This window comes from Aquirhabdus sp. (genome assembly GCF_046462495.1).
Classification (GTDB): Bacteria; Pseudomonadota; Gammaproteobacteria; order Pseudomonadales; family Moraxellaceae; genus Aquirhabdus.
On record NZ_JBKGVE010000005.1, the window covers coordinates 1 to 57,671 of the forward strand.

57 protein-coding genes and 2 tRNA genes (1 of these 59 running past the window's edge) are annotated in these 57,671 nt (G+C 46.2%); 34 read left to right on the plus strand and 25 right to left on the minus strand.

Annotated elements, in window-relative coordinates; genetic code table 11:
• The 7 genes from rpsS to ACLHG7_RS07325 form a co-directional block, all read right to left on the minus strand.
• Positions 1 to 251 (minus strand): 30S ribosomal protein S19 (gene rpsS / locus ACLHG7_RS07295; RefSeq protein ID WP_410210400.1); only part of this gene is annotated, 251 nt, incomplete at its 3' end.
• A gap of 12 nt (positions 252 to 263) precedes the next feature.
• Positions 264 to 1,088 (minus strand): 50S ribosomal protein L2, encoded by an 825-nt coding sequence (gene rplB, locus ACLHG7_RS07300; protein ID WP_114899344.1) that lies wholly within the window; start codon positions 1,086 to 1,088, stop codon positions 264 to 266.
• Positions 1,089 to 1,100: 12 nt separating this feature from the next.
• Positions 1,101 to 1,418: a 50S ribosomal protein L23 gene (rplW, locus tag ACLHG7_RS07305; protein WP_114899345.1), complete on the minus strand. Its 318-nt coding sequence runs from the start codon at positions 1,416 to 1,418 to the stop codon at positions 1,101 to 1,103.
• Positions 1,415 to 2,017 (minus strand): 50S ribosomal protein L4, encoded by a 603-nt coding sequence (gene rplD / locus ACLHG7_RS07310; RefSeq protein ID WP_410210401.1) that lies wholly within the window; start codon positions 2,015 to 2,017, stop codon positions 1,415 to 1,417. Before rplD ends, rplW begins: the two co-directional genes overlap by 4 nt.
• Positions 2,014 to 2,667 (minus strand): 50S ribosomal protein L3, encoded by a 654-nt coding sequence (gene rplC, locus ACLHG7_RS07315; RefSeq protein WP_410210402.1) that lies wholly within the window; start codon positions 2,665 to 2,667, stop codon positions 2,014 to 2,016. The genes rplD and rplC overlap by 4 nt, the downstream gene beginning before the upstream one ends.
• 62 nt (positions 2,668 to 2,729) lie before the next feature.
• Positions 2,730 to 3,041: a 30S ribosomal protein S10 gene (gene rpsJ / locus ACLHG7_RS07320; RefSeq protein WP_114899348.1), complete on the minus strand. Its 312-nt coding sequence runs from the start codon at positions 3,039 to 3,041 to the stop codon at positions 2,730 to 2,732.
• Between the two features lie 238 nt (positions 3,042 to 3,279).
• The gene (locus ACLHG7_RS07325) at positions 3,280 to 4,035 is read right to left on the minus strand and encodes a type 1 glutamine amidotransferase (protein ID WP_410210403.1); all 756 of its coding nucleotides are present in this window, start codon (positions 4,033 to 4,035) and stop codon (positions 3,280 to 3,282) included.
• 252 nt (positions 4,036 to 4,287) lie between these two features.
• Between ACLHG7_RS07325 and ACLHG7_RS07330 the strand changes: the two genes are divergently transcribed.
• Both ACLHG7_RS07330 and ACLHG7_RS07335 read left to right on the plus strand, forming a co-directional pair.
• Positions 4,288 to 5,622, plus strand: coding sequence for an MATE family efflux transporter (locus ACLHG7_RS07330; RefSeq protein WP_410210506.1), 1,335 nt, complete (start codon positions 4,288 to 4,290; stop codon positions 5,620 to 5,622).
• A 372-nt stretch (positions 5,623 to 5,994) separates the two neighbouring features.
• Positions 5,995 to 7,236 carry an ABC1 kinase family protein gene (locus tag ACLHG7_RS07335; protein ID WP_410210507.1) on the plus strand — a complete coding sequence of 414 codons (1,242 nt, stop codon included), beginning with the start codon at positions 5,995 to 5,997 and terminating at the stop codon, positions 7,234 to 7,236.
• A gap of 84 nt (positions 7,237 to 7,320) precedes the next feature.
• Here the strand turns inward: ACLHG7_RS07335 and ACLHG7_RS07340 are convergent, their stop codons facing one another.
• The gene (locus ACLHG7_RS07340; RefSeq protein ID WP_410210404.1) at positions 7,321 to 8,061 is read right to left on the minus strand and encodes a ribonuclease T2; all 741 of its coding nucleotides are present in this window, start codon (positions 8,059 to 8,061) and stop codon (positions 7,321 to 7,323) included.
• A 377-nt stretch (positions 8,062 to 8,438) separates the two neighbouring features.
• On the opposite strand from ACLHG7_RS07340, the gene ACLHG7_RS07345 reads away from it, so the two are divergent.
• Positions 8,439 to 8,786 (plus strand): HopJ type III effector protein, encoded by a 348-nt coding sequence (locus tag ACLHG7_RS07345; protein ID WP_410210405.1) that lies wholly within the window; start codon positions 8,439 to 8,441, stop codon positions 8,784 to 8,786.
• 49 nt (positions 8,787 to 8,835) lie between these two features.
• Complete coding sequence (locus tag ACLHG7_RS07350; RefSeq protein WP_410210406.1) at positions 8,836 to 9,939, plus strand: glycosyltransferase family 4 protein; 1,104 nt, start codon at positions 8,836 to 8,838, stop codon at positions 9,937 to 9,939.
• A gap of 410 nt (positions 9,940 to 10,349) precedes the next feature.
• Here the strand turns inward: ACLHG7_RS07350 and ACLHG7_RS07355 are convergent, their stop codons facing one another.
• On the minus strand, positions 10,350 to 11,450 hold the full coding sequence (locus ACLHG7_RS07355) for an endonuclease/exonuclease/phosphatase family protein (protein ID WP_410210407.1): 1,101 nt from the start codon (positions 11,448 to 11,450) through the stop codon (positions 10,350 to 10,352).
• Between the two features lie 379 nt (positions 11,451 to 11,829).
• On the opposite strand from ACLHG7_RS07355, the gene asd reads away from it, so the two are divergent.
• The 5 genes from asd to truA all read left to right on the plus strand — a co-directional run bounded on the left by asd (position 11,830) and on the right by truA (position 18,408).
• A complete protein-coding gene (gene asd, locus ACLHG7_RS07360; RefSeq protein ID WP_410210408.1) occupies positions 11,830 to 12,951 on the plus strand; it encodes an aspartate-semialdehyde dehydrogenase in 1,122 nt (373 codons plus the stop codon).
• Between the two features lie 441 nt (positions 12,952 to 13,392).
• Entirely contained in the window at positions 13,393 to 14,655 is a 1,263-nt protein-coding gene (locus ACLHG7_RS07365) for a FimV family protein (RefSeq protein WP_410210409.1), read from the plus strand.
• Positions 14,656 to 14,667: 12 nt separating this feature from the next.
• Positions 14,668 to 16,269, plus strand: a complete 1,602-nt coding sequence (locus tag ACLHG7_RS07370; protein WP_410210410.1) for a FimV/HubP family polar landmark protein — start codon at positions 14,668 to 14,670, stop codon at positions 16,267 to 16,269.
• Positions 16,270 to 16,464: 195 nt separating this feature from the next.
• Positions 16,465 to 17,541 (plus strand): asparaginase domain-containing protein, encoded by a 1,077-nt coding sequence (locus ACLHG7_RS07375; protein WP_410210411.1) that lies wholly within the window; start codon positions 16,465 to 16,467, stop codon positions 17,539 to 17,541.
• Positions 17,542 to 17,601: 60 nt separating this feature from the next.
• Complete coding sequence (gene truA / locus ACLHG7_RS07380) at positions 17,602 to 18,408, plus strand: tRNA pseudouridine(38-40) synthase TruA (protein WP_410210412.1); 807 nt, start codon at positions 17,602 to 17,604, stop codon at positions 18,406 to 18,408.
• A 59-nt stretch (positions 18,409 to 18,467) separates the two neighbouring features.
• On the opposite strand, the gene ACLHG7_RS07385 is transcribed toward truA, so the two are convergent.
• Both ACLHG7_RS07385 and ACLHG7_RS07390 read right to left on the minus strand, forming a co-directional pair.
• Positions 18,468 to 19,757, minus strand: coding sequence for an HAAAP family serine/threonine permease (locus ACLHG7_RS07385; protein WP_410210413.1), 1,290 nt, complete (start codon positions 19,755 to 19,757; stop codon positions 18,468 to 18,470).
• Positions 19,758 to 20,016: 259 nt separating this feature from the next.
• Positions 20,017 to 21,033 (minus strand): AraC family transcriptional regulator, encoded by a 1,017-nt coding sequence (locus tag ACLHG7_RS07390; RefSeq protein ID WP_410210414.1) that lies wholly within the window; start codon positions 21,031 to 21,033, stop codon positions 20,017 to 20,019.
• 363 nt (positions 21,034 to 21,396) lie between these two features.
• Here ACLHG7_RS07390 and ACLHG7_RS07395 point away from each other — a divergent pair, with 363 nt between their 5' ends.
• The gene (locus tag ACLHG7_RS07395) at positions 21,397 to 21,741 is read left to right on the plus strand and encodes a hypothetical protein (protein ID WP_410210415.1); all 345 of its coding nucleotides are present in this window, start codon (positions 21,397 to 21,399) and stop codon (positions 21,739 to 21,741) included.
• A 176-nt stretch (positions 21,742 to 21,917) separates the two neighbouring features.
• Positions 21,918 to 22,139, plus strand: a complete 222-nt coding sequence (infA, locus tag ACLHG7_RS07400) for a translation initiation factor IF-1 (RefSeq protein WP_114900718.1) — start codon at positions 21,918 to 21,920, stop codon at positions 22,137 to 22,139.
• Between the two features lie 121 nt (positions 22,140 to 22,260).
• Here the strand turns inward: infA and leuB are convergent, their stop codons facing one another.
• The 4 genes from leuB to leuC all read right to left on the minus strand — a co-directional run bounded on the left by leuB (position 22,261) and on the right by leuC (position 26,277).
• Entirely contained in the window at positions 22,261 to 23,340 is a 1,080-nt protein-coding gene (leuB, locus tag ACLHG7_RS07405) for a 3-isopropylmalate dehydrogenase (protein ID WP_410210416.1), read from the minus strand.
• A gap of 72 nt (positions 23,341 to 23,412) precedes the next feature.
• A complete protein-coding gene (locus tag ACLHG7_RS07410; RefSeq protein ID WP_410210417.1) occupies positions 23,413 to 24,066 on the minus strand; it encodes a hypothetical protein in 654 nt (217 codons plus the stop codon).
• 104 nt (positions 24,067 to 24,170) lie between these two features.
• Positions 24,171 to 24,821 (minus strand): 3-isopropylmalate dehydratase small subunit, encoded by a 651-nt coding sequence (gene leuD, locus ACLHG7_RS07415; RefSeq protein WP_410210418.1) that lies wholly within the window; start codon positions 24,819 to 24,821, stop codon positions 24,171 to 24,173.
• A 37-nt stretch (positions 24,822 to 24,858) separates the two neighbouring features.
• Positions 24,859 to 26,277, minus strand: coding sequence for a 3-isopropylmalate dehydratase large subunit (leuC, locus tag ACLHG7_RS07420; protein WP_410210419.1), 1,419 nt, complete (start codon positions 26,275 to 26,277; stop codon positions 24,859 to 24,861).
• 158 nt (positions 26,278 to 26,435) lie between these two features.
• Here leuC and ACLHG7_RS07425 point away from each other — a divergent pair, with 158 nt between their 5' ends.
• The 3 genes from ACLHG7_RS07425 to ACLHG7_RS07435 all read left to right on the plus strand — a co-directional run bounded on the left by ACLHG7_RS07425 (position 26,436) and on the right by ACLHG7_RS07435 (position 30,716).
• Positions 26,436 to 27,326, plus strand: a complete 891-nt coding sequence (locus ACLHG7_RS07425) for a LysR family transcriptional regulator (RefSeq protein WP_410210420.1) — start codon at positions 26,436 to 26,438, stop codon at positions 27,324 to 27,326.
• A gap of 285 nt (positions 27,327 to 27,611) precedes the next feature.
• Entirely contained in the window at positions 27,612 to 29,612 is a 2,001-nt protein-coding gene (locus ACLHG7_RS07430; protein ID WP_410210421.1) for a transglycosylase SLT domain-containing protein, read from the plus strand.
• 315 nt (positions 29,613 to 29,927) lie between these two features.
• Positions 29,928 to 30,716: a hypothetical protein gene (locus tag ACLHG7_RS07435; protein WP_410210422.1), complete on the plus strand. Its 789-nt coding sequence runs from the start codon at positions 29,928 to 29,930 to the stop codon at positions 30,714 to 30,716.
• Positions 30,717 to 30,760: 44 nt separating this feature from the next.
• Here ACLHG7_RS07435 and ACLHG7_RS07440 read toward each other — a convergent pair whose 3' ends face one another.
• Together ACLHG7_RS07440 and folD are read right to left on the minus strand one after the other, a co-directional pair.
• Entirely contained in the window at positions 30,761 to 31,417 is a 657-nt protein-coding gene (locus ACLHG7_RS07440) for a class I SAM-dependent methyltransferase (protein WP_410210423.1), read from the minus strand.
• 5 nt (positions 31,418 to 31,422) lie between these two features.
• Positions 31,423 to 32,277 carry a bifunctional methylenetetrahydrofolate dehydrogenase/methenyltetrahydrofolate cyclohydrolase FolD gene (gene folD, locus ACLHG7_RS07445; RefSeq protein WP_410210424.1) on the minus strand — a complete coding sequence of 285 codons (855 nt, stop codon included), beginning with the start codon at positions 32,275 to 32,277 and terminating at the stop codon, positions 31,423 to 31,425.
• Positions 32,278 to 32,429: 152 nt separating this feature from the next.
• Between folD and ACLHG7_RS07450 the strand changes: the two genes are divergently transcribed.
• A tRNA-Cys gene (locus ACLHG7_RS07450) sits at positions 32,430 to 32,503 on the plus strand.
• A 64-nt stretch (positions 32,504 to 32,567) separates the two neighbouring features.
• Positions 32,568 to 32,652 (plus strand) — tRNA-Leu (locus ACLHG7_RS07455).
• Between the two features lie 75 nt (positions 32,653 to 32,727).
• On the opposite strand, the gene ACLHG7_RS07460 is transcribed toward ACLHG7_RS07455, so the two are convergent.
• Both ACLHG7_RS07460 and ACLHG7_RS07465 read right to left on the minus strand, forming a co-directional pair.
• Entirely contained in the window at positions 32,728 to 34,365 is a 1,638-nt protein-coding gene (locus ACLHG7_RS07460; protein WP_410210425.1) for an OFA family MFS transporter, read from the minus strand.
• A 252-nt stretch (positions 34,366 to 34,617) separates the two neighbouring features.
• Positions 34,618 to 35,808, minus strand: a complete 1,191-nt coding sequence (locus tag ACLHG7_RS07465; RefSeq protein WP_410210426.1) for a diguanylate cyclase — start codon at positions 35,806 to 35,808, stop codon at positions 34,618 to 34,620.
• A gap of 285 nt (positions 35,809 to 36,093) precedes the next feature.
• On the opposite strand from ACLHG7_RS07465, the gene ACLHG7_RS07470 reads away from it, so the two are divergent.
• The 5 genes from ACLHG7_RS07470 to ACLHG7_RS07490 all read left to right on the plus strand — a co-directional run bounded on the left by ACLHG7_RS07470 (position 36,094) and on the right by ACLHG7_RS07490 (position 41,836).
• Positions 36,094 to 36,957: an SDR family NAD(P)-dependent oxidoreductase gene (locus tag ACLHG7_RS07470; protein ID WP_410210427.1), complete on the plus strand. Its 864-nt coding sequence runs from the start codon at positions 36,094 to 36,096 to the stop codon at positions 36,955 to 36,957.
• A 258-nt stretch (positions 36,958 to 37,215) separates the two neighbouring features.
• Entirely contained in the window at positions 37,216 to 37,704 is a 489-nt protein-coding gene (locus ACLHG7_RS07475; RefSeq protein WP_410210428.1) for a DUF3015 family protein, read from the plus strand.
• Between the two features lie 99 nt (positions 37,705 to 37,803).
• Positions 37,804 to 39,522, plus strand: coding sequence for a DUF4105 domain-containing protein (locus ACLHG7_RS07480; protein ID WP_410210429.1), 1,719 nt, complete (start codon positions 37,804 to 37,806; stop codon positions 39,520 to 39,522).
• A gap of 159 nt (positions 39,523 to 39,681) precedes the next feature.
• Complete coding sequence (locus tag ACLHG7_RS07485) at positions 39,682 to 40,695, plus strand: AraC family transcriptional regulator (protein WP_410210430.1); 1,014 nt, start codon at positions 39,682 to 39,684, stop codon at positions 40,693 to 40,695.
• 268 nt (positions 40,696 to 40,963) lie between these two features.
• Positions 40,964 to 41,836, plus strand: a complete 873-nt coding sequence (locus ACLHG7_RS07490) for an SGNH/GDSL hydrolase family protein (RefSeq protein WP_410210431.1) — start codon at positions 40,964 to 40,966, stop codon at positions 41,834 to 41,836.
• A 110-nt stretch (positions 41,837 to 41,946) separates the two neighbouring features.
• Here ACLHG7_RS07490 and ACLHG7_RS07495 read toward each other — a convergent pair whose 3' ends face one another.
• Positions 41,947 to 42,666, minus strand: coding sequence for a DNA-3-methyladenine glycosylase I (locus ACLHG7_RS07495; RefSeq protein ID WP_410210432.1), 720 nt, complete (start codon positions 42,664 to 42,666; stop codon positions 41,947 to 41,949).
• Positions 42,667 to 42,777: 111 nt separating this feature from the next.
• Entirely contained in the window at positions 42,778 to 43,731 is a 954-nt protein-coding gene (locus ACLHG7_RS07500; protein WP_410210433.1) for a LysR substrate-binding domain-containing protein, read from the minus strand.
• Between the two features lie 116 nt (positions 43,732 to 43,847).
• Here ACLHG7_RS07500 and ACLHG7_RS07505 point away from each other — a divergent pair, with 116 nt between their 5' ends.
• The 8 genes from ACLHG7_RS07505 to ACLHG7_RS07540 all read left to right on the plus strand — a co-directional run bounded on the left by ACLHG7_RS07505 (position 43,848) and on the right by ACLHG7_RS07540 (position 50,587).
• The gene (locus ACLHG7_RS07505) at positions 43,848 to 45,092 is read left to right on the plus strand and encodes an acyl-CoA dehydrogenase family protein (protein ID WP_410210434.1); all 1,245 of its coding nucleotides are present in this window, start codon (positions 43,848 to 43,850) and stop codon (positions 45,090 to 45,092) included.
• Between the two features lie 18 nt (positions 45,093 to 45,110).
• Positions 45,111 to 45,632 carry an SDR family NAD(P)-dependent oxidoreductase gene (locus ACLHG7_RS07510; RefSeq protein ID WP_410210435.1) on the plus strand — a complete coding sequence of 174 codons (522 nt, stop codon included), beginning with the start codon at positions 45,111 to 45,113 and terminating at the stop codon, positions 45,630 to 45,632.
• Complete coding sequence (locus ACLHG7_RS07515; protein ID WP_410210436.1) at positions 45,596 to 45,934, plus strand: hypothetical protein; 339 nt, start codon at positions 45,596 to 45,598, stop codon at positions 45,932 to 45,934. Before ACLHG7_RS07510 ends, ACLHG7_RS07515 begins: the two co-directional genes overlap by 37 nt.
• A gap of 71 nt (positions 45,935 to 46,005) precedes the next feature.
• Positions 46,006 to 47,073: a phosphotransferase family protein gene (locus ACLHG7_RS07520; protein ID WP_410210437.1), complete on the plus strand. Its 1,068-nt coding sequence runs from the start codon at positions 46,006 to 46,008 to the stop codon at positions 47,071 to 47,073.
• A 3-nt stretch (positions 47,074 to 47,076) separates the two neighbouring features.
• Positions 47,077 to 47,772 (plus strand): histidine phosphatase family protein, encoded by a 696-nt coding sequence (locus ACLHG7_RS07525; protein ID WP_410210438.1) that lies wholly within the window; start codon positions 47,077 to 47,079, stop codon positions 47,770 to 47,772.
• A 25-nt stretch (positions 47,773 to 47,797) separates the two neighbouring features.
• On the plus strand, positions 47,798 to 48,541 hold the full coding sequence (locus tag ACLHG7_RS07530; protein WP_410210439.1) for an SDR family oxidoreductase: 744 nt from the start codon (positions 47,798 to 47,800) through the stop codon (positions 48,539 to 48,541).
• Between the two features lie 62 nt (positions 48,542 to 48,603).
• Positions 48,604 to 49,689: an amidohydrolase family protein gene (locus ACLHG7_RS07535; RefSeq protein WP_410210440.1), complete on the plus strand. Its 1,086-nt coding sequence runs from the start codon at positions 48,604 to 48,606 to the stop codon at positions 49,687 to 49,689.
• A gap of 58 nt (positions 49,690 to 49,747) precedes the next feature.
• Positions 49,748 to 50,587: an alpha/beta fold hydrolase gene (locus ACLHG7_RS07540; RefSeq protein ID WP_410210441.1), complete on the plus strand. Its 840-nt coding sequence runs from the start codon at positions 49,748 to 49,750 to the stop codon at positions 50,585 to 50,587.
• An 8-nt stretch (positions 50,588 to 50,595) separates the two neighbouring features.
• Here the strand turns inward: ACLHG7_RS07540 and ACLHG7_RS07545 are convergent, their stop codons facing one another.
• Positions 50,596 to 51,756 carry an acyl-CoA dehydrogenase family protein gene (locus ACLHG7_RS07545; protein WP_410210442.1) on the minus strand — a complete coding sequence of 387 codons (1,161 nt, stop codon included), beginning with the start codon at positions 51,754 to 51,756 and terminating at the stop codon, positions 50,596 to 50,598.
• 384 nt (positions 51,757 to 52,140) lie between these two features.
• Between ACLHG7_RS07545 and ACLHG7_RS07550 the strand changes: the two genes are divergently transcribed.
• The 3 genes from ACLHG7_RS07550 (at position 52,141) to ACLHG7_RS07560 (ending at position 53,937) form a co-directional block, all read left to right on the plus strand.
• Positions 52,141 to 52,626 carry a universal stress protein gene (locus ACLHG7_RS07550; RefSeq protein ID WP_410210443.1) on the plus strand — a complete coding sequence of 162 codons (486 nt, stop codon included), beginning with the start codon at positions 52,141 to 52,143 and terminating at the stop codon, positions 52,624 to 52,626.
• A gap of 255 nt (positions 52,627 to 52,881) precedes the next feature.
• Positions 52,882 to 53,661: a DNA/RNA non-specific endonuclease gene (locus ACLHG7_RS07555; RefSeq protein ID WP_410210444.1), complete on the plus strand. Its 780-nt coding sequence runs from the start codon at positions 52,882 to 52,884 to the stop codon at positions 53,659 to 53,661.
• A 27-nt stretch (positions 53,662 to 53,688) separates the two neighbouring features.
• Positions 53,689 to 53,937 (plus strand): hypothetical protein, encoded by a 249-nt coding sequence (locus ACLHG7_RS07560; protein WP_410210445.1) that lies wholly within the window; start codon positions 53,689 to 53,691, stop codon positions 53,935 to 53,937.
• Positions 53,938 to 54,016: 79 nt separating this feature from the next.
• On the opposite strand, the gene ACLHG7_RS07565 is transcribed toward ACLHG7_RS07560, so the two are convergent.
• Positions 54,017 to 54,403 carry a hypothetical protein gene (locus tag ACLHG7_RS07565; protein WP_410210446.1) on the minus strand — a complete coding sequence of 129 codons (387 nt, stop codon included), beginning with the start codon at positions 54,401 to 54,403 and terminating at the stop codon, positions 54,017 to 54,019.
• A gap of 381 nt (positions 54,404 to 54,784) precedes the next feature.
• Here ACLHG7_RS07565 and ACLHG7_RS07570 point away from each other — a divergent pair, with 381 nt between their 5' ends.
• Positions 54,785 to 55,555: a hypothetical protein gene (locus tag ACLHG7_RS07570; protein ID WP_410210447.1), complete on the plus strand. Its 771-nt coding sequence runs from the start codon at positions 54,785 to 54,787 to the stop codon at positions 55,553 to 55,555.
• A 75-nt stretch (positions 55,556 to 55,630) separates the two neighbouring features.
• Here the strand turns inward: ACLHG7_RS07570 and ACLHG7_RS07575 are convergent, their stop codons facing one another.
• Both ACLHG7_RS07575 and ACLHG7_RS07580 read right to left on the minus strand, forming a co-directional pair.
• Positions 55,631 to 56,065 (minus strand): hypothetical protein, encoded by a 435-nt coding sequence (locus ACLHG7_RS07575; RefSeq protein ID WP_410210448.1) that lies wholly within the window; start codon positions 56,063 to 56,065, stop codon positions 55,631 to 55,633.
• A gap of 194 nt (positions 56,066 to 56,259) precedes the next feature.
• Entirely contained in the window at positions 56,260 to 56,727 is a 468-nt protein-coding gene (locus ACLHG7_RS07580; protein ID WP_410210449.1) for a YMGG-like glycine zipper-containing protein, read from the minus strand.
• 404 nt (positions 56,728 to 57,131) lie between these two features.
• Here ACLHG7_RS07580 and miaB point away from each other — a divergent pair, with 404 nt between their 5' ends.
• Positions 57,132 to 57,671: the 5' end (the start) of a tRNA (N6-isopentenyl adenosine(37)-C2)-methylthiotransferase MiaB gene (gene miaB, locus ACLHG7_RS07585; protein ID WP_410210450.1), read on the plus strand. It continues 912 nt past the right edge of the window; the window shows 540 of its 1,452 coding nt (coding positions 1-540); its start codon is at positions 57,132 to 57,134; the stop codon falls past the right edge of the window.

The following is a 57,671-nucleotide window of genomic DNA, read 5'->3' on the forward strand; positions in this document are numbered from 1 at the left end:
CCGTGACCACGATAGGTACGGGTTGGCGCGAATTCGCCGAGTTTGTGTCCAACCATTTGCTCGGAAACAATTACCGGCACGTGGTTGCGACCATTGTGAACTGACAGAGTCAGTCCGACCATATCGGGCAGGATCATCGAACGACGCGACCAAGTCTTGATCGGTTTGCGCGTATTGCTTGCCACAGCCGCTTCGACTTTGGCGAGCAAATGTGCATCGACGAACGGGCCTTTTTTCAGGGAACGAGGCATTGTCAGATTCCTTTACTTGACGCGACGATCGCGAACGATCATTTTGGTCGTACGTTTATTGCTGCGAGTTTTGTAACCTTTGGCTTTTTGGCCCCAAGGACTAACTGGCTGCATACCTTTGTTGCGACCCTCACCACCACCGTGCGGATGGTCTACTGGGTTCATCGCCATACCGCGAACGGTTGGACGAATACCACGCCAGCGACTAGCACCAGCTTTACCCAGTGAGCGCAGGTTGTTTTCACTATTAGAAACTTCACCCAACACTGCACGACATTCAATGTGAATCTTACGAGTTTCACCTGAACGTAAACGCACGATTGCATAACTACCATCACGACCCAGCAACTGTACAGAAGTACCTGCTGAACGCGCAATTTGAGCACCTTTACCGATTTTCAGTTCAAGGCAATGCATGGTCGAACCGAGTGGCATATTACGCAATGGCAAGCAGTTACCTGGACGAATCGGCGCATCATCACCCGACTGTACGCTGTCACCAGCATTCAGACCTTTAGGAGCGATGATATAGCGACGTTCACCATCAGCATACTTCAGCAATGCGATATGAGCCGTACGGTTTGGATCGTATTCGATATGTTCAACAACAGCTGGAATACCATCTTTAGTACGTTTGAAATCGATCAAACGATACAGTTGCTTGTGTCCACCACCGATATGACGGGTAGTGATACGACCAGCACTATTACGACCACCAGTTTTTTGCTTGTTTTCTGTCAAAGGTGCGTAAGGACGACCTTTATGCAGATGAGAATGTACAACCTTCTCAACAAAGCGACGTCCTGGGGAAGTCGGTTTACATTTTACAATAGCCATAATCTCTCGTCCTTATTCCGCTGCAGTTTCGGCGGATTCGCCCAAGTCAGCCAATTGAACATCTTGACCAGCTTTCAGGGTGACGTAAGCTTTTTTGGTGTCAGAACGACGACCAATGGTTTTACCAAAGCGCTTGCTTTTGCCTTTAGTATTCAAGGTATTAACCTTTTCAACTTCGACTTGAAACAAGAGCTCAATCGCTTTTTTGATTTCGAGCTTAGTAGCAGTCGGTGCAACTTTAAACACCTGCACACCTTGCTCACCTAAGTTCTGCGCTTTTTCAGAATAAACTGGTCCGAGCAGGACTTGATATAAACGTTCGTTGTTCATCCCAGTTCCACCTCTAGTTTCTTAGCGGCTTGAACTGACATGATTACTTTTTCGTATGCAATCAGACTTACTGGATCAACTGCTTGCGTGTCGATAACTTCGACATGCGGCAAGTTACGTGCAGCAAGATACAGATTCTCATCAAGAGAGTCAGTCACAATCAGTGCTTTGGTGGCATTTAAGCCTTGAAGCTGAGCCAAGAGATCTTTAGTTTTTGGAGAAGCGACATTAATCTCTTCAACCAACACTAAGCGATCCTGACGAACCAGTTCAGCCAGAATACACTGCATCGCACCGCGATACATTTTACGGTTAACTTTTTGGCTCCAATCTTGTGGAGTAGCCGCAAAAGTCTTACCACCACCACGCCAAATCGGGCTACGAATAGAACCAGCACGTGCGCGACCAGTACCTTTTTGTTTAAAAGGTTTCTTGCCACCACCGCGTACATCGCCACGGCTCAACTGGGCTTTACTGCCCTGACGACCGCCTGCGAGGTAAGCCACTACGACCTGATGGACGAGGGCTTCGTTAAATTCGCGACCAAAGGCGACTTCGGACAGCTCTACAGCTGCGCCACTTACAGTCGTTAGATTCACGCTACATTCCCCTTGGCTTTGATCGAAGGACGAACAATCACGTCGCCACCGATAGAACCAGGCACAGCACCTTTAACCACAAGAATAGAATTCTCTAGGTCAATCGATACCACCTCAAGACCTTGCACGGTGACTTGTTCGTCGCCCATGTGCCCAGCCATCTTCTTACCCTTGAACACACGACCTGGTGTCTGGTTTTGACCAGTTGAACCATGTACACGATGTGAAACAGAGTTACCATGCGTGGCATCTTGAGTAGCAAAGTTGTGACGTTTAACACCACCTTGAAACCCTTTACCCTTGCTTTGACCCGTTACATCAATCTCTTGACCGATAGTAAACAGATCAACACCGATCGCACCGCCAACTTCGCGGCCATTCAGATCAGCTTCACTTGCACGGAATTCCCAAACACCACGACCCGCTGCCACACCCGCTTTCGCAAAGTGACCCTTCATCGCTGAAGTAACACGTGATTCGCGGCGCACACCTGTGGTCACCTGAATAGCTTGATAGCCATCAGTATCCAAGGTTTTAATCTGAGTGATGCGGTTTGGATCAACCTCAATCACCGTCACCGGCACGGAGATGCCAGCGTCTGTAAATACACGGGTCATCCCGCATTTACGACCGACTAGACCAATAGCCATTTGCCTTTAACCTCTTGTTGTACAAAAGACTTTGCATCGCTGCACAAGCCTTTTGATTCCCATTAACCTAAAGCGATCTGAACATCCACACCAGCAGCCAAGTCCAATTTCATTAACGCATCGACAGTTTTGTCGGTAGGCGAAACGATATCAACAAGGCGTTTATGGGTACGGATTTCGTACTGATCGCGAGCGTCTTTATTGACGTGTGGCGAGGTCAGAACATCAAAACGCTCAATGCGCGTAGGCATTGGAATCGGACCCACCACTTGCGCACCAGTGCGCTTGGCGGTCTCGACGATCTCCTGAGCCGACTGATCAATCAAACGATGATCGAATGATTTCAGACGGATACGGATTCTTTGGTTAGCCATAACATCACTTCCAAACCAAAAATCAAATAAAGAACTAGTCCTTGCCCGCCCAATCCGAAGATAAGCAGCAAAGACGATAAATTCACCAGTGTCGAGAACGATGCCTCAACTGTTGACTTACTACTTAACGAACGCAGTAAGCCCTAAAAACGTGTTGCATTCTAATCAGAGAACGCCCACATAGCAAGCCCATTGATCAAATATTTTCCAGTTTTCGCAAAATAGTTTATCCGATTTGCTATATATAAGGAGAGTCTCTTAAAACGAAGTCTAATGCGCGCTCTAAAAGCTGATTCGGCGCCTCAAAATCTGCTGCAGGCACTGCTGCCATTTGTGCTGCAGTCTGTATATAAATATCAGCCGCACTACCACCGCCTAATTCCTGATAGCCGACATCGGCAAGGAATAACTGCATATTTTGCGGCGTACTTTCTGGATGAAACTGGAAGCCCAAAACATAGCGTCCGTATTGAAAGGCCTGATGGGCACATGCTGCACTTTCAGCCAACAAAATCGCTTGATCGGGTAAATCGAAGGTATCTTCATGCCAATTTAAAGGTCGCAGCTCTTTTGGAAATTTGAAATGATCCTCGCCTACCCCGTTATCTACTAAACCCCAAACGGGCCACCAGCCAATTTCTTTGACACTATTCTTCTTCACTAGCGCACCAAGGCTACTCGCAATCAGTTGGGCACCTAGACATAAGCCCACAAGAGGTTTACCTTGATCTATATAGCTTCGAATCCACTTTTTTTCTGCAATGAGCCAAGGATAGATATCTTCATCATTCACACTCATCTCCCCCCCCATAATAATCAATAGATCGACATCATCTACTGCGGGGAGAACAATTTCGGACTCACCTTTTTCCAGCTTAAAAAAAGCCGTCGTTGTCACTTGCGCATGATGTTTTGCAAGCCAAACTGCTGGGCTACCCAATCCTTCACCTTCAATATGCTGAAAATAATGCACCCGCAATGCTTGACTGACCATCCGACTCTCCCAGTTGTTAAGACCTTATCACCTACAACCGACTTTAATTGATTAGACTAAGCAAGTGCCATGATCCCATTTTAATGTAAAGAAAATCGCGCCGTACGCAAACTCGATACCCGTTTCCCCGTACAATAACGACCTTAACAATAACTTTCCAGATGGTTCTTTTGTTTGTCTACTTCATTTAATACCGACTTGCCGCAAAGTAAAAGCCCCTTCAAAATCGAAGTCCGCACTTTAGTTACCCTCATGTTGCCTATTTTGCTCACGCAGGTTGCTCAAGCAGGCTTTGGCTTGATTGACACTATAATGGCAGGACGCGTCTCTGCTGGTGATTTGGCATCCGTCGCACTGGGTGTTGGATTCTGGTTGCCTATATTTCTGCTCATCGGTGGTATTCTTCAAGCAACCACTCCATTGGTAGCACAGGCTTTCGGCGCTAGAATTTTCGACTCAAACTCATTGCATAAAATTCCTCAAATCACTCGCCAATCACTTTGGCTTGCCTTGCTGCTCGGTTTAGTCGGGCTCTTACTTCTACAACTTGCGCCTCTTATGTTTCAATTTCTAGAAGTCCCACTCATATTACAGGCCAAAACACGACTCTTCATCATGGGTGTTTCGCTCGGTCTGCCCGCAGTCGCATTCTATACCGCGCTACGTTGCTATACAGAAGCCTTAGGCAAACCTCGGCCAGTGACGGTCATTAGTCTATGCGGACTTGCACTTGCAGTTCCACTTAACTATTTATTCATCTATGGTTTCCATATCGGCAGTTTAACGGTGCCAGCCCTTGGTGGCGCAGGCTGTGGATTTGCAACGGCAATCCTGCAATGGCTCATGCTCATCACGCTTGTGACTTATTTATCACTCGCCAAACACTATCGCGCTTTCCGTGTTTTTGAGCACTTTGAAGGACCTGATAAGGCACTCATCTTACGCATTGTCCGCTTAGGATTCCCCATTGGTATTGCTATCTTCTTTGAAGTCACATTATTTAGCCTTGCCGCTTTAGTCGTCAGTCCTTTTGGTGAGACTGTCATCGCAGCACACCAAGTTGCGCTTTCGGCTACCTCGCAACTGTTTATGATTCCATTATCTTTAGCGATTGCCGTCACTATTCGAATGGGCCAGCTCTATGGTCAACGCGACGTGTCCGGAATGCGTCGTTTGCGTAAAGTTGGATTAACACTCGGAACAGGTCTCGCTATTTTCACGATGATCCTGATTGCAATTTTCCGTCACGATATCGCTGTCTTATATAGCAATGATCTAAAGGTTCAGGCACTGGCTGCGACGCTGCTACTTTTCGCTATGGCTTATCAATTGGTAGATTCTTGGCAAGTCACGACTGCGGCTTGTTTACGCGGCATGCAAGACACCAAAGTCACGATGTGGATCACCTTCTTTGCTTATTGGGTGGTTGCCTTCCCAACGGGAATATTCCTCTCTCGTGGACTTAAAATGGGTGCTCAAGGATTTTGGTTTGGTTTGCTAATCGGTCTTGCTGTCGCTGCCGTCCTTTTATTATTACGCCTACGCAAACGTGAAAAGCGTGTTGCAATCAAATTTTCACAAATCTAAAATCCCCCTTAAATGCAACCTGCATAAGTGCATCAATCATCATTGATGCACTTATGCCCTATCTAATGCCTCCATCCTAATTACATCCTTTTACATGTGCATAAAAGGAATACTGCCAAGCGTACACGCGATACACATTGCCAAATGAGCATAAAAGGAATACTGCCAAGCGTACACGCGATACACATTGCCAAATGAGCATAAAGCGTGACATTCTTACGCTTAATTGCAAGAACACATAAGCGATTCGAGGATTTATCCTTGAGCGTACTTTTCATTTTGATTATCTAAATAAAAACCACATGAAAGGAACCTAACGTGTCTGATCGTCCATCCAGTTCATCGGGACGCCGCTTCCTTAAGCTTGCGGGCATGACTGCCAGTATTGCAGGGAAAGCCGTCTCAAACTCTATTAAATCGATCAATAGCAGCGAAGAAGAAAAAAGCGCGGCGCGTAGTGAGCTGTTTGAGAAAATTGGCGCGCAAATTGCGGAGACTTTAGGTGAAATGAAGGGTGCCGCAATGAAGGTGGGACAAATTGCATCCCAGTATCAGGACTTATTCCCGCCTGAAATCGCCAAGGCACTTGCCAAATTACAGCGTCAAGCACCTGCGGTCGCCTTCTCTGTCATTAAGGGACAAATTGAACGCGAATTAGGCAAGCCTATCGGCGAGATATTCCAAAGCTTTGAAGAAAAGTCCTTTGCCTCAGCGTCTATTGGTCAAGTCCATCGTGCAGTGCTTCCCAATGGACAAGCGGTTGTGGTCAAAGTGCAGTATCCTGGTGTTGCCGAAAGCTGCGATAGCGATCTAAAACAGCTCAAACTGGCACTGAAGCTTGCAGGTGTAATGAAGATTGATAAAAAACTGCAAGACGAACTGTTCAATGAAATTAAAGAAAGCCTGCATGCTGAGCTGAATTATTTGCAAGAAGCACATAACCTCAACGTGTTTGCGGCATTTCATAATGTCAAAGACAGCAAACTCATCATCCCAAAAGTCTTTCCAGAATACTCCAGCAGACGCGTTTTAACTTTGAGTGAGGAATTGGGAGATCCTGTTGAAACTGCAGCACAGTATCCTGACGAAATCCGTAACGAGATCGGTGAACGTCTCTTCAACATGATCGCGCAAGAAATCTTCATCTTAAATAGTTTTCATTGCGACCCACATCCAGGCAACTTTGCCTTTAGAGCCGATGGTTCAGTGGTGGTCTATGATTTCGGCGGGATTAAAGAGCTCGACCAGCCCGTTGTTCAAACCTATAAAACCCTGATGAATGCCGCAATTCAAAGTAATGTCCCCGTGCTTGAAGACGCACTTCGTGATTTAAAGGTGCGTAATTATCATGGACAAATTCCTGCAGATTTCTACATCGACTGGCGTAATATTCTACTACCGCCCATGATTGAACCCTTTGACTTTTCCAATAGTAAAGTTCATCTGCAAACTGTGAATCAATTGCGTAAATCGATGAAATATTGGGATAGCTTCATGCCTTCTGCTGAAACCATGATGGTCAATCGCACCATTAGTGGACACTACTGGAATATGATTCACCTCAAAGTAAACTATGACTTTAAGGCACTGACTGAGCAGTATATTGCCGCTTAAATCAGCCATTCACGCGATACTCTAAAATAGCTAAACAAAAAGCCCCGATTGATCGGGGCTTTTTGTTGTTATCTCTAACAGAAATTAGTTAGCAACATAAATTCCTGTCGTTGGGCATGTCCCTTGTACTGGGCCATCTAAAACCAAAGAAGATGCGGCAGGGAAAGTGCTCAACTTATCTTTCTTGATCGCAATCCATGCTTCGGTGAAATAATTCTTGCCGCCATAAGAGGTACATTTCATTGATACCGCCGCTTGAGTGCCTGAACCAAAACTACTTGAGAAAGCATTCAGTAATTGAGTGCGGGTAATCGTTTTGCCTCGGCTATTTTGAATAAAGCTATTGAATGACGTGCTACCCAGCCCTTGGGTAAGCGATACTGCTTGATTCCAAAAGGCATCCGGCGTGGCTGAGTCTGCACAAGTTCCATGTTTAAACCACTCATGCTTATCTAAGCATGATACGGTACCCGACATGTAATAACTCAAGTTAGCTTTCGCTGTAGTGCTGATCGGATAATCGCTCATGCTGCACCAATCGCCATTGCCATCGAGTGTAATATCACTTTGTGAAACGCCACAATAAAACGGTTGGCTACCTGAGTAATTATTCGGCCATAAACCATGGATAGAGAAACTACTTGCCGGATATGTTCCAGCAAGTGCGGATGGACTGCACTCTGGTTTTGTCGAATGCGTTGCACAAAATCCAGGTTGCCATGAAGCCGCCAATAAATAATAGTCAAATGCTTGTGCCGGCGCAGAAAATCCAAAACTTGAAGCTAACAGCAGACCGCTAACACCTTTCAGAATAGATTTGAGCATCGTGCTCTCCTAATAAAGTTTTAAAGACACCCCGTCACAAAACCACTTTAATACGAGGTTAAAATAGCTGAACCTATGACTCTAAATGGTTCATCTCACGAACTTGTACAGCAAAAGACAAAGCAATGAAAAGACTATGGCGGCTACCCCTCACTTTCTTCGACTTGTTCAAAAATAAATCAAATACATGATTTAAAAACATTAATTAACAAATCGAAGAACAAACGTTGGCTTTTGGCTATAATCGTTATCTGATATTACGTATGAAATATGACATCTTGATTATCAATTTCTAACCGAATGGTATCTTTTTAAAGCATATAGACTAGTTTCTATAACAAGACTTTTCATCTAAAACCACCTTAAGGAGCGTCAAGATGACCGCAGAAACTTCCGCATTATTAAATCAGATCGATCTAGGTCAGGCTCAGTTTAGTGATGTTCTTGAATTCATTAGCCAGCGTTATGATTTCGTACCGACCGCTTTTAATAATGGTTCGGTGCATAATGCTGCGGGAGAGAACTCAGGCAGTTGTCGGGTATTTGCGTTTGCACAGCTCCACCATCTGAGTGATCTTGACACTTTGAAACTGTTCGCAGAACATTATCAAGCAGTCAAAGCGACCCCTGCCGGAGAGGACCATCAAAATATTCGTAACTTTATTCGTTATAGTTGGGCAGGTTTAATTTTTGAAGGTCAGCCATTGACTGCCAAAACCGAGTAACGCATTAAAACAAAATGAATCTCACCACTACTCATTGTTCTTGGACATTATGAAAATTATTCAACTGGTACCCGCATTAAACAGCGGTGGCGTAGAGCGTGGCACCCTGGAAGTCGCACGCGCACTGGTTGCGGCAGGACATGAGTCAGTGGTGATCTCCAGTGGCGGCCGGATGGTTGCTCAGTTGGAGGCCGAAGGCACACGGCACATTACCCTCCCTATCCACCGTAAGGCATTGAGCAGTCTATGGCAGATTAGGCCACTGCGAAAAATTATTCTGCGTGAGCAAGCCGATATCCTCCATGTCCGCTCTCGAATTCCAGCTTGGTTGACTCATTTTGCGTTACGCAAAATCCCAAAACCCGAAAAACCAGTCCTCATTAGTACCGTCCATGGATTTTATTCCGTCAATCGCTACAGTGAAATCATGACCCGTGCTGACCGTGTGATTGCCGTCTCAGACAGTGTGGTGGAATATATCCGTGAAAATTATCCAGCATGCCCCATAGACAAAGTCACACGTATTTACCGGGGGATCACCCCAGAAGAGTTTCCCCATAACTATCAACCCTCACAGTTATGGTGGCAGAAAACACTCCATGATTTTCCTGAGCTCGAGCACAAAGTCTGGCTTACACTCCCTGGTCGCATTACGCGTCTAAAAGGGCACGAGACTTTACTTCAACTGATCGCGCAATTAAAAGATCGATTTCCTGTCCATGGCGTGATCGTGGGCGATGCCCATGAAAAGAAACAAGCTTACTTGGCAGAACTTCATGCACGTGTCGATCAATTGGGGCTATCCAATCACGTTACGTTTGTCGGTCATAGAAATGATATCCGCGAATGGCTTGCAGCCAGTGATATCGTTCTATCACTTTCGGCTCAAGCAGAGACCTTTGGTCGTACAACGCTTGAGGCGTTGTCAGTTGGGACATCTGCTGTGGGCTGGAATCGCGGGGGTGTCGCAGAAATTTTGAAAGCCTGCTATCCGCAAGGACTTGTTGAAGCAGAGAATGAAACAGCACTCTTCAATACGGTGCAAAGTCTCCTGACTACTCCGTTAGCACCGCTGCCAGTCACCATTTTTCAATTATCACAAATGACTGAGCAAACCATCGCACTTTATGCAGAAATGGTTCGTTTAAAATAAAAAAAAGATTCAACAAACTGAAATAGCGCGCAAAAATATAAGCTCGAATGGTAATCACTTACACATTCGAGCCAGAATATTTTATTTATTATTGCCTGCTTACTTGCTTATTATCGCTAGCCGCATGCGGTCCGTTCTTTTTACCACTCCATGGAGCCCTCTCAAGAGCATGGTCCGTCGGCAATTCATCATCATCCTAGAGAAGCACTCCGTGCCCATTCCTTCTGCCGACAAGTTCATTATCAATAAATATTGTCCGACATAAAATAGATATTAACCTCAATATTTGTAAGCCATTACGCACAATGATTCCATATGAAATGTACCGTACATAACACTTCTAGAAAAATGTTGACTTCGAACTGTAACGCACTATTAAAAATTTGTCAGACAATTTTTAGCATAAATGATCATGTCATGAGAGGATCACGTTGATGTCGAGGCGCCTCTCTACGCGCTTGCATGATCCCCGCATTAATCTTTGCCAAAGCTAAATGCTCATCATCTGCACTCGGGGTGGGCGCAATCTGTTTGCTTTGCATCGCCGGGTCAAAATGCAAAACGGTATAGACAGGAAAATGATCGGAATCAATCGACTCAAGCAGACTCATTTCCACCAGCGTGAAATCATGACTATGGAATACATGATCCAATGACCAACGTAGCAACATATAGTTCACATGGAAAGTATTCATGAACTTGCGACCAATCCGTGGGTCGAGCAAGCCACTAATACGCTGAAATAAGCGTGTTGTACGTGACCAAGCAACATCATTAAGGTCCCCGACCACAATACAACTCTCACGTTGACTTGCTACATGATCACCTACCATGAGCAACTCTGCGTCACGTAAAGTCGAATCTAACGCTTCATTAGGTGTCGGTGGTTTGGGATGCAGACAATACAAACGCATCAACTGACCAGAACGCAACCGGACCTGTGTATGAATGGACGGAATCTCAGGACTTAAGAGAAACTTCACCTCAGGATTGACCAGCGGTAAGCGACTATATAAATGCATGCCATACATGTTATCCAGCGGTACCCTTACTACATAAGGATAGTCAGCCTCTATGACCGACAGAGCCCGCTCCCAAATCCAATCAGTTTCTAAAGTAACCAGCAAATCCGGTTGATAGTTTTGAACATGATCAATCAGGGCCTGATAGTTTTTATTCGGTGTCAGAACATTCGATACCAGCACAGATACCGCATTGTCCGGATCAGGATTATGTGCTTGAAGAACCTGTTTTTTCCAAAGAAAGGTATAAGGCAGGATCATCCAGGATTGATAAACTAGACATCCCGTCAAAATCACAAATAATACAGGGTCTTCGATCGTCTGATGGTAAGAAGATGCGAGAATTAAGCCTAACCATGCCACACAGCCGACGCTTAGAATTTGTAACCGCGGAAAATCAAAGCAGCGTACCCACCACTCATTGCGCGAAATCAGCGCCCAAAGTGTCGCAAACACCACAACCCCCGCCACAAATTCAATAATAATCAATGTTTGCTCCTGATATAGTCTGCCTTTGCTTTTCTCTAAATAAACAGCTATACATTGAGTTGAAATTTCACTGATTTAAACCAGCCTGCTCTGCCTTAATCATTGATCCATGCCGCCCATGCAACATGCCAACTGATTGACATTTTTTCTTGAGTTAAAACTAACAGCCCTATATGAAACGTTTATGAATTTTTATGAAGATTCGATGACACGGCGTTGTCATGCTTTTTTTTGAAGATCTTTGCAACATTTCGTCTATTTAAATCATCTTTTTTCGCAGATTCGCAGGGTAATCTTTGGCGATTACCCTGCACTTTGCTACACTCGCAAGCTCAAGCAATATTTTTAAAACGTAATATTCAAAGAAGAGGTGCGCGCGATGAAAGTGGGTTTGGTGGGCTGGCGTGGTATGGTGGGTTCAGTGTTGATGCAACGTATGGTCGAAGAGAATGATTTCGCCCATATTGAACCGTTTTATTTTTCGACCAGCAATGCAGGTCACACCTCCCCAAGCTTTGGCGGTAAGACCGCACCCGACCTCATTAGCGCACACGACCTCACATCTCTTAAACATATGGATGTGATTTTGACCTGCCAAGGAGGCGACTACACCAGCGAAGTCTTTCCAAAACTACGCCGTGATGGCTGGAATGGCTATTGGATTGATGCTGCAAGCACCCTGCGCATGGAAGAGGATGCAGTCATCGTTCTTGACCCTGTCAACCTTCACGTTATTAAAGATGCCCTTAATAATGGCGTTAAAAACTTTATCGGCGGGAACTGCACAGTCTCCTTAATGCTGATGGGGATCGGCGCACTTTATCAAGAAGGTCTGGTTGAATGGGTCAGCGCAATGACCTATCAAGCCGCTTCTGGTGCAGGCGCACAAAATATGCGTGAGTTGATCAACGGTATGGGTTATCTACGTGATGGCGTTAAACCACTTCTGGATAATCCTGCAAGTGCTATTCTGGACATTGATCGTCAAGTTGCTGAACTACAGCGCGGCGCGGGTTTTCCAAAAGCGAACTTCGGTGTACCTTTAGCAGGCTCGCTCATTCCCTATATCGACAAGCAACTGGATAACGGTCAGTCGAAAGAGGAATGGAAAGGCCAAGCTGAAACCAATAAGATTCTCAGTCAAACTGGTGCGAATATCACACCGATTGATGGCTTATGTGTGCGTATCGGCGCAATGCGTTGTCACTCACAGGCACTGACCATCAAGCTGAAAAAAGATGTACCTTTGAATGACATCGAAGCATTGATCCGTGGTTCAAACGAATGGGTTAAAGTCATTCCCAACGAACGTGAAGCCAGCATGCAGGATTTAACCCCTGTGGCCGTGACAGGGACTCTCTCTATTCCTGTTGGACGCTTACGCAAACTCAATATGGGCAATGACTACCTCAGTGCATTTACCGTAGGTGATCAATTACTCTGGGGTGCGGCTGAACCATTACGCCGTATGCTACGCCTATTGATTGAACAACAAGGCTAAGGATGGCTTTGTAATGATTGTCATGACATAAAATGTGATGGCAATCTCATAATTTCAGGGATCCGCATCAAAATCAATCGTGCGATTCAAATAGTTTGATTAAATTAAATAAAGTGAGGCACTTCTGCATTGCAGTGCCTCACCAATGAGTCGTAAACTGGGGTAATTATAGAAAAGTCTCCTCGCTATACACCTATCGTTTAGGCATCGCGAGCAGAAATCACGAAGCACAACAGGAAAGTTGGTATGCAAGTAGCCAAGCGCGCAATGTCATCACAGAATATGGAATCGAAAACCTTCGTCAACCCAACCAGAAGTCGATTTTCTCAAGGTCACTCTTCAACGGGGTATGGGCTTTCTTGTTTGACGATTTCATCCGGTATAAAGCGCTTTCAGAAAAGTCTTCTTTTAACGAGCTTAATAACCAGCCAAGCTTTTCTGATGAATGCTTCCTATGCACTGACCGTTGAGCCGATTCATGTCAAGTCTGCACTGGGTGAGCCTTTTCGTGCAGAGTTGGTGATTTCTGATATTGCAGGCGTGAATCCATCAACAATTCAAGTGGGATTAGCCAGTGATGCAGAATTTATACAACTCGGCATCAATAAGAAAAAAGCATCGAACAGCCTTCACTTTAACACCCAGCTCACCTCTCCTGAGCGCGGTGTAATTACCATTACCAGTGATCAGGCATTGAATGACCCTTATATTGAGTTTGTTGTTCATATCGGCTTTGGTAATAACGTACGCCTCCAGCAAGTCACAGCACTCGTGGATCCTCCACTCACCCGTGTACAAACTGATCAGATGAATTTGCCTGTACAAAAAATTGAGCTAGCTGAAACACAGCCTACCCCAACACCTGTAGCAGATACTCCACCAGCACAACCAGCATCAGCATCAGCATCAGCATCAGCATCAGCATCAGAAAATACTCCAATTGCGCAAGCCAATGCTCCCTTAATTCCAAGCAGTGCAACACCTCCAGCGATGGATGGAGATGCTACGGCTTCAGGTAATGATGCTGCTGGTGCGCCAGTAACCGAGACAACAAAACCTGTGACACCAGATGTCTCTCCAGCATCAGGCTCGGATGCGTATACAGTAAAACGCAATGACTCCTTGTGGGCAATTGCAACACGTATGCAAAAGGACTTAAATCGTCCGATACCTGTCATCATGCGCTCCATTCAGCAGTTGAATAAATCTGCATTTATCGGTGGGAATCCAAACCAGATTAAAAATGGCGCGACCCTCGCCCTTCCAACACAACAAACCATTGAACAAGAAGCAGCGACTCCAGTTAATCAAGCGATTCGTATTGAAAACGAGGATACTGAAAGCAATAAAGCCCCGACTCTACGTCCACAAAATGTTCCTCCGACATCAAGTAAAAATAAATTTGTCCGTAGAGGTCATTTACCTGACGCGAAAATGACCTTGGTCGCTCCGACACAACAAGGTGATACGCAAGGCGGCGGCACTTCGGGGAACAGCCCAACCGAACAAAAACAATTGAATGCAATTAATGCAAAAATCAGTATTTCTAGACAGCAAAACTTCACATTGGATCAAGAAATTACTGAGCTTGAATCTAAAATCAAAGCCAATGAACAAAAGCTTGCATTACAAAATGCTAAGCTTGCTGAACTGATGCAACGACTTAAAAACCGTAAGGATGCAGCACCACAACAACGCAATTAGGATGCAACAACCATGAATAAAGATACTTCAGATATCGTTTTGCACGCTAAAAATAACGTGCAGCGCACTTTCCGTCGACTAACCATACTCGCAAGCACCACACTTCTGGCCTCACCCGCTGTTTTTGCAGCAGATGATGAGGGAACCTTCCTTAATCTGGGTATTCCGGGTTGGGTTTTGGGTCTAGTCGTCGTTGCCATCCTGATTGGCATTGCATTGATCCCCATCAAGCCTAAAGATCAGTCGGCCAAAGAAAGTCCAAAAAAAACAAAGGCCAAAACACCAGTAACGCAGCCCCCTGTAGTTGAGCCAGTATCACCTACAGAAATTACTCCACCTGTTCAAAGCACCGCCAAACCTATTGAAGCGGCCGCTTTTGAAGCAACGTTAGCCCCAGAAATTGATGAAGCGCCAGCACCTGTTATTGAAGAAACCAACATCGCGGTAGACGCACTGCAAGAAGCCAAGCAACTACTGGTAGCTCAGCGCTATCCTCAAGCCGTTGGTGTACTCAGTAAAGGCTTACTCAAGGAACCTGAACGTAGCGACTTGATGCTGGAATTACTGGTCATTTATCTTAAGCAAAATGACCATGAATCCTTTGATGCACAGTTCGACCAACTTGAAAAACTTGATGATCCGATTGCACTGATTCAAGCAGAAGAATTGCGTGATCAATTAGAGCGTAAACCCGAACAAACTGATAATGAAGGTTTTATTGACTTTCACCACACTGCTGCCGTGAGTACCGCGCCAACAGAAACTCCCCCGGTGCCGGAACCTACGGTCCATCATGATGGTCTTGAGTTCACGCTGGATACGCCCATTCAAGCAACACCCTCAACACCTGTAGCGAAAGCTTCAGAAACTGACTTTCTCGCTTTAGATCAAGAATTCACACTGGATACGATCGATAGTCATACTTCAGATAGTACACCGACGCTTGAACTGCACTCACCACACGAAATACCTCTCGACTTGAGTCCTGTCGAACCACTGGATAAGGTTAAGCCAGATCATGCTATTCCAGAAAAAGACCCTGTTGTCTTTGAGTCTGATGATCTGATCTTTGAAAACCTCACTACAGAATTTAAAGAAACGAAACCGACTTCTGATCAAAGTGTAGTACCTGCGGCTCAAGCGAAAGAACCTCAGCATGTAGAAGGTGAACTTGTTGATCTTGAGTTTGACTTAGATGAATCCTTCGCACTGGATCAGGACAAACAAGAGCCGAATGCCAAAGACTCTCTCGACTGGACAACTGATCTGGCTGATGAAAACTTTGCATTGCCTTCAGCCAAAGTCACAGAGCCTGCGCTAGCGACACCTGAAGTCGTACCTGCCGCCTCGATTGAGTCAGTGCCCGTTGTAGCATTGCATACCACTCCAGTCGCCGAGGACTCACCAGCAGATCAGTTACTCTCCTCGCTTGAGTCTGAATTTCCATTCTTAAAATCAATTGACGTACACCAAACTCGACTAGATTTAGCGCGCAATTATATTGCGCTGGGCGAGATTAATAGTGCACGTGAACTGTTGTCTGAAGTTGCTACGCAAGGTGCTGCGACTCAGCAAACAGAAGCCCGTGAGCTCATCTCAAAGCTCGCCTCATAAATTGATTGCTTGAATAAAATAAGGCGACTGTAATAGTTGCCTTTTTTTTACTAAAACCCTCATAGTCGCCGCCATCCATTTATGCCATGATTGCATTGTAGATTTATGAGAAACGATACTGTACGGATACCGATTACATAAATGCAAAAACGAAAGAAATCTTTTTCTCCTCCTTTTTAGTTCTTGACTTAAGTTATGCCAAACACACTTGCGATGCATCTTGGAATTCTATATCTCGGCGGTACCATTGGCTGTGCGGGGACACCCCTAACACCATTGGCTGCAGAAATTTTCTTACCCCATTTAAAAACGATCATCTCCGAAGAAATTTTCCAGCCGTTACAATCGGATGTCTATGAAGTATCCATGGATACGGCTCAAGTGAGCTGGCATTTCTATTCTGGTGAAATTAAAGACAGCAGCGCACTAGTACCAGAAGATTGGGCGGATATATTGGCTTTACTCCTCCATCCCGATCAGCAGCACATCAAACATTGGATCATTTTACACGGTACCGACACTCTAGCTTTCACTGCTGCATTTCTTGAAACTGCGCTGCAAGGCAACGACTTGAATATTGTAGTGACGGGCAGTCAGCTCCCCTTACTCCATCCTGTCGAACTCACCCTTGATCGTGATAGCGACGCACTCGGAAACTTAAAAACGGCTTACAGAACGCTGAATGAGGCAACAACCCATGAACAAGGCTGGGTTCGAGTAGCATTTCATCAACAAAATTGGGCAGCAGACACCGTACAAAAAATTCATACCCAAGAGCTGACCGCATTCTCAGGTCGAAATGAAGAAGATCATACCGCTCAAATCAGCACTCACAATAAGCTTCCTTACTTGAGTCGCCGTACCGACTTTGCATTACTCAAAGAACAGCTTTCCACGACCAACATCCAAATCTATTACGCATCGCCTCTACCCAGTCACACCTTGGCTGAACAGCTTGAGCATGTTTTAACATCGGGTGTAGACGCGGTGATACTGATGGCTTATGGTCTTGGCAACTTCCCTGATGATTTACGCATTCATCGGGCGTTACTGGCAGCGGAGCAACGGGGTGTGATGGTCGTGATCACGACGCAAGTCCCTTTTGGTGGCGTTGAAACACGTTATGCTGCTGGAAACTGGCTCACCGCCTGTGGTGTTCTATCTGCTAAAATACTGCCACTCCCCGCGATCTTTGCCAAATTGGCTTGGCTATTGATCACTGAGGCAAACTTTATTGAGCGCCGAAAGAAATGGTTGGCCCTAACCGCCTAACTAACAAGGATCTGGCCTAATTGCTATGATCTACATCACTTCAATTGGAAACATCATTTTATGCCGCGTCTTGCTTTGGGTTTAGAGTTTTGTGGTAGTCGCTATCGTGGATGGCAAACTCAACAAGATGGGGTAATCAGCGTTCAAGAAACTGTCGAAAAAGCGCTCGCAAAAGTTGCCAACCACCCTGTGACGCTCCATGCAGCAGGGCGCACTGATGCAGGTGTTCATGCGTGCAATATGATTGCACATTTTGATACCAATGCCATTCGTCCGATCCGAGGCTGGATTCGCGGTACCAATAGCGAGCTACCGCACGACATCGCTGTCCGGTGGCTGCAGCCCATGCCCGAAACCTTCCATGCGCGATTTAAGGCGATTGCACGCCGTTATCGCTATGTGATTTATAATCAGCCTTACCGCCCAGCCTTGTTAAATGGTCAAGTGACTCATCACTATCACCCTTTGGATCTGCACCTGATGCAACAAGCGGCTCAAAAACTGGTCGGCACCCATGATTTCACCAGTTTCCGTGCAGTTGCCTGCCAATCCAATCAACCCATCCGCGATGTCAGTCATCTGACATTGACCCGTCATGGTCAATTAATCGTACTCGATATTCAAGCCAACGGCTTCCTTCATCATATGGTCCGTAACATCGTGGGCGTACTGCTGGAAATTGGCGAAGGGTTACGCCCGATCGAATGGGTTGATGAGTTACTAGCAGTTCGGGATCGGAAAGCAGCTGGGGTGACCGCCCCACCAGACGGGCTGTATTTTATCAACGCATACTACCCTGCGGAATTTGAGCTACCTGAAGTCACCTTAGGGCCAGTTTGGCTCAATATCGATGAATCATTGAAATAAAAAAACGCAGTGGATATTCACTGCGTTGCGTCAGTAGAAAGCATCTACTGAGATCCGACTTAAACCAGTTTGTATAAAATCGCAGAAATCGAAATCAATCCGATCAACACCACAAAAATATTGCTGATTTGGCCACTATAGCGACGCATCGCCGGTACTTTATGAATCGCATACATCGGCATCAAAAACAGCAAACACGCGATTATTGGCCCTCCTAAGCTCTCAATCATTCCCAAAATACTGGGATTAAGCGTCGCAACAATCCATGCCGTGACCAACATAAAAACTGCCGTAATGCGATTGAGATGTGGTAGATGCACTTCCTTTCCTCGCCGACGCAGATGTTTAATCATCATGCCATTCAATCCCTCACGCGCACCCAGATAATGACCCAAGAAAGACTTGGTAATGGCAATAAAAGCAATGATCGAGGCGATATAGGCAATGACTGGCGTATTAAAGTGATTCGCAAGATAGGACAGAATTGAAATATTCTGCTGTTTGGCTTCCATTAAGTTGGCAGGCGTTAAGCTTAAGACACAGCTAAAGACAAAGAACATCACGGTAAAGACCATCAATAGATGACTTCGCGCTAGAATCCGGGAACACTTTTGCTCAGCATGAGCACCATATTCAGTCCGTTTGGCAACCGCAAACGCAGAAATAATGGGAGAGTGGTTAAATGAAAAGACCATCACTGGAATCGCAAGCCACAACGTCATCCAGAGTCCCTTAGCCACGCCCGAACCACCCGCTATTGAGGCTTGCTCAAATGCGGCGCTGCTCCAACTGGGAATGAGATAGAGAGCAAGAAGCATCAAGACAAGCACAAATGGATAAACCAGAATGCTCATCGCTTTGACAATGAATGGCTCACCAAAACGAATAATGGTCATCAGCCCGACGATCAAAACGAACGACAAAACAACGCGTGGTGGAGCGACCAGATGCAACTGATGGCTGATAAAGCTCTCTACCGTGTTCGTAATCGCAACACTATAAACCAGCAAAATCGGATAAATCGCAAAGAAGTACAATAGGGTAATCAACCGCCCTACCCCAGGACCAAAGTGCTCTTCCACCACTTCAGTGATATCTTCGCCTGGATTTTTACCAGAAAGAACAAAACGGCATAAGCTCCGATGCGCATAGAATGTCATTGGAAATGCCAGCATGGCCATGATCAAGAGAGGAATCAATCCGCCAAGCCCTGCGTTAATCGGCAAAAAAAGGACACCTGCACCAATCGCAGTTCCATAGAGCCCCAGCATCCACATGGTATCCGTCTTGCGCCATGCCGTAGTAGTATCGATCACCGAAGAAAACGAGTCGGTCTGTAAAGAACTCATTCACAATTTCCTGTATACAGAACAATTATTTCCAAAGCATTGGAAATAAAGAAACCATGATTACCAACGAAGGCAATCAATACGCAAAAAAAAGCGTTTCACATCAAACATGTGAAACGCTTAGAATCAGATATCAGAGTATTCGCTTTAAACAGTCGACACCCATGTGCCGCCCCCGCTTTAAGTGTCGAAAACTCAATATAGAACCAATTGGTAAAAACATATTCTCTAAACGCATATTAACATACGTTTATAAGAATTAGGCGCGAGACTGTTTGCGCTTACGATATTCAACTGGGGTTTCATTGGTCCAGCGTCTAAATGCACGATAGAACGTACTCGGTTCAGAAAAACCCGTCAAATAGACAATTCGTTCAACACTTTCATTGGTCTGTGACAGTAACCGTTTGGCAAGACGCGCACGGTAATCGGATAGCACTTGCTGAAAGCTGGTGTCTGCCTCACTTAATTGCGTGCGTAAACGTCTAGAGGTCGTGTTGAGACGCGCGGCAATCGTCTCCAGTGAGATTTCCCCACTTTCAAGTGTTGCCCCAATAGCACGACGCACCTCCCCAACCAGATCAGTCCGTGCAAGCTCTTGCAGTTTCTCATTGGCCAATTGTTCATGCAGACGCAATAGCTCTGGCTCGGATTGCCAAAGCGGATATTCCATAATCTCTTGATCAAAGTAGACACGAGACTCAGGTTGACCCAGATATACAGGACAGCCAAATAAACGTGTATATTCTTCCGCAGTTGCACCATGTGAATAAGAAAAATCAATGCGGGTAAAACGAAACTTACCTTCGGTCACAAAGTAAAAAAAACGCTGCATACTTAGCACAAAGCATTCACTAAACTGGCGTAAAGCTCGCTCATCTTTGTAGTGATAGGGTTCATTAGAAAGACAAATTTGATCACCGATCACTTGCAGAGAGCCATTTAATACGTCACTGACCAAACGCTGATAGGCAAATGCACGCTTTAAACCTGCGCCAAAGGATGCACTACTTAAAAATAAATACTCCACCACCTGACCACGATAAAGTGGCATGAACTCCGCTAAATGAAGTCCAAAATCCTTATCACCCGTGATTTCCTCTGCCGCGCTCCAAAACGCTACTTGGAGATGGTTTGGCGTACGCGCGGAGTCATTGACACGGCTTATTTCAACACCGGCACGTAGCAAAATCTCATCGGCTGGAAATCCGGCGCGACGCATTCCTTCATATACCATCTTAAATAGAATGGCAGCATCAGTCTGTACACTCTGCATGACACTATCCTCTATACAGCCACTTCAAATCTGAATTCTTATTCGACAGCCTGATCTTACTTGGCACTGCCCTTTATGAGCAGTAAGACAAATGATGTCGTCATTTGGCGAACAAGCGTGTCGTTCTTCTAGGATTATTAAGATCGCTCCGATCCAATCTCATGTATCATATCATTTATATTAAAGGGTTAATGATGAAAAAGCATGGATCAAAAGCATGCTTTCTTTGACTATATATCCTTTAAGTTAACCTCATTGGTACAAAGCACACATTGTACCTAAGGCGTAAAGCTTATTTTATAAGTGATGAGATCATTATATTGCCTTAAGCAATGGCTTAAGCCACTAAAGAAAGGAATGCTCATGTCCCCAAAAATAATTCTGCGCATGACCCGAATGGCGCTCATCCTGACACCAATTGCCTTAAGTGGCTGTTATAGCTTTGTGCATACTTTTTCCTTTTCGACGGATGCCAATGGAAAACCAATCAGCGCTTTGCAGGCTTGCCTTGCTCAAAGTCATCTACAAAGCCCCGTTCCTGCGGGTAAAACCATTGAAACACCGCACTACACCCTGATCACCCTGCAAAAAAATGGCGAAGATATCAAAGCAGGTGAAATGTGCATCATTGATAAAGCAAAAAATACTGTCGAAATTACTGCAATTGATGATCTACAGTTTCTGCCCGTTGCACTTTCTGGTCGCTAAAAACACCATTAAGGCGATAAAGTGAAGCAATCGTCAAAGAAAAACGTTTGCTTTGTTGCGTATGCGCGTACGAACGGCTAAAATATCGTCCTTTCCGAATAGATGACGCGCGTATTTTTCTGTATCAAATCGATTTGATCAGAATCAAAGCAACCGTCAAACCATGTAGAGCGAATATGTCCAACAAAGAAGAGCTGATCGAGTTTGAAGGCGTCGTCACTGAAACCTTACCAAACACCATGTTTCGTGTACGCCTTGAAAACGACCACGAAGTGATTGCCCACATCTCTGGAAAAATGCGTAAGCACTATATCCGCATTTTGACTGGCGACTCTGTAAAAGTGGAAATGACTCCTTACGACTTAACCAAAGGTCGTATTACTTACCGCGCACGCTAATTCAATAACCAGACCTCCCCGCTCCGAGTGGGAAAGACGATGTCTATTATTGAATATTGAGCCTGCTGGTAATCATAAAAAAAGCCGCTATTTCAGCGGCTTTTTTGCATCTCGTGTCAAATTAGGCAAGCGCTTTGAGCACAGCTTCACCCATCGCTTGCGTGCCGATCTTGGTCATGCCTGCCGACATGATATCGCCAGTACGTAGGCCTTGATCTAAGACCACCCCAACCGCCGTTTCAATCGCTTTTGCTGCCTCTTCTTGCTTGAAGGTATAGCGTAGCATCATCGCAACAGACAGAATCGTTGCAAGTGGATTAGCAAGGTTCTGACCAGCAATATCCGGTGCACTGCCATGACAAGGCTCATACATGCCTTTGCCTTGCTCATCAAGGCTCGCAGAAGGCAACATGCCGATTGAACCCGTCAACATCGCCGCTTCATCAGACAGAATGTCGCCAAACAGATTGCCCGTGACCAGCACATCAAACTGCTTTGGATTCTTCACCAACTGCATCGCGGCATTATCCACATACATGTGTGAAAGCTGAATTTCAGGATACTCCGCAGCTGCTAGATCGGTCACCGTTTGCTTCCACAGTTCAGTGACTTCAAGGACGTTGGCTTTATCAATTGAGCACACTTTACCACCACGTAGTTTCGCCATGTTAAAGGCGACTTTAGCAATGCGCTTAATCTCGCTCTCCGCATAAACATCGGTGTTAAAACCTTGTTTCTCGCCGTTTTCTAATGTACGAATACCGCGCGGTTGACCGAAGTAAATCCCCCCGGTTAACTCACGAACGATCAGAATATCTAAACCGGCTACAATCTCAGACTTCAAACTAGATGCGTCCGCAAGTTGGGGATACAAAATTGCCGGACGAAGATTAGCAAACAGGTTCAGTTCACTACGAATCTTAAGCAAGCCACGCTCAGGACGAATGGAACGCTCAATCGTATCCCACTTTGGCCCACCAACTGCACCAAGCAGTACTGCATCCGCCTTTTTAGCCGCATCTAGGGTGACATCTGGTAGAGGAACACCGTGCGCATCGATCGCAGCCCCGCCTAATAAACCATGAGACCATGTATAACCGAGTGCAAACTTTTCATTCACACGTGCCAATACCAGTTCAGCCGCGGCCATGATTTCAGGGCCAATACCATCACCCGCCAAAATTAGAATATGTTGAGACATGTAGAAATCCACTTAAGAACTAAATGTTAAAAAAAACGTGATAAAAAACGAAGTTCAACTTCAAAAAAACAATTATTTGATTTTTTGCTCGACGAAACTTGAGGTACCTGCTTGGAAATCATAACTACGGCAGAAACGTCGTGAAAGCTGATTGTTATCCAGCAAATCGATGCATAGAGGTGCAGGACCAGCCAAACTCAAAAGACTCCCCGACTGCTCACGTGATTGACGGAAAAGATTTAAGTCATAGCGATGACCTGCTCTAAACCGATGTGTCACGCTAAAATTCTCAACACGAGAGCGTGTAATCGGAAAGAACTGTACATCCACATCATGCGGCGCGGAACTCAAGGCAAGATAATACTGCGAGCTATAACTGGTCGGTGACTCAAAACGAAGAACAGCATCCGTTTTGCTACGCTCAGTTGGTTCTCCTGTCACGGTGTTCAGCAACTGTACGCCGTTCAGCGCCACGAACTGACACCCGACACCACCCGCACAGTGCACAGATGCAATACCCGAAGAATCAATGTTGGCATTATTCAAACTCGGCATCATCCAAACTGGCTTCGTCTCAAGTTCTTTATACGACTGGCACGCGGATAGACTCAGCATGAAGGGTATTGCCGACATCATCAAAACAGCTTTGATCAGCGATGGCATAACGTGTCGCACTGCTTTTTTTTGACTCTGCGCTATCGGTTGCCGATTGCTCCGTACAGCCATTTTTTTACCGCTCCATATGTCGCACACCCATGTGCAGATGTGAACGAGTGCAGCGCAGTAGGCTACACCCATCATTATCTGCCAGAGTATACGCTATACAATACTCATACATGAAGCGTATTAAATACCCATGGACGCGCAGACTTGGCTTTTTCTTCAAAAATGTGAATTGCATCACTATCCTGTAGAGTTAAACCAATTTCATCCAGACCATTTAAAAGGAAATGCTTACGAAATGCATCAACTTCAAACGCATGAATTTGACCGTTCGGACGAATCACTTGCTGCTTTTCCAGATCAACCGTTAACTGGTAACCCTCTTCAGCAAATGCTTCTGCAAAAATAACATCCATCACATCTTCTGCAAGAATTACTGGCAGCATGCCGTTATTCAGACAGTTATTGTAAAAGATATCCGCAAATGATGAGGCAATCACGGTACGAAAGCCGTACTCTGCCAAGGCCCACGGGGCATGCTCACGGCTAGAACCACAACCAAAGTTCTGGCGTGCAATTAAAATATTTGCACCCTGATAACGCGGCTGATTCAACACGAACTCGGTATTCAAAGGACGGATGCTATTATCCTGCCCAGGAAATCCCTCATCCAGATAACGCCACTCATCAAATAAGTTCACACCAAAGCCCGTACGTTTAATGGACTTCAAAAACTGCTTGGGAATGATTTGATCGGTATCGACGTTGGCGCGATCAAGCGGCGCTACAATACCTGTTTCCACAATATAAGGTTTCATATTCTATTCTCTCAATAACAATGACTTAACAAGCCGCTTAGAAGGTACGGACATCGACAAAATGTCCAGCCAATGCCGCAGCAGCAGCCATTGCAGGACTCACCAAATGCGTGCGTCCGCCATTCCCCTGACGCCCTTCAAAGTTACGATTACTGGTCGATGCACAATGTTCGCCTGACTGTAATTTATCGGCATTCATCGCTAAGCACATAGAGCAGCCCGGTTCACGCCATTCAAATCCAGCAGCGGTAAACAAGGTATGTAAGCCCTCTTCTTCCGCTTGCTTCTTCACCAGACCAGAGCCCGGAACGACCATTGCCTGCTTGATAGTGCTGGCCACTTTACGTCCTTGAATCACCGCTGCCGCAGCCCGCAAATCTTCAATGCGAGAATTGGTGCAAGAGCCAATAAAGACGCGATCCAATTGAATCTCGGAGAGTGCCTGACCTGGGGTCAAGCCCATATACTGGTAAGCACGCTTCATTCCGTCCTGTTTCACGGGGTCATTGGTAGACTCTATCAGCGGCAAAGCTTGACTGACCGCAATCACCATCTCAGGAGATGTGCCCCATGACACTTGGGGTTCGATGCTCTGACCATCTAGCTCAACGACGGTATCAAACACAGCATCTACGTCACTATGCAAAGTATTCCAATAGGCAACCGCTTGATCCCACTGATCAGCTTTCGGTGCAAATGGCTTATCTTTGAAATAGGCGATGGTTTTGTCATCCACGGCAACTATACCCACGCGCGCACCCGCCTCAATCGCCATATTACAGACGGTCATCCGACCTTCCATCGACATGTCACGGAAGACTTGTCCGCCAAATTCTATCGCATGGCCATTGCCACCAGCAGTGCCAATTTTGCCGATAATCGCAAGGACGACGTCTTTAGGGGTAACACCCGCACCTAAGACACCATCAACGCGGACCAACATATTTTTTGATTTCTTCTGAATCAAACATTGGGTCGCAAGGACATGCTCAACTTCAGAGGTACCGATCCCATGTGCCAAACAACCAAAAGCACCATGCGTTGCGGTATGAGAGTCACCGCAAACCACTGTCATACCCGGTAAAGTCAAACCTTGTTCGGGACCCACCACATGCACAATTCCCTGACGGATATCATTGATATCAAATTGCACCACATCAAAGGTTTTGCAGTTATCATCCAAAGTCTGCACTTGGATACGCGACACTTGATCTTGAATGCCCGCAATCCCTTCAGCGCGTTCTGCTTTGCTGGTCGGTACATTATGATCTGGCGTTGCAATGTTGGCATCCAGACGCCAAGGCTTACGATGCGCAAGCTGTAAACCTTCAAAAGCTTGAGGACTGGTTACTTCATGCAAAAGCTGACGATCGATATAAATCAAGCATGAGCCATCATCACGCTGCTTAACCAAATGGTCGTCCCAAAGTTTGTCATATAATGTCTTTGCGGTCATGTTCACTACTCTTCATCTGTTGCCTTGCTCATGATAGAGCTGGGATGTGCACATCATAACGCGCGTTATTCAATAAAACTAATTTATCATTTTTATAATTAGTAAAACTTTATGGAATGAATTATATTCGACTCATCTTCACTCAAAGCTGACCTCCCATGAATACAGCAGCGCTGCAAGCCTTCGTGACCGTGATGCAAATGGGGTCAGTATCCCGTGCGGCTGATAAACTCTTTCTGACCCAACCTGCGATTAGCAAACGCTTACGCATTCTCGAAGAAGAGTTTGGTGTGGCTCTATTTACCCCGATTGGTCGTGGGATTCAACCAACTCAGGCAGCACAAGACCTCTTACCACGCGCCAAGCGTTGGCTATTGGATTATGAAGAAATCAAACACGCACTGAGTCACGCCCAAAGTCAAGTCGGCGGACTACTCCGTATCGGCACAAGCCATCATATCGGCTTACACCACCTCCCTGCCCCACTCAAAGCATTTGTTCAGGCACATCCAGAAGTAGAACTTGACGTCCACTTCGTAGACTCTGAACAAGCCCATCAAGCAGTACTCGCGGGTGAATTAGAGCTGGCTTTCTTGACACTGCCCCCCATTGCCGATGAACGACTGGAGTACCTTGAGATTTGGGCTGACCCGCTGGTCTTTGTTGCCGCCCCCTTTCACCCACTGGCGCAAAAAAATCTGACCCAAACACGACTGACTCTTACAGATCTCACTCAACATGCAGCGATCTTGCCAGCCGCAACCACCTATACCAGCCAAATCACCTTAGACGCTTTTCATCAAGTAGGGTTGAGTTTAAAGACTAGCATGAGTACAAACCCTCTGGATTCGATCCGTATGTTGGTCTCAATTGGTCTGGGCTGGTCGGTCTTACCGCAAACACTCGTCGATGAAGACTTGTCTGTCTTGAACATCGACCAAGTGCAGCTCAATCGTACGCTGGGCATGGTCTGGCACCCTAAGCGTACCTTATCGAAAGCAGCAAGCATTTTAAAATTCGAGTATTTTAGCACCTCGCCCGATGCATAATTTTTCAGAAAAAATCAGAATTCAGTGCTTTTTTTGAAAGACATTGCAGAAATGTTTGGATAAGATCACGCTGCGCAAAATTGGCTATTTTTTTACACGAGCCATCTTTTTATTTATTGTCCGAACACTTTAGACTTCAGGTGTCATTAGGGCATGCTATAACTAGTAGGCTGATAGTCTGATCATGATGTGCGACTCCGATCACTTTGCAGACATCAAGGCGTAGTAATAACGACTTATTGTTTTGTTTATTAATTCTATTTATACCCATTGAGTTGAGTGGCAATGCCTGAATTTCAAATCTCCACAGCGACACTGGCAATGCGTGCTTACGCCAATGCGACGATGAAAGGTCTTCTTTTACCGCTTTCCATCTGTACAGCATTACAAGCACAAGCTGCGGATAGTGACTTTCAAGCGGCGCAAAGAGCGGCGCAATCAGGCAACCTGACAGCGCTTGATATGTACCGCCAGCAGATGCAAGACAGCGTTCTTGCTCCCTATCCAGAATATTGGCAACTCAATAAAGACCTCGTATTACAGCCCGCAGATGCGATTCGTGATTTTGCTGATCGTTATCCGAATGCCGCGATCAGTGAAAAACTACTCGGGGATTACATCGAGGCAAAAGCACGTGCTGGCGATTATGCGTCCATCCGCCAAGTTTCGTCTCGCCTAACTAATCCTGATAGTGATGAAAGCTGCGCCGTAGCGCAAGCTACAGCAACAGGCGGTGACGTGCTCGCCTTGTCATCACTGCGCAATGATGTTTGGCTGAAAACTGGTAAAATATCTGACCTTTGTTCAACAATTGCAGATCAACTGCTCAGCAGTCCACTTATCAGTGATGATGATCGCGTTCAACGACTCCGCACGATGCTACGTGCAGGTCTAGTCAATCGTGCATTGCCCGTAGCCAGTCGTTTAAATATTCCCTTGGATAGCAGCAAACTTGCAAGTATTGCAACATCACCTTCGATTTATCTGGCAAGTGCACCGATTGCGACACTCCAAGATCAAATGTATTACTTTTACGCGCTGGGGCAATTGGCTACTGATAGTCCAGACGCTGTCAATGATCAGTTGACACGAGATCAAAGTCGCCTCCCTCCAGCGACATTGCAGTATGGCTACCGAATTCTTGCGATGGCCTATGCGACTAACATCATGAAATTTGGCTTTGATCAGCGTGTCGTCACTTGGTTTGATCGTAGCATTGGTATGCCATTTAGTGACGAAGAAGCCGAAGCCTACGCCCGCACCGCCATACGTTTTAGTCAATGGAATAGTCTACTGCGTGCATTAGACGCAATGGGTATCGAAAAACAAAACGAACGGATTTGGCGCTACTGGTTTGCACGTGCCACAGAACAACGTGGCGACGCACAAGGCAAGCAAGTTTCCAAAACGTTTTATACCGCGCTAGCCACCGATGATGATTACTATGGGCTACTCGCCCGCGATAAACTCGGTCTGGCATTCAGCGAACTCCCCCCCAGTTACCAGCCGTCTTCCACCGACTATCGTCGTATGCAGAACGATATCCACTTCCAGCGTGCATTTGCCCTGCGTGCAATCAATGCTGATCCGCAGTATGCAAACCGGGAATGGAACTGGGCCGTTCGCCAAGCCTCACTTAAACAAGACGATGGCATGATCTTGGCTGCGGCAGACCAAGCCAATAAAATCAGCTGGTTTGATCGTGCTATTTATGCGGCGGAACGTACATCGACACTGCACAATGATCGCCTGCGTTATCTCACGCCATTTCGCGATCTCACCGAAAAATACAGCAAGCAAATCGGTCTTGATCCAGCCTGGGTGTACGGTCTGATCCGTCAAGAAAGTCGCTTTGTCATTAACGCACGTTCCAATGTCGGTGCAGGTGGTCTGATGCAAGTTATGCCATCCACAGCACGCTGGGTAGCAGCACGGATCGGAGAACCCTTCCGCGCGGCACAGCTTGGCGACATGGACACTAACATTCGCTATGGCACGTTTTATTTGAACCATATTTTTGGTCAATTGGGTGGGCAAGCGGTCTTAGCAACAGCGGGCTATAATGCCGGACCACTGCGCGCAAAACGCTGGCAGCCACCAAGCTTCCCACTCGCGGCTGACCAATATACTGAGACTATTCCCTTTTTAGAAACCCGCGACTATGTAAAAAAGGTCATGACCAATGCCGTTCATTATGGCCTGATTTTCAACCAAGGACAGCAGTCCTTGAGTGCTCGTATGGGAACCATCGCTGTTCAAAATAGTGAGGAGATTGTCGGTCCTTAATATTTCAGTAATTTAAGCCACTCTGATGCGGCAAGAGTCGTCAATAAACAATATTGGCGCTCAGAGATTACGGTTTAAAAACAGAGTGATGTGAAGTGTACTGTTCATCAACAAACCCTTGCTACTGTTTAACAATGACATATCTTAGAATACGCATAGAAGCTGAGGCCTAACAAATCGAACGGAACGCGACAAGGAGGTCTGCGAACTATGCGTGATAGGTGTAATGAGACCTGGTGCTATATGCGACAAATTATGCAGCAAGCTTTGCAAACATCTATGCATCGACACATGCAAATACTTAGGCGAGAGGTAATGAGGTTTTTTTTGCATAACAATCCACTGTTCATCACTCAAGGCTTAATCACAGAGCAACCGCTGCTGTCGATCGGTCAGATGATTGCGCGCATTCACAACTCATTCGACCCTGTTAGACAGGGCGTGCGGACTCATGCCTTATATCTTTTATTCATTAGCATGTTGTGTGGTTTGGTCACGATTAAAGCCTATGCTGAAGATAACAATCAAAATACACCGTCAAACTTTACCTTGATCATCACCATGACTCCAGCAGCCTGTGCGCTGGATCCTGAATTACAAAAACTGCGTCAATGTCAGGATGGATTCACCCTAACAATTTCAAGCCTCCAAGCCGAATGGCCCAATGGAAAACGCATGGAGAACTGTAGCCGTGAACCGACTAACCTTTCCCCACTGCAAGAGCGTGTGGTAGAACGTGTGATGCCGGATAAACAATTGCGGGATGAAGACTGGCAGCGTAATGGTTCATGTACTGGGATGACCCCTAATGTGTACTTCCGTACCATTGCCACCTATGCAAAACGTTTGGTCGTACCGCCAGAACTGGCAACACCACGCGATACCGTATTGGCCAAAAGTTTTATTATTAATCGACTCCAGCAACTCAATCCTGGATTGACTGAGAAAAGTTTGCTGTTACGCTGCACGCCATACGCAGGTCATGAACTTCCAATCCTGACGACTGTACGCTCATGCTACAACAATCAAGGTCAATACGATGCGTGCTTTGCAGTACCGAAATCAAATTGCCCTGCTAGTGTCATTATTCATGGGGCGCCATAAACGCGGCCCATGCAAACATGCTTTTTAGTAAAGTGCCTACACCTTTAAATGGTGCGATAAAAACTGACATTACGGAACTCATGTGCCTCGTCTAAATCAGGCCAAGTCGAGGCGTTGCGCTCGCCTTCTTTGACATACTTTAAATGGCTAAAGTTTTTGACTCGCGAATCAGCAACCCAAACCTCATGCCCAAAACGCAAGAACTCATCTAAGAAGAAGCGGTTGCTCTGGTCATAGAGCACATCTGCGGCCAGCAACACATCGACCTTCCCTTCCAAGGCATAGAGATCATCCAAGTACTCAAGTTCGACACCATTGAGTAAGGCATTCTCACGGCACGCCGCCAAGGACACTTGATCGATGTCACAGGCAATCACTCGTGCTGCACCTGCAAGTTTCGCCGCAATCGCAACGACGCCTGAGCCTGCCCCAAAATCGAGGACAGTCTTACCTCGTACTCGCTCCGGCTCAGCCAGTAACCACTGCGCCATCGACAAACCCGATGCCCAGCAGAAAATCCAATACGGCGTTTCATTCCAGATTCGCCGGATGACCTCGTCATCCATTTTCTCGGTTGGCAAGTCTGGGGGGATCAACCATAGCTCAAGTGAAGTCTCAGGCAGCACCTGACGCGATAATCCCGCATCAGGGATGACCGCGTGCAATGCCTCAAGCAGGTGTTGTGGTGCTAAAGACGACATATCGGTTAAGCTGAAACAAGGGCTTTTTCGGCAGCTTCTACCGTCTGACGAATCAAAGTCGTGATGGTCATCGGTCCTACACCGCCGGGAACCGGCGTATACGCGCTAGCAATCTGTTCTATACCAACCAGCTCGATGTCGCCAACACCACCGCCTTCACGCGGATGGAAACCGGCATCGACGACTACAGCGCCAGCCTTAATCCAATCTTTCTTGATTAGCTCCGCCTTACCGACGGCACCGACAACGATATCGGCTTGCTTGACCAGCTCTGCTAGATTCTTGGTGCGTGAATGACAAATTGTCACGGTGGCATTGGCAGCGAGGAGCATCATCGCCATCGGCTTACCTAAAATCGCACTGCGCCCGACCACAACCGCATGCTGGCCCTCGATCTGAATCTTGTTTTCAGTTAAAAGTGTCATGATGCCTTGTGGCGTTGCTGAGCCATACGCAGGCTGATCCATGCTCATACGACCAAAGCCAAGGCAGGTTACGCCATCCACATCCTTTGCCAATGCAATAGCATCAAAACAGGCGCGCTCATCGATCTGTGCAGGAACGGGGTGCTGCAATAAAATTCCGTGCACGTCTGGATTGGCGTTCAATTTTTCGATTTCACCCAAAAGTTGTTCAGTCGTGGTCGATTGCGGTAACTCGACTTTAAGCGATTGCATACCAACCCGTGCACAAGCATTACCCTTCATACGCACATAGGTTGCAGACGCACCATCATCACCGACCAGAATCGTTGCTAAAATTGGAGTACGGCCTGATTTTTCTTTTAATGCAGCGACACGCACCTTTAAATCCGCTTCAATTTGTCCTGCAAGCGCACGACCATCTAGCAACGTTGCCATGAAAAACTCCAATAAGCCCAAAATTTGGAACGTATAATACCGCATGCGGCTCACGATTTAATGCGATTCTGGTGCGAAGGTTGTTTTTTTGGACGATTTTAGACAAGGAGTCCCTTGTTTTTTTGAGATCTCCTGCTAATATGTGCCTCCTTGGCTGGATAGCAAAATGGTTATGCCGCGGATTGCAAATCCGCTGACGCCGGTTCGATTCCGGCTCCAGCCTCCAAAGTTTTGATTTAAGTGTTGAATGAAAAAATTCAACATGAAAATCGGCGGTAAAAAACCCATCTGCCCAGATGGTGAAATCGGTAGACACAAGGGATTTAAAATCCCTCGCCTTCGGGTGTGCGGGTTCAAGTCCCGCTCTGGGCACCATTTTATGTAGTGAAACAAAAAGCCCGAATGCTTAAAACATTGGGGCTTTTTGTTGTCCAAACTAATCACTTTAGACTAATGAATCAACACAATCGCTTTCTGAATCGTGATCCATATCCCTATCGCCAGCGGAATACCCACAGCCAGCCACGCCAGTAAAACGACAATCGCAGGTGTTGTCGTAGCTGAGCCATCCATAATCGCTGCCGTAGAAGATGGGGCTTGAACTCGATCATGAGCAGCTTGTCGCTCACGCGCCAACTCCTCATCGGACATATACTTGTCTTCACTCACAGGTCGAACCAGTAAATTCAGGATGAAGCCCACAGCCAGCAAAGCAGCCAAAATATACATGGTAATGTCATAAGAATCCGCCTTGGCTACCCCATGCGCGAGTTGGTAATCACGAATATTGGTAATCAGCAGCGTACCCAACACGCCAGCTACAGACCAAGCTGTCAGCAAACGACCGTGAATGGCTCCAACCATTTGCGAGCCGAAGATATCGGCAAGATAAGCAGGAACCGTGGCAAAGCCGCCACCATACATCGATAAAATAATGCAGAAACACAGCACAAAGAGCGCCAAGTTACTGGCATGGGTGATGCTCGGAATAGCGACGTACAGCAAAACGCCGAGGGAAAGGAAAATGAAGTAGGTGACTTTGCGACCAATCACATCAGAGAACGATGCCCAGAAGAAACGCCCACCGATGTTGAACAAAGACAAGAGCCCTGTGAATCCAGCAGCGTACGTGGCAATTTGTTTTTTCTGATCCGCATTTAACTCATTAATCGACAGGTTCAAGCCGATCAAATGCCCGCCAAAGACCTCCTGTAGAAGTGGTGACGCCATGGCCAGAATGCCAATGCCAGCGGACACATTTAAACACAGGACTCCCCAAATCAACCAAAACTGTTTGGTTTTCCATGCCACATTGAGATGTACGTGTTTGGTCGTGGTGAGGCTCTGCTTTTTGCTGCTCTCCTCACTCCAGCCACTGGGTTTCCAGCCAGTTGCAGGAACACGATAACCAAAGGCACCGCCGAGCATGAAGATAAAATAGATACCTGCTAAGACTAAGAATGTTTGCCATACACCGACAGAAGTTGGCGTTGCAAAATGACGCATGAGGAAATCTGCAAGTGGTGCACCGATCATCGCGCCACCGCCAAACCCCATGATCGCCATGCCCGTCGCCATGCCCCGCTTATCAGGGAACCACTTGATCAATGTAGAGACGGGGGAGATATAACCAAGCCCCAATCCAATCCCACCAATCACCCCACCACCCAACCACATGAGCCAAAGCTGATGCTCATAGACGCCCAATGCAGTCAGCAATAATCCACCACACCAACAGACCGCCGCCACAAGTCCAGCTTTACGCGGGCCAGCATGCTCAAGCCAGCCACCAAAGAGAAAGGCAGAAGAGCCTAGAAACACGAAAAATAAGGTATACATGATACTGAGTGTAGAGACACTCCAATCGCACGATTGGGTAAACAGCTGCGTCATTAAGCCACTGCCCGTGGGGCATGCAACTGCTTTATCAATGCCAATGGCCTTGGACAAAGGCAGCCAAAAGACTGAGAAACCGTATGCCATACCAATGCACAAGTGAATAGCCAGCGCCGCTGGTGGAACCAGCCAGCGGTTGAAGCCCGGCTTTGCAATGGTGCGTTCTTTTGAGAGTAGAGCGTATTGATTCAAGATGAACTCCTTGTACAGGATTAAACCGTTATTGTTTTCTATTGCCGATCCAGCAATGACTTTTTAAACTGCTGCAGATGAAACAAAGAATAGGGAGGTTGGAACAGGATTGAGCGAATGACTTACTCAGAGAATGATCTGCAGATTGAGTTTAACCATTTGGAATACAAATTACCATTTTCAGGCAATCTTTCAACCTTTAAATACCCGACTCAAAGGCTAATGACTATCTTCTTAAACTTCTTAAAGCCCTTAAACGTCAGCCACCACATAGCCGTTTCGCCCTTGGCTTTTTGCTTGATATAAAGCCTGATCGACCTTCTTAATGAAGTCGACAGGTCGTTGTCCCATCAGAGGGACCGTCGAAGCCAGACCAATGCTGATCGTGACGGATTTCGATATCGTACTCACGGGATGAGGAATCGCAAGATCATGGATGACTTCCAACAATCGTTTGGCTTGAAGTATCGCCTGCGCTTCTTCAGTCATGGCAAACAATAAAAAAAACTCCTCCCCACCATATCGCGCAACAAAATCATCACTGCGCGTTGCGATCTTTGCGATCCCATCGGCAATTAACTTAAGACAATAATCCCCTTCGATATGACCTAAATGATCGTTGTAGTTTTTAAAGTAATCAACATCCACCATCATGATAGCGAGTGGAGTCTGATGTCGCATAGCCCGATCCCACTCTCGCTGCATGACGATATCCAGATAGCGCCGATTGGCAAGGCCCGTTAGTACATCTTGATGGGATAACACTTCCAGTTGTTTGGCTTGCACCGCATTCAACAGACCTTGCAAATAATTCTGCCGATGACGATGATCGGTGGCAAACACCAGACTCATCCCCAAAAAGCTGCTGAAGGTATAGGTGCGATGCAGAATCGTCCAATCAATTGGATGCTTAATATAGTGCGTCACCAAGATCCCCAGTAGACCACCGGACCACCCAGCTAACGTTGCCGTATAAAAACGCATGCCCACAAAACCATAGACAATCACTACCGCATACATCATCGCGGCATGATAGAGAATGCTACTTGCACCAGATGCAAGGACAACGGTAATGACAAAGGTAATGGCAATCGCCAGCGCACAGCAAACACAGGTATAAATATCAAACCACTGCGAAAATCGCTTAAAAAGGGACAATACCCATCCGATAAAAACGCAGGTGCCCACCCAGCTATAAAGCACAAACCAATTCCAGACTTGAGAGGCTGGCAGTAACTGATAAATCCCCAAAGATAAAAGAACATACAGCAAAAAGATGATCACACCGCGAGTACGAAACTCCCGAGCAGCCTCGTTTTGGTAGTGATAGCGGTATTCTTTTTCAAGTTTGTGCGGGAAACGAAGAAAATATTTTCGGCTATGCAAGAGTTTGGTAATTTGTTCATGTTCAAGCTGTAACACGTCCGTGTCATTTAATTTCATGCCTTAGATCCCTGCGACGAGACGTCGTATGTTTCTTATTATTTATTGGATGTCACGTTTTTGAGTATATCGTGTCTTAAGCTCGACTATGCCTCATTTTTCTAATGATATTTCTACTCTTTTGTATCGTTTTATATCATACCTAATACTGGTCTTATTCCCATTTTTTGCCGAGTCTACTGATCACTTACGCCAATGCTGCGTTGAACAACCTCATGCTAAACTTAAACGCTCAAACCATTAAATAACGTCGTTATATTAATAACATCAGTGCGGGGCTATTGCATGAAAAAGTTCGACCTCCAAGACAAGGTAATTCTGATTACAGGGGCTTCTGGGGGGATTGGTAAAGCGGTTGCTGAACGACTCTATGAATGTGGGGCAAAACTGGTATTAACGGACTTGTCTTTAGGAGCACTGAATACAACTTTTGCAGAAATGGATAAAAATCGCGTTTTCATCGCGACGCTAGATGTCGTGAATATGGCCGAAACCAAAGCCGTGGTGGCAGAAGCCATCAAACAATTTGGTCGAATCGACGTGGCATTTGCTAATGCTGGAATTGGTGCGAAGACTCCGACTACGATGCTCGCTATCGCAGATGACGAATTTCAACAAATCGTCAATGTAGACCTGTTCGGGGTTTGGAATACCATCAAAGCCACATTACCACATATTATTGATGCTCAAGGACACATCCTGATTACAGCCTCTATTTATGCATTCGTGAACGGAATGGCGAATGCTCCCTATGCGGCATCAAAAGCAGCAGTCGAATCATTGGGCAGAGCCTTGCGGACCGAACTGGCTGGAACTGGCGCAACCGCAGGTGTCTTGTATCCTGGTTGGGTTGCGACACCGATCGCAAACGTTGCTTTTGGCGGACATAGAGAAGCGACCGCACTCGTCAAGCATGCCATGCCCGGCCCTTTTGGTCGTGCGGTTCAACCTGTAGTAATCGCAGATGCTGTCATTGCAGGCGTTCAATCCAGAGCATCGCGTATCATTGTACCGAAGCGATGGATCCCCATGTCACTACTGCGCGGTCTATTGAATGCAACCAGCGATGCCTTGCTTGATCGCGATCGTAAAGTTCATCAACTGATTCGGGCGCTTGAGAAACGGGTAGCTGGGAATCAACAAGACTAATCCAAACGGGGCGATCAGTCCTATTGTATGAATGCTCTTTAAGTCAAAAGATACTCGAGTCCCTCATGTTTTAAAAATATGGGGGATTTTCATGGTTTTCCATTATTCAAATTTTAAGTTCACGCCCCATCTGATCGTCATGTCACTTGGTCATATAACTCAATAAAGGTTTGATTTTTTAGTATAGTATGCGCATAAAATTTGCATAAGTAATTATTGCCAAGCATGTTTTTTAATTTTTTAAAACCGGGGAATTCAATGTTAAAAAAAGCTTTTGCTTTACTCGTTATGTCTGCAGCGCTATCAGTCGCTGCGCCTGCCCAAGCTAAATCCAACTATAGCCTGCAACATATCTATACCCAATGCGGTATTGGCGGCTTGATATTCGGAAGAATCAGCCCTGTTCTTGCAGTCATTTCTAACGTGACTTGGGACTTAGGCACGACAGCAGCACTTTCAGACTCACTGTCCCCAAACCTTTGTGGTGGTCAAATCGTTGCAAGAGCCGTGTTCATTAAAGAAAACTTCCCATCCATTGAACAAGATCTGGCAAGTGGTCGTGGCGAACATTTAACCGCGCTGAACGGCTTGATGGCATGCCCAGCAGCGAATAGCCATATTCGTGATGACTATGCACACTACACGCTAAGCCCAGCCTATCAGCAGGGAAAGACAACAGAGAACAGCGAAGAGTTATTCCAGATCGTGAATGACAATTTAGAAGCGGCTCATTGCTCAATCGCTTAAAGTCTTTCACACAGAATGCTGACTAAATCATATTCCATATCTTTTTACGTTAGCATTCTGCTGTGTTGCTTACCGCAAGCCTATGCACAAACAGAATCCGTGGAGAGTACGCAACAACTCCAACAAGAAGCTCTCGATCTGCATTTAGCCGAAGCCCCAGTCTGGCAGAAGCTGATTTTGTTTAAACAGCATGCCGAAATCATATCTCTACACTTTTATTTCAGTGACTTAAGCGCAGCACACCTCAAACAGATCACCCCACAACAAGAGTTAGATGCAACGATTAAAGCGTTGCATGATGACCCAAAACTCATCTGCCAATACCCCGCACGTTATTATTGGTTAAGCCAACAATTAACCCATATGCCATCGACGGCCTTAGAAAGCTGTAAGAATCTGCCCAATACGCAACAAGACATTCGCTTATTGCTCGTCAGTGGCTATTTAAAAAATCCAGTCTCAACATTTGGGCATGTACTCATCACCATCGGTGGGCAGGATGAGCGGCAAAATCTATTAGACAGCGCCTATAACTACGGCGCACAAATACCCAATCACGAAAGCAGTATGAACTATATCGTTAAAGGCTTATTCGGCTTTTATCATGCACGTTTTGCAAATAGCCAATATTTTAAGCAGGATGTGGTTTACGCAAAGACTGAGCAGCGGGATATCTGGGCCTATACGCTGAACCTAACCGCTGAACAAAAGGCGCTATTGATTTATCACTTGGCAGAAATCCAGTCTCACTCAATAGACTATTATTTTATTAAACAAAACTGCGCATATCGTTCTGGCGAGCTATTAGAGCTGATTGCGGATATTAAAATCACCAACCGCATTACGCCTTGGTATGCACCTGAGTATATCTTTGATCAGATTGAGGAGTATCGACACCTTCATCCTGATTTTATTAAAAGTGTGGAGTATCTACCCTCCGATCAAAATAAGTTATATTTTGCGTTCTCAAAAATGCGGAAACGGTATCAAGATGAAATCAATGACTATATCAAAACAGGTGAACTTCATCATATCGAACAGTTTGACGTTCCCGATCAAGAAAAAATATTAGATTTTTTAATTGCTTATCTGAATTTAAAACAAATTGAAAAGAACAAAAAAGAGTACGACACGCAGAAAAAGCAATTGGTCAGAATGCGCATTCAGCTTCCCATCGGTGAGGATGAGCAAGAGATAATGCCCTCTCGTGCCTCTCCCGCTCAGGGTGAAAAGCCCAGTAAACTCGCACTAGGTCTGGGCAATGATCAGGGATACCTGAACTTCACTGTATTTAATAAAGATATGCTCAGTGCAAATAGTAATTTGCATAATGAGTTCAAAATATTGGAGTTTTCTTGGAAATATCAGCAGGAGGCGCTCAAGCTGCAGACTGCAGATTTCATTCATATTTTAAAGATTGAAGACCTGAGTCAAAAGCTGACAGGAGAGAAAAAACTGTCATGGGAATTAGCCCTAGGCGCTAAGCCTGATATCTATACGGGAGAGTTACATCGCCCTTATACCCGTGGAAGCCTAGGTGTCGGTTATGACTTTGGTCCGCACTTGGTCGGATATAGCTTACTTGGTGCAGAGCTCAATGACAGTCCACAGAAATTAGATGCCATCAGTGAAACGGCATTGGTCTATCAACAAGAGCCCTTTGCTGTGAAGCTCAGTCAAACTTTTCAGCAACGACGAGACCATGCTTTGGCGCATGAAACACGATTTGAGCTGAGATATCGAGTCGCAAAGAATATGGACTTCAAATTACAGCTTTCTAATCGCGATAATAATCTGGCCTATCAGTATTACTGGTAAATTAATCTAAGCTTATACGAGCTTATATAAAGAAGTAACCTTTCCATAGAGTTGGCTATGTCCTGAGTGGTTTCTTTACACCATCAAGTCGCTAAAGCGGTCAATTCTTTAAATAAGGAATCAACTCATACTCTGCAATTTGCAGGGAGCACCAAACACATGAGCGATTCCAATATCTTTTTTCTCAATGCCGATGAGGCCATGCGCCGCATCGGCGTGGATACCACTGAGATTTATCGTCGCATTGGCATTGATCCAGAAAAACTTCTACAGCCTGGGGTACGGATTCCTCATCAAGCTCAGGTGAGATTTTGGGCTGTCGTAGAGTCAGTCACGGGCGATGCAGAAATTGGCTTGCATTTGTGTCCTTTTGTGTCACCCTTTGCAGGTGAAATTATGAATCATCTCTTCATCAGCAGTCGTACCATACGCGATGGTGTGCGGCGTGCGACAAAATATCTACGACTGATTAGTGACCATATGGATGTCCATCTGGTTACTAATGAACCTGATCAACAAGCCTCTCTTATTGCCACACTGGGAGATACGAGTACGCCACGCCACACCGAGATCATGTTCTTCTACGGTATGCTTCAAGCTTTCAATCTTGCAACTGCTGGAAAATTTAAACCTGAACGACTTGAACTGCGCGCCATAGCGCTGGATAACCGCCAAGAGTTTGAAAGCATTTTCGGCTGCCCAGTAGACTTTGGCGCATCTGCAACTCGGATCTACTTTGATCGTGCGATGCTTGACTTGCCGCTCCTACATGCCGATCCCGATCTGGCAAATGCTCAAGAAGCAGTCGTCCATCGTCATATGCGCCGTTTAGCGCACCTAGATACGGTAGATGCCGTGCGTACGATCATGGTCAGTGAACTGGAGAGCGGATTGTGCTCTCCTAGCTGGATAGCATCCCAGTTAAAACGCTCGCCACGCGGACTACGGGCGGAACTACTTGATGCAGGAACCTCTTTCAATCAGATTCTTGATGATGTAAGACGTTCCGTTGCAAAGCAACTGTTAGCACAGACAGAAGAACCAATTGCATATATCGCGCACCTCACAGGCTTCGCAAATCCCAACGCGTTTTTCCGTGCATTCAAAAGATGGAACGGCAGTACACCCATGCAATACCGTATACAAAAAAACAGAATCAAAAAGAATAAGTGAAATAGAAAAACCAAAGCTTAAAGCCTAGGAATATGACAGAAACCTAGCCTCTCCATGACAACCCGACTTGCAACAGTGACGAAGATCATCCTGCCCCATAGGTACTACGGAATCGCACTTATGCACCTAAAATTCGAACGTTCCAACTGAAGCATAGCCTCTACGGAGGATGCTAGATATCCCTAAGCTTTCGGTACTTAACTTCAGTTGAACAACTCAATCATAAAAACAGGACAATACTATGCGCTTCCAAAATAAGGATAATACTATGCGTTCTCACAATAGCGGTGTGGCTACTCTTGCTTTAGCAATCGGCCTACTTACTATCGCACCTGCAGCATTGGCGGTGGACTATAGTCCTTACGTTGCTCTGGGTGATTCCTACACTGCTGCACCCGGTATTTTGCCTTTAGCTGGGATACCTATTGGGTGTACACGTTCCGCTAATAACTATCCGCACCAAGTCGCATCAATCATCGGCGCTAGCCTAACCGATGTCAGTTGCGGCAGCGCGACTACCGCCAACATGACACAGTCGCAATTTGTAGGTGATGGCTCCAACGCCCCGCAGTTTGATGCGTTAAGCACTAATACCAAGCTGGTGACGGTTGGTATTGGTGGCAATGATGTGCCATTCGGGGAAATCGCTGGAGTCTGTGCGGGACTTGGCGTCACAAATCCATGGGGTTCGCCTTGTAAGGATTTCTACAACATCACTGGCACGGATCAAGGCATAGCAAAGGCTAACGCCGTTGGTCCCAAGATCGCCACCGTTGTACAGGGCATCCATAGCCGATCACCCAATGCCAAGATATTAGTCGTTGGTTATCCGATGGTCGTACCCGCAGCAGGCGGCACTGTCTGCTTCAACTATGCCGTACCTATTGCGGCTGGCGATCTACCTTACGTGAATCAAATCGAACAGACGATGAACAGCGCCATCAAGACTGCAGCAGAGGCCAATGGCGCCGTGTTCGTGGACATCTACCAGTCAAGCATCGGCCATGATGCCTGCCAACCAGGAAGCGCTCAGTGGGTAAACGGGATTATCCCTACCAGCACAGGCTACTGGCCTGTTCACCCTACACTGGCTGGTGAACAGAACATTGCCAATCAAGTATTAACCAAGCTCGACTACTGATGCATGTGCAAACGGGCGGGTATCACACCTGCCTGTTTCATTTCACGAAATAACAAAAACTTGAGTAGGCTCCGATGATTAATTGTCATCTAAAACCTAACCAATCCTCCTCAATCATGAGCCCCCATCCGCTCAACCACATAATCCGCAGGATAATTCTCTCCAACCGAGTACGCGGCAATCTTACTCAAATGGCTATAAGGTAAGTTTGTTTCCACATGCCATTGGTCAAAACAACTTTGGATACGCTTTAAATCTTTTTGGCTGCTGGGTTCATCCGCAATATCAAGCCCCGCATGTTGTAATGCCAGTATCACATCACGACTCAGTAGATACATATCCTTACCCATGCGACGTAGAAAGTACCGCCCCGTCATGCCGCCTAAACGACTACCATGTTTTTTCAAATATCGCAGCAAGCCTAATTGATCCTGTTCATCCCAATTGGCAAAGAAATGGGCTGCACTGCCATGCTCTTCGGCAAGCTCTCGCAAAAAGACGGCATTCTTATAGACGGCTTCAATCTTTTGCCAATTACGCACAACTCGGGTGTCAAACAGATACGCATCCCAGACGGTATCGGGCAATAGCGCTAATTTTTCCACATCAAAACCAAAAAAAGCCTCCTCAAACTGTGACCATTTATTCTCGATCACTTGCCAATTAAATCCCGCTTGATTAATGCCTTTGGCAATCATCGAAAGATAGCGAGAGTCTGGTATGGCAGCGAGCTCATCACGGCTAAGCACAACTGGCAACAATTGACTCAATGCTTCGACGCCGCCCTTGCGATCCAGTGCACGTTCATAGATTTTTCTAAATGCTTGCATTGATGTTCTCCACAAGAACGAACGCTTTTTTAAAATACGCTGGATGATTTAACACTTTTCAATTCGCAGCTTGAAAGGATAGTTTCATTAAATTGAATGCGAAGAAGAATCTCACACCTCAATGCCCACTGCAATCTCATCAACTGTCTTTTCTTCTTTCGGATCAAACACCCCCATCAACTCCCCTCTTAACCACTGATTCGCAGGATCGGCTTGCCGCTGTTGGTGCCAATACAGATGCAGCTCAATGCCGGGCAGAGATAATGGCAGCGGTAAAATGACATTTCCCAGTGCCGTATTCATGGTCATGGCTTGATGCAGCGGCATCGTCAGTAACAGATCACTCTGAGCGACCAAGCGACAAGCTGCCTCATAATATTGGCAACGCACCACCACCTGACGCTCAATGCCTAAACGTGATAAAGCAATATCTTCAACTGACTTGCCTGAGCGCCGTGAAGACACCGTGATATGACGTGCTGCCAAATATGCATCCGCATCAAGCACACGCGGCTGTCGACTCACCACCGCAAACTCGTCTTTGAGTAAAGACACATGACAAATATCAGGAGAGGTTGGCTGTGCAACATCAATCGCAAAATCAATACGACCTGCCACAAGATCTGCACGCAAATTTTCACGGTCTAAGCGGATACTGGAAAGCTCAAGATTGGGGATTTTGGCGTGCAATGCTTGGGTGATGGCGGGCAGGATGCTGGGTTCTAACTTGTCATTCATGGCCAGTGTGATATGGCTAATATCGCGAGCAGGTTCAAAGCTTTGATTGCGTAGTACTGCTTGACGAAATAGGGCTAATGCCTCTTTTACATCAGGCCAAAGGCGATCGGCAAGTGGTGTCGGGACAACCCCTTGCCCTTCCCGCACAAACAAAGGATCACCGAGGCTGACACGTAATCGCCCAACAGCATGACTGACTGCCGACTGACTTAAAGACAGGATTTCAGCAGCATGGGTTAGATTACGTTCACGATAGACCGTATCAAAGACACGGAACAAATTGAGGTCCAGACGATCCAAGCGACTTAATTCATTAATTTCATGCATGATATACCATGAGAAATGATCATTTTCTACATCGTACGATAAACCTTAAGATACGGATATGCCTTAAGTGTGATTGATAACAAAGACGCATCATAAAATTTTCAAGGAGAGTGTCCATGCAATTCGAACTGAACAACCGAGGACAGGACATCTTAAAACGTGTCAAAGCATTCATTCGTGATCATATCGAACCCGTCGAACCTGCCTTCTGGGCAGAAGTTCGTGCCACCAATCCCAGCGGTGACTGGCAACACTGGAAAGTTCCCACAATACTTGAAGACCTGAAAAACAAAGCAAAAGAACAAGGCCTATGGAATCTCTGGCTGCCTGATGCTGAGCTTGGTGCAGGGCTGAATATTCAAGAGTACGCACACATCGCCGAGCAAACGGGTCGCAGCCTCCTCGCCCCGACCGTATTTAACTGTAACGCCCCCGATACAGGCAACATGGAAGTGCTGTGGCGCTATGGCAGCGAAGATCAAAAGAAACAATGGCTCGCCCCACTATTAGCCGGTGAAATTCGTTCCGTCTTCTTTATGACAGAACCTGATGTTGCTTCTTCGGATGCAACCAATATGCAAGCCACGGCCATTATCGATAACGATGAGATCGTGTTGAATGGACGTAAGTGGTGGTCTAGCGGGGTCGGTGATCCACACTGCAAAATTGGTATCTTCATGGCGCATACCCCCAATGAAGGCAGAGGCCGACATCACCAGCACTCGATGGTCTTGGTACCGCTGGATACTCCGGGGGTCAAGATTGAACGCATGTTGCCCGTCTTCGGTGAATATGATGCCCCGCATGGTCATGGTGAAGTCAGTTTTACCAATGTGCGCCTACCAATCAGTAATTTCATTGTCGGCCCGGGTGAGGGTTTTGCCATTGCCCAAGGGCGTCTCGGGCCCGGTCGGATTCATCACTGTATGCGCTGCATCGGCGCTGCAGAAAAAGCGCTCGAACTCATGATTGATCGCGGCACACAGCGTATAGCTTTTGGCAAACCACTTATCAATCTGGGTGGTAATCTGGAGCGTGTTGCAGATGCGCGCATCGCCATCGACCAAGCACGTCTCATGACGCTCTATGCAGCATGGAAAATGGATACTTATGGCACTTCAGGTGCCATGACGGAAATTTCTGCAATTAAGGTCATTGCACCCAATGTCTTGCAACAAGTCGCAGATATGGCAATCCAGATACACGGCGGTGCAGGCGTATCTCAGGATACTCCCCTTACTGGCTTCTTTATCCAAGCACGTAGCTTAAGACTTGCGGATGGACCCGATGAGGTGCATAAAGGAGTCATCGCACGCATTGAGCTTGCCAAACGAAACATTGGCGAGACAAAATCTAAATAAGCAAAGGGATCATTGCGCATGTCAACAAAAACTAAACGCGTCTTTATTACTGGTGGTGCAAGCGGCTTGGGCCGAGCACTCGCTTTCCACTATGCCCGTGCAGGCTGGCACATATGTATCGCGGATGTCAGTGATGTACGCGGTGAAGAGACCCGTCAGGAACTACAACGCATCAGCCCTTCCACTGAGGTGCTTCATCGTCATGCGGACGTCACCCGTGAAGAAGACCTGCAAGCCATTGCTGATGAGCTTGATCAACGTTGGGGCGGTTTGGATGTCCTCATCAATAATGCGGGCGTTGCTCAAGCGGGTGCGATAGAAGATGTGTTGATCAGTGATTGGGAGTGGATTCTCAATATCAATCTGCTGGGTGTGGTACGAGGCTGCAAAGTCTTTACGCCGATTTTCAAACGCCAAGGTCACGGTCATATTGTCAACATTGCTTCCATGGCAGGTTTACTCGATGTCCCCCGCATGGCCTCCTATACGTCTCCAAAGCTGCCGTGGTCGCACTCTCAGGCACGCTTGAGCAAGAACTGATGGATGCTGGCATTCATGTCAGCGTCGTCTGCCCATCCTTCTTTCAAACCAACCTTGAAGAGACGATGCGTACAACTGATCCCGGCCTCAAGAAAATGATGGGTAAACTGCTCAGCAGCGGGAAGCTCACCGCTGAACAAGTGGCTGAACGAATTGTTCTTGGTGTGGAAAAGCATGAATCATATATCTTGCCGCATATTGCTGGTGAGCGCCTCTGGCTGGCTAAACGCTACCTACCCCAACGACTCTACAGCAAACTATTTCAGCGCAGTGTTAGTCGGATGAAACCGCGCAAAAGCTGACAAATACGTTACATGTATCACTACGCATTCAAATAAAAATCAGGATCAAAACGATCCATAGGAAAGCAAAAATGGCACTCATTGATCAAGGTGGCTCCATCCGTCACGGCGAAGAACTGGATATCCAGAAAGTCGATAGTTGGTTACGTCAGCATTTACCCGATCTTGCGCAAAAACTGCCTGAGGTCACTCAATACTCTGGCGGTGCATCGAACTGGACGTATCATCTAAAGTACGCCAATCATGATCTGATTCTGCGTCGCCCACCCGCTGGCACCAAAGCCAAAGGCGCACATGACATGGTGCGCGAATACAACATCCAGAAGCAGTTGAAAGCCGCTTACCCTGCTGTGCCGGAGATGATTGCGCTCTGCCAAGATGATGCAATCATTGGCTGTGAGTTCTATATCATGCGCCGCATCGAAGGCATCATCCCGCGCGCCAACCTGCCTAAAGAATTGACGATGACCAAGGATGAGGTACACACTTTATGTACCAATACCCTCGACCAGCTCATCGCACTGCATCAGGTGGACTATCGTGCGGCAGGCCTTGAATCGATCGGCAAAGGCAGTGGCTACTGTAAACGTCAAGTCGATGGCTGGAGTGGACGCTATGAAAAAGTGAAAACATGGAATGTCCCGTCATACAAAGGTATTCGCAAATGGCTCGCAGACCATACACCCGAGGATTCTGCAACTTGTGTCATCCATAATGATTGGCGCTTTGACAACGTGGTTCTTGACCCAACCCAGCCAACAAAGGTGATTGGTGTATTAGATTGGGAGATGGCAACTCTCGGAGATCCGCTGATGGAACTCGGCAATGTCCTTGCCTATTGGATTCAATCGAATGACGACATTATTCTGCGCAAGATGCGTCGCCAACCGACTCATCTTCCAGGTATGCTCACTCGATCACAAGTGGTGGATTACTATCAGCACAAAACTGGGGTCGAAATCAAAAACTGGGCGTTCTATGAAGTGGCGGGCTTATTCCGTGTCGCCGTCATCGCCCAGCAAATCTATTACCGCTATCACCATAAACAAACGGATAACCCAGCGTTCAAAAACTTCTGGCTCATCAACTGGGCCATCTGGCGACGTTGCCGCCAAACCATCGCGGCAAGTCGAGGTTAAGTCATGTCTACCATTACCCTGATTCGCCATGGTCAAGCTTCGTTCGGCAAATCCGATTACGACCAGCTCTCTGATACTGGTTATGACCAAGCACGACGCCTAGGTCAAGCCCTTGCCGAACGCGAAGAGTTGATCGATACCGTCTTCATTGGCGGTATGCTGCGTCATCGCCAAACCGCCGAAGCCTGCCTTGAGTCCATGGGACTCGATCTGCCCTTGCAAGTACTTCCCGATTTCAGCGAATTTAACCACGAGCACATTCTTGAAAAATCTGAGCCACGCTATCGTGATCGGGAATGGATTATTCAGCAAGCCATGCAGCAGTCTAGTCGACCTGAAGAGGTCTTTATGCAAATGTTTAAAGCTTCAATTACCCGTTGGGTCGATGGCCAACATGAGCAAGATTACGATGAAACTTGGCCTCAGTTTCAACAGCGCGTGAAGTCTGGACTAGACACTGTGGCTTCATTGTTGAATCAATCCCAACATGCGCTGGTCTTTACATCGGGTGGATGCATCTCGGTCATTGCCCAAGCGTTATTGGAGCTCAACAATAGTGCGACCTTCCGTACCAACTGGACACTCGCCAATTGCGGACTGACCCGTATCGCCCAAAGCGCTCGTCATCGCAATCTGATGAGTCTCAATGAATATGGACATTTTAGTGGCCGTCATCACTCGCTTTTGACATTTCGCTAACCACCCAATCAAGGAATAATAAATCATGCGCAAAAATATCCTCATCACTGGTGCAAGCTCTGGAATTGGCGCGGGTATGGCTCGCGAGTTCGCGGCACGTGGACACAACCTAGCATTATGTGCACGACGTATTGAACGCCTCGAAGAGCTCCAGCATGAGCTAACAGAGAAATACGGTATCAAGGTGTCGGTACGCGTGCTCGACGTGAATAATTACCCACAAGTTTTTGAAGTCTTTGAAGCGTTTGCCTCTGAATTTGGTCAACTAGACCGCATCATCGTCAATGCTGGCGTGGGTAATGGACGACGCATCGGTAAAGGTCACTTTGAGATTAATCGTCAGACCGCCGAGACCAACTTCATCGCAGGGCTTGCTCAGTGTGAAGCTGCGGTCGGTATATTTCGCCGCCAGAATGCCGGCCATCTGGTGACGATTTCATCCATGAGTGCATTCCGAGGATTACCACGCCATCTGACCACTTACGCTGCAAGTAAAGCCGCAATCGCCGCACTGACCGAAGGCATCCGTGCAGAACTCTTCGATACTCCTATCAAAGTCAGTACGATCCTGCCCGGCTACATCCGGACAGAACTTAATGCAGGTGCCAAGAAATTACCTTTTGAAGTCAGTGAAGAAGTCGGTAGTAAAGCCCTCGTTCAAGCGATTGATCGTGAACCGAGTACGGCTTGTGTCCCTAGCTGGCCTTGGACACTGGTTGGATTCTTTATGAAGCATTTTCCGCTCAGATGGGTGATTAAATTAGGCTAGCCTCTACAATGGCGATAACAATCATTCAAATGAATTAACTCCATTAGAACGGAATCTGTAGCATGAGCGTATTGTCCTTCCCGATCATTGATCCGCATATTCACCAATGGAACCCTTACCATACCCCGCATAAAGCAGCGCTATTGGTAAAACTTCTTGGACGATTCCCACGCCTCATGGACCATACTGTGCGTACGGCATTGCCACAAGCAACGATCGACTTTATTGGGCTGACTGAGGGGGCACTATCGGCATATTTGCCTGCCAACTATGTGAAAGACAGTGCTCCATTTGCGGTTGAAGCGGTTATACACATCGAGGCTGATTGGCATCATCATCACGGATTGGGTGTTGTAGAGGAGACCGCGTGGGTCTCTAAACTGCCTTTTGGTCAAGGTCATACGCCAAAGCTCGGCGCAATTATTGGTAAAGCAGATCCGCTGAGTCCTCACTTTGAGGACATCCTCAAAGGGCATATCACAGCTTCGCCTTTATTTCGGGGTATCCGTTGTATGGCGGCTCATCACTCAGATCCGGGTGTACATGGATTTTGTGCCTATCCTAACCTCTATACGAATCCCATTTTCTTAAAGCGTTTTGAGAGACTTGCGCACTATGGCTTAAGTTTTGATGCATGGGCTTACTCAACCCAACTGCCCGATGTGACTTATTTAGCCAAACAATTTCCTGAAATCAAATTCGTCATTGACCACTTAGCCACCCCTGTCGGCATCTTCGGTCCAGTGGGTCGCTCTACGGGATACACGGTCGCACAACGTGCAGGGATATTGAGTCAATGGAAGGATGACATCGCGGAGCTTGCAGCGTTGCCCCATGTCCATGCCAAAGTGTCGGGGCTACTCATGCCAGTATTGGGGCATGATTTCCATAAACAGCATGAGCTTGCCAGTGTAGATATGATCGTCAATCTGTTGGGTCCATTGGTTGAATACGCATACAAAGTCTTTGGACGCGAGCGTTTGATCTTTGCCTCCAATTTCCCGATGGATAAAGTCACTGCACGACTGCCCGATATTATTGAGGCCTATGCACAGCTCATTGCACCCAATGGTGAGGCAGCGTTAAAAGCCGTGTTTCGAGAAAATGCGATTCGGTTTTATGGTCTTCAAAGTAAAGCGACTGACTGATAACAGTAGATTTAAAACAAATCACACCTCACATAAAATCAAGATGAGGAATTGAAACTTGGACTCAAGCATCATCAGCACCCTTGAAAGCGTCTATATCCAGACCCGCTTAGGGCAGATTCGGGTACGAACTGGAGGACAAGGACCTGACAGTATTCTATTCTGGCCTAGCTTACTCATGGATGGTTCGATGTGGTCGGCACAGGCGACATACTTTATCAGCCGATACCGAGTCATCTTGCTTGATTCACCAGGCCATGGTGAAAGCTCGCCTCTCCATCAAAGATTTACTTTCGATGAGTGTGCTGTGGTGGTCACTCAAATTCTTGATGCACTCGACATTCAGCACGCCCATTTCGTTGGTAATTCATGGGGAGGCATGATTGGCGGCACCTTCGCAGCGCAGTATCCTGACCGGATTGGCGTAGCCGTTCTCATGAATGCGACAGCATCTACCGCTGGGTTATATCAGAAGCTGGAGTTTCTGATGTTGACACGACTTGTAAGTATAATCGGTTACATACCTAGTCCTTTAGTCAGTCGCGCAATCAAGGCTTTCATTGGACCTACTTCAGAACGAGAGCGACCACAGGTTGCAGATTCGATTCGCAAATCACTCCATCACATTAATCCCCGCTCTGTCATCTGGGCTATTGATTCTGTTGTTCCCTTTCGCCCAGATCAACGCCTGCTGTTCCAAAGCATTCGCACGCCTGTACTGATCGTCGCAGGGGGAGAAGATCGAACATTTAGCGTCGCGGAGACACGCATTATGGCTGAGGCAATCCCACACGCTGAATTCATGGTGATGCCCCATACAGCACACCTTGCTGCACTGGAATGCCCTGATGAAGTGAACACGCTAATTAATGACTATTTACAGCGGTATCAATCATGAAGCCATTATCATGACCGTTTCCGACTCGGCAATATATTCATATACTTACAAATAATCCCCAGCATGATTTCATCTGCACCACCACCTATCGAGATGAGGCGACTATCTCGATAAGCTCTGGCGACGATGTTGTCCCACATGAAGCCCATTCCGCCCCAGTATTGCAAACAGGAGTCATTGACCTCACGCAACAAGCGACCTGCTTTTAGTTTTGCCATTGATGCTAGACGTGTGACATCTTCTCCACTAATATGCGCCTCACAGGCCTGATAGGTCAGTGCGCGTAATGCTTCAACCTCAGTCATGAGCTCTGCCATGCGGAAGTGGATGACTTGGTTATCAATCAGCGGCTGACCGAAAGTCGTCCGCTCGCGGCAATAATCAATGGTGGCATTGATAACCGTCTCACTGCCCAATAATGCACCAGCCGCCGCACATAAACGTTCTTCTTGGAATTGCATCATCTGCATCATAAAACCCATGCCCTCAGCGCCTACACGATTGCGCTGTGGCACGCGAACATTATCAAAGAAAACTTGCGCGGTATCGGAACTGCGCATCCCCATCTTGTCCAATTTCTTAGACAAGGTAATCCCGGGTGTATTAGCTGGCACGATGATCATGGATTTATTGACATGGGGTTTATCATCGGATGTATTTGCTAACAAACAGAAAAAGTCTGCTTGGGTAGAATTGGTGATCCACATCTTGCTGCCATTGATTACATAGTCGTCACCATCTTTCTTGGCGTAGGTCTTAAGCGATGCAACGTCCGATCCTCCACTCGCCTCACTCACGGCAATGGCAGCCACATAGTCCCCAGCAATTGCAGGCGTCAAAAACTCATCACGAAGCTCTTTAGACCCAAATCGAGCCAGTGCTGGAGTCGCCATATCGGTCTGTACACCGATCGCCATCGGTACACCGCCACAGGCAATACGACCAAACTCTTCAACAACCACCATTTGATAAGAATAATCCAGACCCAAACCGCCATTTTCAACAGGCTTATTGATCCCAAGTAGTCCCAGATTACCCATTTTTTTAAAGAGCTCATGGGCAGGGAAAATATCAGCATTTTCCCAGTCATTCACATAAGGGTTAATTTCCTTATCAACAAATTGTCGCGCGGTACGCCGTAGCGCCTCGTGCTCAGCAGTAAATTTCATCACTCATTCCTTAAATCTAAAAATCGATTATGCCTTTGACTCTTCTTTCGCTGACAACACAGCGCGCGACCTTGAGAGACTCTCTTTAGTTATGATTTAAAGAAAGCACTTTAGTATGGACATAGCTTCTGCCAAACCACTCAGCAAAAAACAACAATTTGATATGTCTTTTTTTGCTAATCAACCCCGCTATATGCGTAGCAAAGGACTCAATCACCATAAAAGGGCACCCTTAAGAACTGTATGCGTTTTGATCGAAATTGATCGCTACGACCTTAAAAAGCGTAAAATGAATTAGAGCCGCAGTTAAAAGCATAGGCTTCATTGCGTTATTGTGGATCTAGAAATTGAATGTCAGTTCTCATCAAAACGAGGAGATCGACCATGTATAAAAATATTTTTATCGCTATAGACGGCAGCGCAACATCTGATCTCGCTTTGCGCGAGGCTCTTAAATTCGCAATGATCGGCGCAAAACTCACAGCCGTCACCGTACTCGACAATCCGCTCCAAACCTATAATACCCCTGATGTACTCGCCTTCAACTTTGAAGAAGCACATGCTGCGTTCGCCAAGCAGGCTGAGAAAGTTTTGGAAAACGCGCAGGTCTTTGCTGAACAGCATAGCCAAATCAAAATCCAAACTCAGTTGATTGATTTAGGGTTCAGTTCTGGGCATGACGATATCGCCCGTGCAATTCTGAAGAGCGCAGAGGAGAATGGCGCTGACTTGATTGTCATCGGTACACACGGACGTCGCGGGATCAAACGTCTTTTTCTCGGCAGTGTGGCAGAACAATTAGTTAGACGCTCACAACGCCCCGTACTCCTGATCCGCAACCCTGCTGAAACGTCTCAGGAGTCTTCATGAATTTAAATCCTGCGGAACTATATTTCAGTTGCGCCCGTTACACTTAGAAGTTTAAGAGGAGATTATATAACCTTGATAGACAAGCAGTTATCAAGGTTATTCCTGTCTATGTGTATTGCTTATAGATTTTGCCTTACGACCTTAAATCCATATTTAAATCGCTATAACCCTATTCACAAACTCGTATAGAACTTGTCACGAGTCAGAAACATATGCCATATACCATTGTATAAATTTTATCACTTGGTATAAATTATGGTTTCCGCACTCAAGACATCCACCTTTAAAGTCTCGTACAAAATACTCATTTCAGCTACTTTGCTCAGTGCCTCCCTAGGTACTTATGCATCCTGTTTAGAAGATTATTATGGTGGGCAAGAGCCTGTTCTGGTTAACCAGAAACTAGCCACCCGTTTTACTGACCTCTGTTTCTCAGCATTCGGCATTGGCTATTCTGGTGTCACCAAAACACCGCTATGGTCTGCAGAATATTTGACTCAAGCACATGTCCAGCAAGCTGCAACACTGGTCCGTGTGGATAGTTTTCATGAGGAAACAGCTTTGCCTGTCGCCGACCGCTCCACGCTTGCCGACTATAAAGGCAGTGGTTATGACCGAGGTCACAACACCCCGAATGGTGACATGTACGATACCACTGCACAGCACGATAGCTTTTCTTTAGCCAACATTGTGCCGCAGGTTCCTAAGAACAACCAAGGCATCTGGGCAACACTTGAAAAGCGTACTCGTGATTCGGTCACTAGAAATGGCAATGCCTATGTCATTACAGGTGGCGCTTATATTGGTAGCACACTGCTAACAATCGGCAATGGCGTTACCATTCCCACACATATGTATAAAGTCGTGTACTTTCCAAACAAGGATGCAGCAGGCGTATACTGGTCAACCAACGATACCAGTGGGACTTACAGCATCATTTCACTTGCTGATTTGGAGAGTAAAATTGGTATAAATTTAATGCCCACCCTATCCAGTACGGTTAAACAAACCGCACTAAATCTTGATGGGCTATAATTTCAAAACGAATAACAAGGGAACAATATGACTGACTTTATACCCTATGCAGACGAAAGCTCGGTTTTAACTATTGGCGAGTTTACCGTCGAAAACCGGACAGATCGCATTAGTCTCTATGGTTCACTTGCACTGACCAAAGATAAGATTGGGTTAGGCTACGCAAAGACATTACAAAGTCTGCTCAATGGCATCGTGACGGAACTCGAAAAATCTGATCTGCCAGATAAGATTGCGATTAAGCCCACCAAAACGATTGCTAATCCGTTTAACTAGTTCGTTTAATGAGCACATTAACATTTTGGGCTTTAAAGATTCAAAGAGATGTGATGGATATCAATCAAAAAGACAGGACTTATGCTTCTGTCTTTTTTGTTCTCACCAGTCCACCGCTACTGCTCCACACGGGGGTTGCATCCCCATTATAAATAACCAGATTGCCATCATCTTGCAGTACGATCTGTATCTGTGGGGCTGCATTGGTTCGCCCTGACTTCGAATGCCAAAGCGCATGATCACCTTTGCTGTTATACACGACAAAGTTTCCATCGCTTTGCAAAACAGCCCAGTTTCGATCACCCAAGGTATTGGAATTCCATTTTACGTTTCCATTTGACTGGTTATAGACCACCAAATTGCCGCTCGGGTGCATTATCAAACGATACTGACCTTGTGGGGATGTCAGAAAATCACCCATGTACAGGACTTGTCCGATATCGAGTTTCGTACGTATAGCAACCATATTTCATTACCCCTAAGGCCAATAATTGAATACTCCTTTTTTGGTTATCAATAGTTTAAATTTTATTGTTTGATAAAATATCCTAGCTTTCGCTTTTGACTCTACCTTAAACAAGACCCTTCACATTAAAGAATCGTTAAACAAAATCGATTTTCTTTAAGCTTTTAAAGCACCATCTTTTTAAAAGTAAACGTCGATTTATTCTCGAATACAATCCTCTGGAATAAATCGAGAATCCAGAGTCAGTTATTTGAATATGCTATCTATACAAATACCATTTAGCGCTATCATGCTGTAATAAAATGAGTGATCATTCAAATACTTTACATCCCAATGAAAATAGAACTTAAAATAAAATAGGAATATAAAAAGGACTCCACCATGACTCATATCAGCCTATTGCGCACCGCAGGCACAGGTCTACTTCTTGCTCTCTCTCAACTGGCTACCGCAGAAAGTGACTTGCAGGCAAATCCCTATCGCCCCAGTGTTGGTAGTCCTGCCACTCTTCCCGTACCCGGATATCTTGAAGTTGAATTTGGTGTTGCAAATGCCAATACCAGCGGCTCAAATACCAAAAACTCTCCCTTACTCTTGAAGTATGCCTTCAATGAACGGATTGGACTGACCTTAGGCTTGAATCCATTAACCCAAGTCAAAACAGATAGCAGTCGTACAACAGGTCTTGGCGATGGTAATTTAACCTTGAAGTTAACCCAGCCGATTGCAGAAGGTTTCAATATTGGCGAAGAATTCAGTACCACTTTGCCCATAGCGACCCATGATTTAGGAACCAACCGCGCAAATCAGACTGTGAATTTTATTGTCAGTAATGACTTTTCGGGCTTTCACAGTGATATCAACCTGAATACGACACACTACGGGGATCGGCAAGATGAAGGGGTTTCGCAGAATGCCTTGGGCTGGTCTGCTGGCTTATCACATCCCATTACAGGTAAATTGAGCGGTGGAATTGAATTGTCCGGAACAAAACAGCGCGGCACAGACTCAACCGTCCAAGTTCTGGAGTCAGTGGGATATAGTCTAAGTAATAAGACCGTTCTCGACTTTTATTTAGCGCAGCAAAAAATCAATAGTGACACGAATAACTATAGTTTCGGATTTGGAATAACGCACCTTTTTGCAAAATAGTCTTATTTAAATAACGCTCTAAAATAAAAAGCCTCAAATACTGAGGCTTTTTATTTTCAATGCAAGAGGACTACATTAGTCATCCCAGCGATGATGTTTACGATGATGCTTATATCCACGATATGAACGACGGTTTTCGTAGCGTGAGTTAACTTCGGCATTATGACTTTTGGTCATTTCGTTACCGATGGTTGCACCACCCGCACCGCCCAGACCTGCGCCGATCAACTGACCATTACGGCTACCGCCACCAAGCGCTGCACCACCAGCACCACCTAAGGCACCACCGATTGCTGAGCGACGGCCACCAACCATTTCACCGCCTAAACCACCACCTACACCAGCGCCGATGATACCGCCAGTTTTACCGCCCAATTGCTGGCCTACAGCCGCACCCGCAACACCGCCTAATCCGCCTGCAACCGCATTACGCAAGCTATCATCCGCAAAAGCAGACTGCCCAATCAAAGCAGCTGCGCTTAAAGCAACAGTCACTAGAATTTTTTTCATAAGAATATCCATCCAACTTTTCATTAAAACCGCATCATATCAATCAATATTTGAATTGATTGACTTATAAGTCTGCACAGCGCCGATCGCTATCGGATATATGATGTGCATCCAGTCCAGCAACTCAAAAAAACAGCGATTACAAAAATCGCTGCTGCATCCCTATAGGCTACTTAAATCAACTTAGACATGACTTAGTAACGGTCATATCCGCGATTCCAGCCGCGATCGCCTCTATCTCCACGGTCCCATCCACGATGCCAACCGTTGTCATGATTATAGCCTCTATAGTAACCACGGTCTCGATAGCCGTCGCCGTAATAGACCACTTGGCGGACAGGGTACGCGACTTCACGAACTGGGTAGTACGCCGGTGCTGGATAGTACGCAACTGGCGCAGGCTGACTATAGACAGGACGTTGGTAAACAACCCGGTCGCGATCATAGTAGCCATCACGTGAGTTTGCTGCGATAACCGCACCACTCACACCACCGATTGCTGCACCGACCGCAGCACCATTACGACCACCGACAGCGTGACCGATTACCGCGCCAGCAACACCACCTAATACTGCAGAACCTACAGTGTCATAGTCTGCAAGCGCAGGTTGTGCAACCGCTGCACTTACCATTAACACACTAGCAATTATTAACTTATTCATCTTCGATACTCCTACGAGCGATAGTGACTCGCACAAACTACAATCAAACTGACGGCGAGATTCCATGATTGAAGATTAAGCTGATTATCGCGGGGTAACTACACATAAATTGTAGAAGGCTGTTACATCTCGAAACATTTGTATGCCCTGCACCATTTTTCCAGTCAAATATGGAGAAATGATGTAGGAAAGGCATGTTTGGTCAAATAACAGCAATACATTGATTTTAATTTTTCGCGAATCTCGCGCACAAAAAACAATCTTTCTTATCCCAACGCACAAAAAATGCTAAAATACTCGTTTTCCTATTTCAAGTAGATCAACCTTAGTCATCAGATCATGATCTGGTCACGAAGTTTTCTGCGCATTTGCACCTTTGGTCACAACATTTTTTGGTAACACGCATGACTGTACAGACGTTTGATCCAACAACTTCCACACTCCAAGCAACCCTCTCCGCTTCACCAGCGCAGTTGCTTGTTGACGACTCTAAGCCGGTTAAACGTCTCTATATCGAAACCCAAGGTTGCCAAATGAATGAATACGACAGCAGTCGTATGGCAGATCTATTGGGTGACTCTCATGGTTATGTTGTGACCGACGACCCAGCACAAGCTGATATCCTGCTGATGAATACCTGTTCAATCCGTGAGAAAGCGCAAGAGAAAGTGTTTAGTGAATTGGGTCGCTGGCGCAAATTAAAAGAACAAAATCCAGAATTGATTATCGGTGTTGGTGGTTGTGTCGCATCACAAGAAGGCGACGGTATTCAAAAACGTGCACCCTATGTCGATATGGTTTTTGGACCTCAAACGCTGCACCGTTTGCCACAGATGCTTAATCAGCACAATGCCAATAAAGCAGACAAGACGACCAATCAGAAAATCTCTTTGGTCGATATTTCCTTTCCAGAGATCGAGAAATTTGACTTCTTGCCTGAACCA

Coding starts and splice junctions, on each gene's coding strand:
- rplB (WP_114899344.1), bottom strand. CDS start 1,088: ATGGCTATTGTAAAATGTAAACCGACTTCCCCAGGACGTCGCTTTGTT.
- rplW (WP_114899345.1), bottom strand. CDS start 1,418: ATGAACAACGAACGTTTATATCAAGTCCTGCTCGGACCAGTTTATTCT.
- rplC (WP_410210402.1), bottom strand. CDS start 2,667: ATGGCTATTGGTCTAGTCGGTCGTAAATGCGGGATGACCCGTGTATTT.
- rpsJ (WP_114899348.1), bottom strand. CDS start 3,041: ATGGCTAACCAAAGAATCCGTATCCGTCTGAAATCATTCGATCATCGT.
- ACLHG7_RS07325 (WP_410210403.1), bottom strand. CDS start 4,035: ATGGTCAGTCAAGCATTGCGGGTGCATTATTTTCAGCATATTGAAGGT.
- ACLHG7_RS07330 (WP_410210506.1), top strand. CDS start 4,288: ATGTTGCCTATTTTGCTCACGCAGGTTGCTCAAGCAGGCTTTGGCTTG.
- ACLHG7_RS07335 (WP_410210507.1), top strand. CDS start 5,995: ATGACTGCCAGTATTGCAGGGAAAGCCGTCTCAAACTCTATTAAATCG.
- ACLHG7_RS07340 (WP_410210404.1), bottom strand. CDS start 8,061: ATGCTCAAATCTATTCTGAAAGGTGTTAGCGGTCTGCTGTTAGCTTCA.
- ACLHG7_RS07345 (WP_410210405.1), top strand. CDS start 8,439: ATGACCGCAGAAACTTCCGCATTATTAAATCAGATCGATCTAGGTCAG.
- ACLHG7_RS07350 (WP_410210406.1), top strand. CDS start 8,836: ATGAAAATTATTCAACTGGTACCCGCATTAAACAGCGGTGGCGTAGAG.
- asd (WP_410210408.1), top strand. CDS start 11,830: ATGAAAGTGGGTTTGGTGGGCTGGCGTGGTATGGTGGGTTCAGTGTTG.
- ACLHG7_RS07365 (WP_410210409.1), top strand. CDS start 13,393: ATGAATGCTTCCTATGCACTGACCGTTGAGCCGATTCATGTCAAGTCT.
- ACLHG7_RS07370 (WP_410210410.1), top strand. CDS start 14,668: ATGAATAAAGATACTTCAGATATCGTTTTGCACGCTAAAAATAACGTG.
- ACLHG7_RS07375 (WP_410210411.1), top strand. CDS start 16,465: ATGCCAAACACACTTGCGATGCATCTTGGAATTCTATATCTCGGCGGT.
- truA (WP_410210412.1), top strand. CDS start 17,602: ATGCCGCGTCTTGCTTTGGGTTTAGAGTTTTGTGGTAGTCGCTATCGT.
- ACLHG7_RS07385 (WP_410210413.1), bottom strand. CDS start 19,757: ATGAGTTCTTTACAGACCGACTCGTTTTCTTCGGTGATCGATACTACT.
- ACLHG7_RS07390 (WP_410210414.1), bottom strand. CDS start 21,033: ATGCAGAGTGTACAGACTGATGCTGCCATTCTATTTAAGATGGTATAT.
- ACLHG7_RS07395 (WP_410210415.1), top strand. CDS start 21,397: ATGTCCCCAAAAATAATTCTGCGCATGACCCGAATGGCGCTCATCCTG.
- infA (WP_114900718.1), top strand. CDS start 21,918: ATGTCCAACAAAGAAGAGCTGATCGAGTTTGAAGGCGTCGTCACTGAA.
- leuB (WP_410210416.1), bottom strand. CDS start 23,340: ATGTCTCAACATATTCTAATTTTGGCGGGTGATGGTATTGGCCCTGAA.
- ACLHG7_RS07410 (WP_410210417.1), bottom strand. CDS start 24,066: ATGGCTGTACGGAGCAATCGGCAACCGATAGCGCAGAGTCAAAAAAAA.
- leuD (WP_410210418.1), bottom strand. CDS start 24,821: ATGAAACCTTATATTGTGGAAACAGGTATTGTAGCGCCGCTTGATCGC.
- leuC (WP_410210419.1), bottom strand. CDS start 26,277: ATGACCGCAAAGACATTATATGACAAACTTTGGGACGACCATTTGGTT.
- ACLHG7_RS07425 (WP_410210420.1), top strand. CDS start 26,436: ATGAATACAGCAGCGCTGCAAGCCTTCGTGACCGTGATGCAAATGGGG.
- ACLHG7_RS07430 (WP_410210421.1), top strand. CDS start 27,612: ATGCCTGAATTTCAAATCTCCACAGCGACACTGGCAATGCGTGCTTAC.
- ACLHG7_RS07435 (WP_410210422.1), top strand. CDS start 29,928: ATGAGGTTTTTTTTGCATAACAATCCACTGTTCATCACTCAAGGCTTA.
- ACLHG7_RS07440 (WP_410210423.1), bottom strand. CDS start 31,417: ATGTCGTCTTTAGCACCACAACACCTGCTTGAGGCATTGCACGCGGTC.
- folD (WP_410210424.1), bottom strand. CDS start 32,277: ATGGCAACGTTGCTAGATGGTCGTGCGCTTGCAGGACAAATTGAAGCG.
- ACLHG7_RS07465 (WP_410210426.1), bottom strand. CDS start 35,808: ATGAAATTAAATGACACGGACGTGTTACAGCTTGAACATGAACAAATT.
- ACLHG7_RS07470 (WP_410210427.1), top strand. CDS start 36,094: ATGAAAAAGTTCGACCTCCAAGACAAGGTAATTCTGATTACAGGGGCT.
- ACLHG7_RS07475 (WP_410210428.1), top strand. CDS start 37,216: ATGTTAAAAAAAGCTTTTGCTTTACTCGTTATGTCTGCAGCGCTATCA.
- ACLHG7_RS07485 (WP_410210430.1), top strand. CDS start 39,682: ATGAGCGATTCCAATATCTTTTTTCTCAATGCCGATGAGGCCATGCGC.
- ACLHG7_RS07490 (WP_410210431.1), top strand. CDS start 40,964: ATGCGTTCTCACAATAGCGGTGTGGCTACTCTTGCTTTAGCAATCGGC.
- ACLHG7_RS07495 (WP_410210432.1), bottom strand. CDS start 42,666: ATGCAAGCATTTAGAAAAATCTATGAACGTGCACTGGATCGCAAGGGC.
- ACLHG7_RS07500 (WP_410210433.1), bottom strand. CDS start 43,731: ATGCATGAAATTAATGAATTAAGTCGCTTGGATCGTCTGGACCTCAAT.
- ACLHG7_RS07505 (WP_410210434.1), top strand. CDS start 43,848: ATGCAATTCGAACTGAACAACCGAGGACAGGACATCTTAAAACGTGTC.
- ACLHG7_RS07510 (WP_410210435.1), top strand. CDS start 45,111: ATGTCAACAAAAACTAAACGCGTCTTTATTACTGGTGGTGCAAGCGGC.
- ACLHG7_RS07520 (WP_410210437.1), top strand. CDS start 46,006: ATGGCACTCATTGATCAAGGTGGCTCCATCCGTCACGGCGAAGAACTG.
- ACLHG7_RS07525 (WP_410210438.1), top strand. CDS start 47,077: ATGTCTACCATTACCCTGATTCGCCATGGTCAAGCTTCGTTCGGCAAA.
- ACLHG7_RS07530 (WP_410210439.1), top strand. CDS start 47,798: ATGCGCAAAAATATCCTCATCACTGGTGCAAGCTCTGGAATTGGCGCG.
- ACLHG7_RS07535 (WP_410210440.1), top strand. CDS start 48,604: ATGAGCGTATTGTCCTTCCCGATCATTGATCCGCATATTCACCAATGG.
- ACLHG7_RS07545 (WP_410210442.1), bottom strand. CDS start 51,756: ATGAAATTTACTGCTGAGCACGAGGCGCTACGGCGTACCGCGCGACAA.
- ACLHG7_RS07550 (WP_410210443.1), top strand. CDS start 52,141: ATGTATAAAAATATTTTTATCGCTATAGACGGCAGCGCAACATCTGAT.
- ACLHG7_RS07555 (WP_410210444.1), top strand. CDS start 52,882: ATGGTTTCCGCACTCAAGACATCCACCTTTAAAGTCTCGTACAAAATA.
- ACLHG7_RS07560 (WP_410210445.1), top strand. CDS start 53,689: ATGACTGACTTTATACCCTATGCAGACGAAAGCTCGGTTTTAACTATT.
- ACLHG7_RS07565 (WP_410210446.1), bottom strand. CDS start 54,403: ATGGTTGCTATACGTACGAAACTCGATATCGGACAAGTCCTGTACATG.
- ACLHG7_RS07570 (WP_410210447.1), top strand. CDS start 54,785: ATGACTCATATCAGCCTATTGCGCACCGCAGGCACAGGTCTACTTCTT.
- ACLHG7_RS07575 (WP_410210448.1), bottom strand. CDS start 56,065: ATGAAAAAAATTCTAGTGACTGTTGCTTTAAGCGCAGCTGCTTTGATT.
- ACLHG7_RS07580 (WP_410210449.1), bottom strand. CDS start 56,727: ATGAATAAGTTAATAATTGCTAGTGTGTTAATGGTAAGTGCAGCGGTT.